Annotated in this window: 43 protein-coding genes, 1 pseudogene and 1 riboswitch; of the genes and pseudogenes, 24 read left to right on the top strand and 20 right to left on the bottom strand. The window is 72.6% G+C overall.

The window, feature by feature from the left end; translation table 11 throughout:
- Positions 1-138: 138 nt before the first annotated feature.
- The 8 genes from ACFV3R_RS12940 to ACFV3R_RS12975 form a co-directional block, all read right to left on the bottom strand.
- Entirely contained in the window at positions 139-1,104 is a 966-nt protein-coding gene (locus ACFV3R_RS12940; protein WP_385580194.1) for a D-2-hydroxyacid dehydrogenase family protein, read from the bottom strand.
- 173 nt (positions 1,105-1,277) lie between these two features.
- Positions 1,278-4,289: an FxSxx-COOH system tetratricopeptide repeat protein gene (gene fxsT / locus ACFV3R_RS12945; RefSeq protein ID WP_385580197.1), complete on the bottom strand. Its 3,012-nt coding sequence runs from the start codon at positions 4,287-4,289 to the stop codon at positions 1,278-1,280.
- 130 nt (positions 4,290-4,419) lie between these two features.
- The gene (locus tag ACFV3R_RS12950) at positions 4,420-5,538 is read right to left on the bottom strand and encodes an FxsB family cyclophane-forming radical SAM/SPASM peptide maturase (RefSeq protein WP_385580524.1); all 1,119 of its coding nucleotides are present in this window, start codon (positions 5,536-5,538) and stop codon (positions 4,420-4,422) included.
- Positions 5,539-5,968: 430 nt separating this feature from the next.
- On the bottom strand, positions 5,969-6,223 hold the full coding sequence (locus ACFV3R_RS12955) for a hypothetical protein (RefSeq protein WP_385580200.1): 255 nt from the start codon (positions 6,221-6,223) through the stop codon (positions 5,969-5,971).
- A 73-nt stretch (positions 6,224-6,296) separates the two neighbouring features.
- Positions 6,297-9,749 (bottom strand): SAV_2336 N-terminal domain-related protein, encoded by a 3,453-nt coding sequence (locus ACFV3R_RS12960; protein ID WP_385580203.1) that lies wholly within the window; start codon positions 9,747-9,749, stop codon positions 6,297-6,299.
- A gap of 7 nt (positions 9,750-9,756) precedes the next feature.
- On the bottom strand, positions 9,757-10,809 hold the full coding sequence (locus ACFV3R_RS12965; RefSeq protein WP_385580207.1) for an AAA family ATPase: 1,053 nt from the start codon (positions 10,807-10,809) through the stop codon (positions 9,757-9,759).
- A 313-nt stretch (positions 10,810-11,122) separates the two neighbouring features.
- A complete protein-coding gene (locus tag ACFV3R_RS12970) occupies positions 11,123-13,855 on the bottom strand; it encodes a serine protease (RefSeq protein ID WP_385580210.1) in 2,733 nt (910 codons plus the stop codon).
- Entirely contained in the window at positions 13,852-14,265 is a 414-nt protein-coding gene (locus ACFV3R_RS12975) for a CU044_2847 family protein (RefSeq protein ID WP_385580212.1), read from the bottom strand. Before ACFV3R_RS12975 ends, ACFV3R_RS12970 begins: the two co-directional genes overlap by 4 nt.
- A 234-nt stretch (positions 14,266-14,499) precedes the next feature.
- On the opposite strand from ACFV3R_RS12975, the gene ACFV3R_RS12980 reads away from it, so the two are divergent.
- Positions 14,500-14,679, top strand: coding sequence for a DUF6104 family protein (locus ACFV3R_RS12980; protein ID WP_004937694.1), 180 nt, complete (start codon positions 14,500-14,502; stop codon positions 14,677-14,679).
- A 54-nt stretch (positions 14,680-14,733) separates the two neighbouring features.
- Here ACFV3R_RS12980 and ACFV3R_RS12985 read toward each other — a convergent pair whose 3' ends face one another.
- Positions 14,734-15,693: a beta-ketoacyl-ACP synthase III gene (locus ACFV3R_RS12985; RefSeq protein WP_385580216.1), complete on the bottom strand. Its 960-nt coding sequence runs from the start codon at positions 15,691-15,693 to the stop codon at positions 14,734-14,736.
- 169 nt (positions 15,694-15,862) lie between these two features.
- On the opposite strand from ACFV3R_RS12985, the gene ACFV3R_RS12990 reads away from it, so the two are divergent.
- From ACFV3R_RS12990 to ACFV3R_RS13000, 3 genes are all read left to right on the top strand, one after another.
- Positions 15,863-16,498 (top strand): TetR/AcrR family transcriptional regulator, encoded by a 636-nt coding sequence (locus tag ACFV3R_RS12990; RefSeq protein WP_385580219.1) that lies wholly within the window; start codon positions 15,863-15,865, stop codon positions 16,496-16,498.
- A gap of 285 nt (positions 16,499-16,783) precedes the next feature.
- Complete coding sequence (locus ACFV3R_RS12995) at positions 16,784-17,680, top strand: DUF4097 domain-containing protein (protein ID WP_385580222.1); 897 nt, start codon at positions 16,784-16,786, stop codon at positions 17,678-17,680.
- Positions 17,681-17,682: 2 nt separating this feature from the next.
- Positions 17,683-18,765, top strand: coding sequence for a helix-turn-helix transcriptional regulator (locus tag ACFV3R_RS13000; RefSeq protein ID WP_385580225.1), 1,083 nt, complete (start codon positions 17,683-17,685; stop codon positions 18,763-18,765).
- A 98-nt stretch (positions 18,766-18,863) separates the two neighbouring features.
- Here the strand turns inward: ACFV3R_RS13000 and ACFV3R_RS13005 are convergent, their stop codons facing one another.
- Both ACFV3R_RS13005 and ACFV3R_RS13010 read right to left on the bottom strand, forming a co-directional pair.
- A complete protein-coding gene (locus ACFV3R_RS13005; protein ID WP_385580228.1) occupies positions 18,864-19,826 on the bottom strand; it encodes a zinc-binding dehydrogenase in 963 nt (320 codons plus the stop codon).
- Between the two features lie 91 nt (positions 19,827-19,917).
- Positions 19,918-21,165: an NADP-dependent malic enzyme gene (locus tag ACFV3R_RS13010; protein ID WP_385580231.1), complete on the bottom strand. Its 1,248-nt coding sequence runs from the start codon at positions 21,163-21,165 to the stop codon at positions 19,918-19,920.
- Positions 21,166-21,719: 554 nt separating this feature from the next.
- Here ACFV3R_RS13010 and ACFV3R_RS13015 point away from each other — a divergent pair.
- Together ACFV3R_RS13015 and ACFV3R_RS13020 are read left to right on the top strand one after the other, a co-directional pair.
- Positions 21,720-22,682, top strand: a complete 963-nt coding sequence (locus ACFV3R_RS13015; protein ID WP_385580235.1) for an ABC transporter substrate-binding protein — start codon at positions 21,720-21,722, stop codon at positions 22,680-22,682.
- A 93-nt stretch (positions 22,683-22,775) separates the two neighbouring features.
- A pseudogene (locus tag ACFV3R_RS13020) lies at positions 22,776-23,264 on the top strand (ABATE domain-containing protein); the annotation flags it as partial.
- 44 nt (positions 23,265-23,308) lie between these two features.
- Here the strand turns inward: ACFV3R_RS13020 and sodX are convergent.
- Positions 23,309-23,782 (bottom strand): nickel-type superoxide dismutase maturation protease, encoded by a 474-nt coding sequence (gene sodX / locus ACFV3R_RS13025; protein ID WP_385580238.1) that lies wholly within the window; start codon positions 23,780-23,782, stop codon positions 23,309-23,311.
- A gap of 141 nt (positions 23,783-23,923) precedes the next feature.
- Here sodX and sodN point away from each other — a divergent pair, with 141 nt between their 5' ends.
- The 6 genes from sodN to ACFV3R_RS13055 all read left to right on the top strand — a co-directional run bounded on the left by sodN (position 23,924) and on the right by ACFV3R_RS13055 (position 31,184).
- Complete coding sequence (gene sodN / locus ACFV3R_RS13030) at positions 23,924-24,319, top strand: superoxide dismutase, Ni (protein ID WP_385580241.1); 396 nt, start codon at positions 23,924-23,926, stop codon at positions 24,317-24,319.
- Positions 24,320-24,453: 134 nt separating this feature from the next.
- The gene (locus ACFV3R_RS13035; RefSeq protein ID WP_385580244.1) at positions 24,454-24,699 is read left to right on the top strand and encodes a hypothetical protein; all 246 of its coding nucleotides are present in this window, start codon (positions 24,454-24,456) and stop codon (positions 24,697-24,699) included.
- Complete coding sequence (locus tag ACFV3R_RS13040) at positions 24,683-24,961, top strand: hypothetical protein (protein WP_385580247.1); 279 nt, start codon at positions 24,683-24,685, stop codon at positions 24,959-24,961. Before ACFV3R_RS13035 ends, ACFV3R_RS13040 begins: the two co-directional genes overlap by 17 nt.
- A 41-nt stretch (positions 24,962-25,002) precedes the next feature.
- On the top strand, positions 25,003-26,634 hold the full coding sequence (locus tag ACFV3R_RS13045; protein ID WP_385580250.1) for a recombinase family protein: 1,632 nt from the start codon (positions 25,003-25,005) through the stop codon (positions 26,632-26,634).
- A 2,254-nt stretch (positions 26,635-28,888) separates the two neighbouring features.
- Positions 28,889-29,998: a helix-turn-helix domain-containing protein gene (locus ACFV3R_RS13050; protein WP_385580527.1), complete on the top strand. Its 1,110-nt coding sequence runs from the start codon at positions 28,889-28,891 to the stop codon at positions 29,996-29,998.
- Between the two features lie 160 nt (positions 29,999-30,158).
- Entirely contained in the window at positions 30,159-31,184 is a 1,026-nt protein-coding gene (locus ACFV3R_RS13055; protein ID WP_385580254.1) for a 1-aminocyclopropane-1-carboxylate deaminase/D-cysteine desulfhydrase, read from the top strand.
- Here ACFV3R_RS13055 and ACFV3R_RS13060 read toward each other — a convergent pair.
- Positions 31,166-32,764 carry a Na+/H+ antiporter gene (locus tag ACFV3R_RS13060; RefSeq protein WP_385580530.1) on the bottom strand — a complete coding sequence of 533 codons (1,599 nt, stop codon included), beginning with the start codon at positions 32,762-32,764 and terminating at the stop codon, positions 31,166-31,168. The two genes, ACFV3R_RS13055 and ACFV3R_RS13060, sit on opposite strands and share 19 nt — an antisense overlap.
- Before the next feature lie 292 nt (positions 32,765-33,056).
- Here ACFV3R_RS13060 and ACFV3R_RS13065 point away from each other — a divergent pair, with 292 nt between their 5' ends.
- From ACFV3R_RS13065 to ACFV3R_RS13080, 4 genes are all read left to right on the top strand, one after another.
- Complete coding sequence (locus tag ACFV3R_RS13065) at positions 33,057-33,317, top strand: UBP-type zinc finger domain-containing protein (protein WP_385580257.1); 261 nt, start codon at positions 33,057-33,059, stop codon at positions 33,315-33,317.
- A 99-nt stretch (positions 33,318-33,416) separates the two neighbouring features.
- Complete coding sequence (locus tag ACFV3R_RS13070) at positions 33,417-33,914, top strand: GNAT family N-acetyltransferase (protein WP_385580260.1); 498 nt, start codon at positions 33,417-33,419, stop codon at positions 33,912-33,914.
- A 340-nt stretch (positions 33,915-34,254) separates the two neighbouring features.
- Positions 34,255-34,668: an anti-sigma regulatory factor gene (locus ACFV3R_RS13075; RefSeq protein WP_385580263.1), complete on the top strand. Its 414-nt coding sequence runs from the start codon at positions 34,255-34,257 to the stop codon at positions 34,666-34,668.
- A 16-nt stretch (positions 34,669-34,684) separates the two neighbouring features.
- Positions 34,685-35,734 (top strand): RNA polymerase sigma factor SigF, encoded by a 1,050-nt coding sequence (locus ACFV3R_RS13080; protein ID WP_385580266.1) that lies wholly within the window; start codon positions 34,685-34,687, stop codon positions 35,732-35,734.
- A 230-nt stretch (positions 35,735-35,964) separates the two neighbouring features.
- On the opposite strand, the gene ACFV3R_RS13085 is transcribed toward ACFV3R_RS13080, so the two are convergent.
- Positions 35,965-36,426 (bottom strand): hypothetical protein, encoded by a 462-nt coding sequence (locus ACFV3R_RS13085; protein WP_385580269.1) that lies wholly within the window; start codon positions 36,424-36,426, stop codon positions 35,965-35,967.
- A 293-nt stretch (positions 36,427-36,719) separates the two neighbouring features.
- Here ACFV3R_RS13085 and ACFV3R_RS13090 point away from each other — a divergent pair, with 293 nt between their 5' ends.
- Entirely contained in the window at positions 36,720-37,685 is a 966-nt protein-coding gene (locus ACFV3R_RS13090) for a diacylglycerol/lipid kinase family protein (RefSeq protein WP_385580272.1), read from the top strand.
- 316 nt (positions 37,686-38,001) lie between these two features.
- Positions 38,002-38,259, top strand: a complete 258-nt coding sequence (locus ACFV3R_RS13095) for a WhiB family transcriptional regulator (RefSeq protein ID WP_003983230.1) — start codon at positions 38,002-38,004, stop codon at positions 38,257-38,259.
- A gap of 245 nt (positions 38,260-38,504) precedes the next feature.
- Here the strand turns inward: ACFV3R_RS13095 and ACFV3R_RS13100 are convergent, their stop codons facing one another.
- Positions 38,505-39,974 (bottom strand): sensor histidine kinase, encoded by a 1,470-nt coding sequence (locus ACFV3R_RS13100; RefSeq protein WP_385580533.1) that lies wholly within the window; start codon positions 39,972-39,974, stop codon positions 38,505-38,507.
- A 760-nt stretch (positions 39,975-40,734) separates the two neighbouring features.
- On the opposite strand from ACFV3R_RS13100, the gene nagB reads away from it, so the two are divergent.
- Positions 40,735-41,520 carry a glucosamine-6-phosphate deaminase gene (nagB, locus tag ACFV3R_RS13105; RefSeq protein ID WP_385580280.1) on the top strand — a complete coding sequence of 262 codons (786 nt, stop codon included), beginning with the start codon at positions 40,735-40,737 and terminating at the stop codon, positions 41,518-41,520.
- Between the two features lie 96 nt (positions 41,521-41,616).
- Here the strand turns inward: nagB and ACFV3R_RS13110 are convergent, their stop codons facing one another.
- The 4 genes from ACFV3R_RS13110 to ACFV3R_RS13125 form a co-directional block, all read right to left on the bottom strand.
- On the bottom strand, positions 41,617-43,107 hold the full coding sequence (locus ACFV3R_RS13110) for a glycoside hydrolase family 3 protein (protein ID WP_385580283.1): 1,491 nt from the start codon (positions 43,105-43,107) through the stop codon (positions 41,617-41,619).
- A gap of 7 nt (positions 43,108-43,114) precedes the next feature.
- Entirely contained in the window at positions 43,115-43,945 is an 831-nt protein-coding gene (locus ACFV3R_RS13115) for a carbohydrate ABC transporter permease (protein WP_385580286.1), read from the bottom strand.
- Positions 43,942-44,931, bottom strand: a complete 990-nt coding sequence (locus ACFV3R_RS13120; protein WP_385580289.1) for a carbohydrate ABC transporter permease — start codon at positions 44,929-44,931, stop codon at positions 43,942-43,944. Before ACFV3R_RS13120 ends, ACFV3R_RS13115 begins: the two co-directional genes overlap by 4 nt.
- Positions 44,932-45,072: 141 nt before the next feature.
- Positions 45,073-46,353 (bottom strand): extracellular solute-binding protein, encoded by a 1,281-nt coding sequence (locus ACFV3R_RS13125; RefSeq protein ID WP_385580291.1) that lies wholly within the window; start codon positions 46,351-46,353, stop codon positions 45,073-45,075.
- Positions 46,354-46,629: 276 nt separating this feature from the next.
- Between ACFV3R_RS13125 and ACFV3R_RS13130 the strand changes: the two genes are divergently transcribed.
- The 3 genes from ACFV3R_RS13130 to mctP all read left to right on the top strand — a co-directional run bounded on the left by ACFV3R_RS13130 (position 46,630) and on the right by mctP (position 49,672).
- On the top strand, positions 46,630-47,391 hold the full coding sequence (locus ACFV3R_RS13130) for a GntR family transcriptional regulator (protein WP_385580293.1): 762 nt from the start codon (positions 46,630-46,632) through the stop codon (positions 47,389-47,391).
- 323 nt (positions 47,392-47,714) lie between these two features.
- On the top strand, positions 47,715-47,981 hold the full coding sequence (locus ACFV3R_RS13135) for a DUF3311 domain-containing protein (RefSeq protein ID WP_385580296.1): 267 nt from the start codon (positions 47,715-47,717) through the stop codon (positions 47,979-47,981).
- A complete protein-coding gene (gene mctP / locus ACFV3R_RS13140) occupies positions 47,978-49,672 on the top strand; it encodes a monocarboxylate uptake permease MctP (RefSeq protein WP_385580299.1) in 1,695 nt (564 codons plus the stop codon). Before ACFV3R_RS13135 ends, mctP begins: the two co-directional genes overlap by 4 nt.
- Before the next feature lie 112 nt (positions 49,673-49,784).
- On the opposite strand, the gene ACFV3R_RS13145 is transcribed toward mctP, so the two are convergent.
- Positions 49,785-50,369, bottom strand: coding sequence for a Uma2 family endonuclease (locus tag ACFV3R_RS13145; RefSeq protein ID WP_385580303.1), 585 nt, complete (start codon positions 50,367-50,369; stop codon positions 49,785-49,787).
- 134 nt (positions 50,370-50,503) lie between these two features.
- Positions 50,504-50,586, top strand: a riboswitch (cobalamin riboswitch).
- Positions 50,587-50,757: 171 nt separating this feature from the next.
- Between ACFV3R_RS13145 and ACFV3R_RS13150 the strand changes: the two genes are divergently transcribed.
- Both ACFV3R_RS13150 and ACFV3R_RS13155 read left to right on the top strand, forming a co-directional pair.
- On the top strand, positions 50,758-53,184 hold the full coding sequence (locus tag ACFV3R_RS13150) for a ribonucleoside-diphosphate reductase subunit alpha (RefSeq protein WP_385580306.1): 2,427 nt from the start codon (positions 50,758-50,760) through the stop codon (positions 53,182-53,184).
- A complete protein-coding gene (locus tag ACFV3R_RS13155; RefSeq protein WP_385580309.1) occupies positions 53,184-54,266 on the top strand; it encodes a ribonucleotide-diphosphate reductase subunit beta in 1,083 nt (360 codons plus the stop codon). The genes ACFV3R_RS13150 and ACFV3R_RS13155 overlap by 1 nt, the downstream gene beginning before the upstream one ends.
- Positions 54,267-54,314: the final 48 nt, after the last annotated feature.

Raw genomic sequence — 54,314 nt, forward strand, 5'->3', positions numbered from 1 at the left:
GGCCACCCCACGCCCGTTGTTTTTGGTGGGTTGGGGGCCGGGGCGCGGGGGTGCGGGGGGGGGTGGTGTTGGTTTGGGGGGGGCCCCCCCCCGGGGGGGGGGGGGGGGCCCACCCCTTCCGCGCGCGCCGGCCGGTGGTCAGTCCGCGCCCAGGACCCGCAGCGGCTCCCCCGCCAGGAACGCCTCGATGTCCTCCACCGCCCCCTGGAGCTGGGTGCGCAGGTTGTCGCGGGAGACGTAGCCGAGGTGCGGGGTGGCCAGCAGGCCGGGCGCCGAGCGGGCCGGGTGGTCCTCGGGCAGCGGCTCGACGTCGAACACGTCGAGGGCCGCGCCGGCGATGCGCCCCTCGTGGAGTGCGGCGAACAGTGCCTCCTGGTCGACGATCGCCGCCCGCGCGGTGTTGACGAGATGACTGGTGGGCCGCATGAGGGCCAGTTCCCGCTTCCCGACCAGGGCACGGGTGCCCTCGTTGAGTGCCAGGTGGACGGTGAGGACGTCGCTGGTGGCCAGCAGCTCGTCCAGGGAGGGCGCCCGCTGCACGCCCACCTCGGCGGCCCGCTCCTCGGTCAGGCTGCGGCTCCAGGCGCTCACCTCCATCCCGAAGGCCAGGCCCACCTTCGCCACCTGCGTGCCGATGCGGCCCAGTCCGAGGACGCCGAGCCGCCGTCCGCGCAGGTCCCAGCCGACGGTGGACTGCCACGGGCCGCCGGAGCGGAGCGCGCCCGCCTCGGTGACCAGGTGGCGGGCCAGCCCCAGGATCAGCGCCCAGGTCAGTTCGACGGGGGGTGCGCCGGCGCTGGGCGTGCCGCACACGGTGACGCCGCGCCGGCGGGCCGCCTCGTAGTCGATGACGGTGTTGCGGGCGCCGGTGGCGACCAGGAGCCGGAGCCTCGGCAGCCGGTCGAGCACCGAGGCGGGGAAGGCCACCCGCTCCCGGAAGGTGACGATGATCTCGAAGTCGGCGACGGCGGCGACCAGTTCGTCCTCGGTGGCGAAGTGGCGGGGGAAGGAGGTGACGTCCACCCGGTCGGCGAGCGGCGAGAAGTCGCCGAGGGTGGTCGCCGCCCCGGGGAAGTCGTCGAGTACGGCACAGCGGTAGGTCATGGGCGGGACGCTATGCCGGGGTGGCGGGGGTGTCCACGGGGGACGGCGGGAAGGGCGGCGTTCCCTCCCCGCCGGCCCCGGTGGGCGGCGCAGACTCCGGCCGGGACGCGCGGGGCCCTGCATCGGCCCGGTGCCGGACGCCCGCCTGGCGGAAGCGGCGTCCGGCACCGCCGTCACGTCGGCTGCGGCTCGAAGTCCCAGTACGGCCGTTGCCGGCGGCGGGCCGAGAGGGTGTGGGGGTGGTGGGGGCCGAGGGTCTCGGCGAGCTGGGCGACCGCCTCCTGTTCGACCTTGGCGGCCTCCGGGCCACGGCGCAGGCGGCGCAGGTCGTGGGCGAGCGCCGTCTTGGCGGACAGCGTCAGGGGGTGGGTGTCGCCGAGGACGGTCCGCGCCCGTTCGACGGTGTCGAGGTCGAGTTCGTGGGCGCCCGGGTCGTCCTCGACGCGGTTGCGGGCCGCCGAGGTGTTGAGCGCGCAGCCCAGTGTCCAGGGATGGTCGGGGCCGACGGCCCGGGTCATGCCGGCGAGGGCGCGTTCGGCGAGGTCGAGGGACTCCTGGTGGCTGCCGAGCTCGGCGAGGTTGAGGGCGAGGTTGCCCAGGGTGCCGACGGCGTAGGGGTGCTGTGGGCCGACCAGTTGCCGGTAACGCTCGGCGACCTCCTCGGCCAGGGCGCGGGAGCGCCCCGGGTCGCCGTGCTCGCGCAGGAACGTCGCATAGTCCGCCTGGACGATCAGCGCCGAGGGGTCGCGGGAGCCCTGGACCCGCAGCAGCCGTTCCACGACCCGGCTCATGAGCTCCTCGGTCTGGACCGGATCACCGGAGCGGCGCAGGCAGAGCGCGAGTACGTGCTCGGCGTGGAGCGTCTGCGGGTGGTGCTCGCCCATCACCTGCCGGTGGACGCGGACGTTGAGCTCCTGACGGGAGATGGCCTCCCCGTAGCGGCCCAGCAGGCGCAGGGTGCGCGCGTAGGAGGTGTTCGCGCCGAGGGTGAGGTAGTGCCGGGCCCGCAGCCGCTGCTCGCGCAGGGCCAGGACCTCGCCGAAGGTGGTCAGCGCCTCGGCGTGGCGGCCCAGCAGGTTGAGGGAGACGGCGAGGTTGTTGCGGGTGGCGAGGGTGCGGGGGTGGTCGTGGCCCAGCAGTGTCTCGTAGGCGGCTGCGCCCTGCGCGAAGAGGTCGTGGGCCCGGCCGTACTCGCCCAGCGCCAGCAGGGTGCCGGCCAGACCGTCGCGGGCGCGCACCAGGTCGGGGTCGTTCTCCTCGCGCTCCGCGGCGAGGAACTCGGCGACCCGGCTGCAGACCGCCTCCGCCTCCCGGTACCGCCCCAGGAGGCGGAGCATGTTGGCGTGCTGGTGGGTCAGGACCAGCATGACGCGGGCGGAGGGGTCCAGGCGTCCGCTCCACTGGGCGATGAACTGCTCGCACAGCCGCAGGCCCGTCCGGTACTCGCCGCGGACCCTCAGGTAGTCCACGCAGTTGATGACCACCTCCTGCGTCGCGGGGTCGGGGCTGCGCAGGGCCCCCGCGGCCTCCAGGTGGCGGGTGATCTCGGCGTAACGGTCCCAGGTGCGGGTGTCGGCGGGGTTCTGCGGATTGGCGGCGACCAGCACGCGGCAGGCGGCTGCCGAGAAGGTGTCGTGCTCGTCGTCGAGCATGTCGGCGCGCAGGAAGCGGTGGTAGAGGCGGTGCATCTGGGCGGTCTCGACCGCGAGGTCGGCCGCGCCGGAGGTCTGGTAGTCCAGCCTGACCGCCGTGGACTCCGTCAGGCGCCGCAGCGCGGTGTTCCAGCTGATGGGCTCGGAGGCGAGGTCGCGCAGGTGGGGCGGCAGGGAGGTGCGGGCGCCCTCGACCAGGCCCACCGGGATGGCGTCGGGCGCGAAGTAGGCGAAGAGCTTGAGGAGCTCGACGGCGACGGGGCTGCGTTCGCGCAGCGTGTTCAGCGTTATGGCCCAACTGGTCTGGAAGGCCATCGGGTAGTCGGTGGAGATGCGGATGCCCAGCAGGCTGGGTTCGCCGCGCCGGATGAGGTCGATGTACTCGCGGGCCGGCATCGGGTTGGCGTCCAGCCAGGCGGCCGTCTGGTTGAGCAGCAGCGGCAGGTCCTGGACGGCCTCCGCGAGGTCGTGCGCGTCCTCGGGGGTCAGGCGCCGGGCGCGCCGCCGGGCGTAGGCCACCGACTCCTCGCGCTGGAAGGGCCGCACCTCCATCTCCTGTGCGCTGCCGGAGCCGGACCAGTCGCGGGTGAGGGTGGTGATCAGGACGTGGCCGCGGCCGTCGGGCACCAGGTCCTCGACCTGCTCCATGTCGTCGGCGCTGTCGAGGACCAGCAGCCACCGCCGGTAGGGGCGGCCGGTGCGCAGCGCCTCGTGGACGGCGCGGATGCGGTCGCCGATCTCCCGGCCCACCGGCAGCCCCAGCCGGGTGGCGAGTTCGGCCAGTTGTTCCCGGGCGGTGCCGCGGTGGGTGGCGCTGACCCACCAGACCACGTCGTAGTCGTTGCCGAAGCGGTGGGCGTACTCGGCGGCGATCTGGCTCTTGCCGATGCCGGAGATGCCGTAGAGGGCGATGCGCGTCTCCTGCGGGGCGGCGGTGTTGAGGGTGCCGCTGCCCGCGAGCCGGTTGTGGAGTTCCTCCAGGACCGCGTCGCGGCCGGTGAACCGGTTGTTGCGGCGGGGGATGTTCCAGATCTCGGGTGGGTCGTTGGGGAAGCGCGGGGCCGGCACCAGGCCGGCCGACGCGATGGCCGGGGACTCCTTGGGGGCGGTGATGCCGAGCCGGTGCAGCAGGCGGCGTCCCGCCTCGACGGCGTCAAGGTCGCGCAGGTCCGCCGGGCGCAGGGCGGCGACGGTGGCCGGCAGCCGGCTGGCGGCGACGCTGACGGCGGCGAACCGCTCCAGGTTGGGGGGCACGACCTCCTGGAGGGCCGCGCTCCACTCCTCGTCCGTCTTGGGGCCGAGCCGGAAGTACCAGTCGTCCAGCACCATCAGCAGCCGGCCCTGCGCCCCCAGCAGTGCGGTGAGCTCCTCGGTGAGGGGGGTGTGGGCCGCCGGGTCCCAGCGCAGCAGCGTGGTGCCGTGGCCGAGCTGCTCCAGTTGGTGGGAGATCCACGCGGCCCACGGGCGGTTGAAGCCCGCGTAGCTGATGGTGACGTGCTCCCTGGAGCCGGTGGTAGCGGACTGTTCGGCCATGCGACCGTCTCCCTGCGAACGTGGAGGAAAACTGGACGGACGAGCGGGTACGGGGTGCCGCCACGGGCCGGTTGCCGGGCCGGCCCAGCGGCACGATAACCCAAGTCTGCACCCGCGATCCGTCGGCTCGTCAGCTTCTGGCGGAGTCGGCCGGCGTCGGCGGGAGCACGGCGGCGAGCCGGTCCGCCACGTGCCGGATCACCAGTTCGAGGTCGGGGCAGTAGACGGACGGGTTGACGAAGCCGCTCTCCCGGTCGCGGTAGCGGTGGGCGTAGTTGCCGCCGCCGCACACCTCCACCAGGGCGCAGCTGCGGCAGGCCGCGGCCAGACCCGCCAGACCGCTCTGCCGGGCGAGGACGCCGGGGTGTCGCAGTGCCTCGTCGAAGCTGTGGTGGAAGACGTCCAGGCCGGTGGATGCGGCGCCCTGGTAGGCGGAGCGGAGCGAGTCGACCTGTTCGATGGCGCCGTCGGTGTCGACGACGAGCGCCGCCACCGGTGAGAGCCCGACCGCCTCGCTGGAGCTGGGACGCCCCAGCAGCAGGCCGATGACCTCGGTGAACAGTCCGACCGGGGGCGCGGGTTCACGCTCGTGCCACCACTGGTCGAAGACCCGGCACAGCCAGCGTCCGTGGGGGCGGGGCGGTGCGCCGGGGGGCGCCTGCGGCGGGGCGGACCAGTTGGCGTGCGGCAGGAGGAAGTCCAGGGTCGGCGGGTGCAGGTCCCGCAGGGAGCGGTAGACGGCGACGGGGTCGGCACGGACGTCGACGGTGGTGAGGATGCCGGCGAAGGCCTCCGGGCGCCGCGTGGTGAGCAGCTCCACGGCGCGGCGGACGGCCGGCCAGGACGGGCGGCCGGCGTGGTCGACGCGGCGGGCGTTGAGTTCGGCGCCCGCCCCGTCGAGGCTGAGCCCGATGTGGAAGCCGGCGTCGGCGAGCGCGTCGAGGAGGGCCGGGGTGAGGAGGGTGCCGTTGGTCTGGACGCCGAGGCTGGCCTCGCACCCGGCGGGGAGCTGGGCGCGGAGGTGGGCGGCCAGTTCCAGCAGGGGTTCGGCTCCGCCGAGCAGGGGTTCGCCGCCGTGGAGGTCGATGCGGACGGCGCGCAGGCCGTGGACGGTGACGTGTTCGGCGATGCGCTCGGCGGTGCGGCGCACGGTGGGGCGGGCCACGCGGGAGGGACGGTCACGCCAGGTGTCGTCGGGGCCGGTGTAGAGGTAGCAGTAGGTGCAGGCCAGGTTGCAGCGGCTGTGCATCTTGAGCACGAACTGCCGTATCGGGACGGCCGCCACCGTACTGGTCTCGCCCGTCACGGTTCCCCCTGCCCTCGGCCGTCCCGCGTCCTCGGGGCGGGCGCCCGGCGACGGTCCCGGCCGGACGCGGTGCCCGCGGGACGGGGCGGGCGGCGCCGGCGGCTCCCCCCGCCTCGCCCTGTGGCACGCCGTGCAGCGTCCGTCATCTGCTGCATCCATGGCCCGCAGGTCCGGGTCCGAAGCGGGACGGGTCTCCAAGTGGCGTGTTATGACGCTGGATTGCCCGAATCACGTCCCTCAGCGGTCGGACAAGGGCTTTCGGTGAACACAGCCGGTGGGGTGCTCGCTGCCGGGTGTTCACCTTCCGTCGGCGCGCTCACGCCACCGGGCCCCTCGCCGCCGCCCTGTCCGGCGCTCCTCCGGTGGCGTCCCCTCACCTGAAGAAGCGCTCCGGAGCGTCGTTGTAGAAGGCGACCGCCTCCCCCATCGGCTGCCAGTCCCGCACCAGCACCGCCGCGACCCTGGCCAGCACGGGGTGGTCGCAGTGGGTGGCGACCTCGGCCACCGCCTCGACGCCGCGGGCCCGCAGGGCCGGCAACCGCTCCGGGGAGGGGGACGGCGGCCCGGACGAGGGCGGCGGTGGTGCGACGGCCGCCGTGGTGGGGGGTGAGGTCGTCCTCACGGTCACGGCCACACTGTTCTCCTCAGGCTGGCTCGACACAGGTGTTCCCGCTGGGCTCGGACGGCCAAACACCGCCCGGTCAGGGGTGCCCGGCCTCCGTCGGGCCGCCGCGGGACTCCAGCTCCGCGATCCGCCGCCGGGTGGCCAGGGCCTCGGCACTGCGTGCCTCCCCCGCCCGCTGCCACTGCTCCCAGCTGTCGCGGTAGGCGCGCAACGCGGCCTGCGGCCCGGCGTTGACCGCCAGCACCCCGGCCCGGCGGTGGTACGCCCGCGCCGTCAGCACGGGGCTGCCCGCCTCCTGGGCGGCCTGCGCGGCCCGCCGGTAGCAGGCCGCCGCCCGGTCGTGCCGCTCCCGTGAGGAGGTCCGTTCGTCCAGCAGAAGCTGGACGTCCCCGACCTCCAGCCAGGCCTCCGCGCACACCACGGGGTCGGTAGTGCCGCGGGCCGCCACCTCCAGCACGTAGTCCGCCTCGAAGAGGTCCGAGAGGGAGGGCCGCCACTGGTGCCGCAGCCGCAGTGCGCGGCCGAAGAGGAGCCGGTGCGCGGCCAGTCGCGGGTCCTGCGGCCGGACCCGGGCGAGCGCCTCCCGCAGGACGTGGACGGCGTCGGAGGCCAGCCGCCGCCCGGTCTGCGGGGTCTCGGCCAGCCGGGCCCGGGCCACCAGGGCCGCCCCGCGCTCCACCAGCAGCTCGGTGTGCTCGGCCGTGTCGGGGGCGGACAGCCGCAGCGCTGCCGCGAGCGCCGCCGCGGCGGCGTCCAGGGCGGCCAGGTCGCCGGTGCGCTCGTGCAGGGTCCGCCGGACGTCGGCGGTGCGGCGCAGGGCGGTCGCCTCCAGGGCGGTGTCACCCACCTGGTGGGCGCGGTCGCGGGCCCGCTCCAGCAGGTCGAGCACGTCCGTGAGGGAGGTGCTCTCGCCCGCCAGCAGCCGGGCGTCGGCGAGGTCCAGCAGGACGGCGGAGACGGTGCGGTCCCCGGCGCGCTCGCGCGGCAGCAGGCGGAGCGCGGTGGTGAGGTCGGCGGCGGCCCGCACGGCGGACCGGCCCGCTCCGGCACCGCTGCGCCGGGCGTGGTCGAGCAGGACGGTGCCGCGGGCCGCGTACAGGGCGCCCGGCACCTCCGCGCCGCCCTGCCAGCGCTCCATGACGGCGGTCAGCGAGGTCTCGGCGTCCGCCAGCGGGTCCTCGTCCTCGGCCGGGCCCCCGGGCTCCGGGGCCGGCAGCGCGGCGAGCCGGCGCAGCAGGTCGGCCCGCAGGCAGAGGGCGGGTGTGAGGCGCTCGTCGGGCGGGACCATGGTGGCGCACGCGGTGCGCAGCGCGCCGGCGCCGGTGGTGAGGGCGGCGCGCTCCCCCTCGGCGTCCTCGGCCTCGTGCCGCTCGCGGGCGCGCGCGGCGCAGACCTCCGCCAGGGCCAGCAGCGCCCGCGGGTGCTCCTGGTCGCCCCGGGGGACGGTGTGCGCGACGGCGTCGCGGGCGGCCTGCTCGGCCTCGGCCAGGGAGTCGGGGCGGCGCCAGGTGGTCCAGCCGTGCAGCAGCGCGCGGGCCAGGTCGGTGCCGGGCCACGGTGTTCCGGCCGTGACCGGCGCGTCGGCCGCCTCGGCCCGCAGCAGCCGCAGCGCCTCCAGCAGGTCCCGGGCGTCGCCCTCCTGCTCGAAGCGGGCCAGCAGGAAGCGGCCGTCCGGCGTTCCGTCGGCCTGGGCGGCGGGGGGCGTGGTCCGCAGGGCGGGTTCGAAGCGGCGCAGGACGCGTTCGGAGACCCGGGCGAAGGGCTCGGGCACGGCACCGGCGCCGGTCTCCGGCTCCCGGCTGCCGCCGGCGAGCACCGCGACCGCGACGGCCGGGAAGTTGCGCGCGCCGCGGCCGTAGGTGCGCTCCACGTAGAGCGAGCAGTGCTTGAGGACGAGGGCGGCCTCGGTGGCGCTGAGCCGGGCCAGCAGTTCGTCGCGCACGCCGGGGGCGAAGGAGTACCAGGGGCCGGCGGCGCCCGCGGTCCCGTCCTGGCCACCGGGGCCGGCGGGTGGCGGGCCGTCCTCGCCCCCCGCCGGGCCGGTCTGCTCGACCAGGCCGCTCAGCAGCACCTCCGCCAGCTCGGCCGGACCGGTGTGGGGCAGCATGGCGCGTTGTACGAGCTGCATGACGGGGAGGCAGAGCGGGACCGCGGAGAGTTGGACGGCGAGGTGGCGGGCGTCGGGGGAGGCGGTCTGCTCGAACGCCGCGACCCTGGCTGCGGGGTCGGTGGGTGCGGTGCCGTGCGCCCCGAGGGCGGGTGCCAGGGTGACGCCGGTGCCGTGGTCGGCGCGGACCATGGCCGCCGCGCCCCGCAGTGAGAGGCCGGCGTCGGCGGCGGCGAGCCTCGCCCAGGTGCCGAGCGCCGCGGGGGCCGGCGAGAGCACCGGGACGGGCCGCTCGCGGCGCGCCCCGCGGCGCACGGCCGCCGCGGCCCGGCGGCGCCGCGCGGGCTCGAACGCCAGCGCCCGGTAGGGGCCCTGCCGGCGCAGCAGGGTCCCGGCGACGGCCGGCAGCAGCGTGTGCCCCCACATGCGTTGCGGCAGCGGCTGGACCACGGCGACGGGGGCGTCGGCGACCCAGGTGTGCAGCAGCCGCTGCATGCGGCCGTCGCGCCACAGCGGTCCCGCGCAGTCGCTGACCACGAGGGTGAGGTGGTGGCCGGTGGGGTCGTGGAGCTGGGCGGCCGGGCGCACCGGGGCGGTGGGGCCGGGCCCGGGCGCCACCCCGACGTCCTCGCCCAGGGGGCGCAGGTAGTGGACGGTCACGTCGTGGAAGGCGCCCAGCCGTTCGCAGACGTGCCGCAGCTCCCGGAGGGTCTGCTCCCACACGGCCATCGAGGCGGAGCCGTCCATGAGCAGCCGCAGGCCGGCCGCGCGGCGCCGCACGCCGCGCAGTACCGGGACCACCATCTCGCTGCGGGCGGAGAGTTCGGCGGTCGCGGCCTCGTCCAGTTCCCGCCGGGCGGGCGAGACCGGCGGTTGGTAGCGCTGTATGGGCCGCAGGGCCCGCTGGAGCGGCAGGAGGCCCGGCAGCGCGGCGGCGACGGGCACCGCGACCTCGCCCAGCCGCCGGCTGCCCGGGCCGGGGGCGGCGGCGGTGTCCTCGACGGCGAGCAGGGCGATACTTCGGGCGCCGGTGCGCTGCTGGTCCCGGTCCGCTGCCACCGGGCCGGGCTCCTCGGGGTGCGGGGGGCTCGCGTCCGCCGTGATGGCCGAAAGTGGTCGGTCGGGGGGCGGGGCGTCGGAGAGACCGGGGTCCTCGGCGGGGGCCGAGCGCTCCGGGCGCGTGATCCACTGGGCGAGCCAGAGGGCGTCCGCCATCGCGCGGGCGTCGGCGGGCACCCCGCCGGCCCGCAGCCGCTCGACGAGCCGGCCGAAGGCGCCGGAGCCCGCCGGCGGGCCGGCCGCGGCCCCCGGTCCGGCTGCTGCCGGCTGCGGCGGGGCGCTCCCCTCGGCGCCCGGCCCGGTCACGGCACGGCGGGGCGGGTGCGAGCCGTCGCCGAAGGGCAGGGCGGAGCCGGCGGCCACGCGTGTCTCACCTCATCCGATCGAGGGGGCGCATGAGCGCCGAGGTCAGTCGTGCTCGGGTCTGCTCCTCGTCCGCGTCCGCCCAGCCGGCCTGCTGGGTGAGGTGGATGGCGTTGAGGAGCTGGTCCACGGCGCGCACGTCGCCGGGGTCGCGGTCCAGGTAGTGGTCTATGACCGACTCGTACCGCTCGGCGGCGTCCTCACCGAAGTGGGCCCGCACCATGCCGGCCAGCCGCTCCTTGTCGGGGGCGGGGATGTGCAGGTGGATGCAGCGGCGCAGGAGCGGGGCGGGGAAGTCGCGCTCGCCGTTGCTGGTCATGACGATGAACGGGAAGGCGTGGCAGCGCACCTTCCCGCCGCGGACGGTCACCTGCCGCGCGTCGTCGGTGAGCACCGGCACCTCAGGGGCGCTGGCCGCCAGGCGTTCCAGCTCGGGGACGGTGAACTCGCCCTCCTCCAGCACGTTGAGGAGGTCGTTGGGCAGGTCGATGTCGCTCTTGTCGAGCTCGTCGACCAGCAGGACGCGGGGGCGGGCGGTGGGCAGCAGGGCGGTGCCGAGCGGTCCGAGGCGGATGTAGCGGCCGATGCCGCCGCCCGGCTCCGCGGCGGCGTCGCCCTGCGGGTCGGGGGCCTGTTCCGCGTGCGGGGTGGCGCGGGCGATCTGGAGGTCCTGGAGGCGGCCGATGGCGTCGTACTGGTAGAGGCCGTCGCGCAGGGTGGAGCGGCTGACGATGGGCCAGGTCAGCACCTTGCCCAGGCCCAGCTCGTAGGCGACGGAGTGGGCCAGGGTGGACTTGCCGCTGCCGGGCGGGCCGGTGACCAGCAGGGGGCGGCGCAGGTACAGGGCGGCGTTGACGAGTTCGCGTTCGGTCTCGCCCGGCCGGTGGTAGGTGGCCTCGCGTCGCTGCACGCCCAGCCGGCGCTCCGAGGAGTGGTCGAGCGCGGCGGGGGGCGGCACCAGCGGGCCCCCGTCGAAATCCCGCCAGGGAGGCGGGGGCGGCAGGTGCTCGATGCCGTCGTGCGGGGCCCCCGCGCCACGATAGATGAGCCAGTCGCTCACGTCGGAACTCCTCGCCGCCGGACAAGCATCCGCCACCACGCCGCACCGTGTACCCGGGAGGCGGCCCGCGGCGTGCCCGGCCCGCCCCACCGCTTCGAAAGCCCGGTCCGCCGCTCCTGACGCTAAGACAGTACCCATCCCCGCGACGCCACACCGGACGTATTCCGGACCTCGTTGCCGCACCGGAGCACGGGCGGCGTGTTGCCTCCGGCGCACGCCCCGCCCGGCAGGCCCGCTCCCCGTCCGGCCCCGGGGCCCGGGGCGCCGGAGCGGGGTGTCGCGCGCGGGCGCGCGGGGCCGGCGGGTGCGCGGGTCAGGGGGCGGCGGTCAGGTGGGTGCTGCGGCCGAAGACGGGCGGCAGGGGGTCGCGGGGGTCGTCGTAGAGCAGCAGCAGGCCCTGTGCCCAGGGCGCCTCGCCCTCGGCCACCTGCTCGCGCAGTTCCCGGACCCGCTCGGGCAGGTCCGCCACGGCGCCGCAGTCGGCGAGGAAGGCGTCCAGGAGCTGGTGCCGGCGGTCGCACTCCTCGTCGCAGCCGCGGTCCTCGTGCCCCTGGGCGAACCAGAGCGCCACCGCATGGCCGCCCTGCAGGGACTCGTAGACGACGTCCTGGCCCGGCCCCCACGCCACCGACCGGCACAGCGTGGGCACGGCTCCCGGCCCCGCGTCCCGCAGCAGCCTGCGCAGCGAGGGCCCCACCGCCCGGCCGGCCTCCCGCGGGCCCACGCGCAGCGCGACCAGGCGCGCCGCGTTCCGCAGCCGGTCGAAGTGGGCGTCCCAGGCGGGGTGTTCGCCGCCCCGGCGTTCGGAGTCGCGCAGCACCACGGCCCGGAACTCGCCGACCGGATGGGTGCGGCGGGTGCGGCGGGTGGAGGCGGGCAGGCTCCAGCGGTCGGCGGCCAGGTGCCAGTAGCCCTCGGGCACCACGACCTCCAGCCGCACCGGCCCGGCGCCGCCCCCCGCCGCGGCCGTGGCGCCCGCGTGGTCGGCGGCCAGCAGCCGGGGGCCCAGCCGGCGCAGCAGCAGGGCCTGCGCCTCCTCGAAGGGCACCCCCGCGGGTGACTGGTGGAGGTCGGTGACGTCCCAGCGGCCGTCCCCGTAGCCCTCGCTGACCGACCAGTTGACGTGTGCGGTGTCGCCCTCGCCGTAGAACAGCGGGTCGAAGTCGACCAGGACGCTGGTGACGCGGGCCCGCACCGGTCCGATCGCGGCCCGGTCCTGGGCGCTCAGCGAGCGCGCCCGCAGCTCGACCAGCCGCTCCAGGTCGGCCGCCGCGCGCACCGCCTGCGCCGCGGTGGCCGTCTCGCCGGGCCCGGCCTCGCGGGCCGCCTCGCGCGCGTCGGCCGCGGTCTCCTCCGCCACGATGCGCAGGTAGTGGACGACGTTGCGCAGCTCGCCGTAGGCGTCGTTGGTGACGTAGAGGGCGCCGTGCCCGTCACGCCAGGTCGGCAGGGGCACGGCCGGCGGGATCTGCCGGCCCGGCAACGCCCGGGCCACCGCCTCGCGCACCGCTGCGGGGTCGCGCGGTGCGGGGAGGCGGGAGAGGATCTCGAAGGCCAGGAGGCGTTCCTCGACCCCCCACGGCCTGCCCGCCTCGGCCGTGACCGTGCGCTGCGCGTCGAGCCAGGTCTCCTCGCCGTCGCCGCCGAGCCGGGACCGCTGCCAGTGCCAGCGGTCGTGGAGGGACATCAGCGCGTGGTACGGGTCGGGGCCCAGCCCGGGGGTGCCGGGGACCTGGTGGTCGGGGTGGAGGCCGCGCAGCAGGCTGACGGGCTCGGCGACGGCGACCACGTCCTGCCGGTGGCTGCGCCGGATGACGCCGATCACCTCGCCGCGGTCGCAGTCCAGCAGCGGGCCGCCGGAGGCGCCGGGGGTGATGCGCACGTCGCTGCCGAGCATCAGGGCGTGGCCGTGCTGCCCGCCGAAGCGGACCAGGACGAAGGAGTCGGGCCCCGGCGGGTCGTCCGGTGCCGCGGCCTCGGTGGGGGGCGTCGGGCCGGTTCCGGCGCGCCGGCCCTCACTCCTCCCGCGGGCCGGGCCCGCGCTGAAGGCGTCCTCGGCGCTCTTGGGGAGGCGGCCCGGGTCGCCCACCGCGAAGGTGCCGTCCCCGCCGAGAGCGAGGATCTCGCCGGCCTCGCCCTGCGCCTTCCGCGCGCGGGGGCCGTCCCCGGGGGGTGTGAGGGCGTCGACGGCGCTGCCGTTCTGGGGTGCCGGGACCCGGCCGACGCGACCGGGCGGCGGTGCGCCGCCGGGTGGGGCGGGGGCTGCCCCGGGGGGAGCCGGCGGGGCCTCGTAGGGGAGGGCCGGGGCCGGTAGCGGGCCCGCCGCGGGCACGTCGGTGGCGGTCGGCCCCGGGCCGGACCGGGTGGGCGCGTCGGCGCCCCGCACGCCCCCGAGGACGGCGGGTGGTCCGCCGGTGGGGAGGGTGTCGGGCGGGGGCGGTGCCGCCTCCCGGGAGGAACGGGCCCGCGGCAGGCCGGCGGAGTACCGCTCAGGGTCGCCGGCCGGGGGCCGGGGCGAGCCGATGTCGCCCGTGGCTGCCCGGGGGTGGTGGTGCTCCTCGTCGGCCGCCGCGGGCTCGGCCCCGGGGACGGGCGCGCCGGTGGTGCCGGTGTGGCCGCGGAAGGCGGCGCCGTGGCTGAGCAGCACCGCGGACCGGTCGGCCAGCCAGGCGCAGGGGTGGTCCGGCACCTCGTCCAGCAGCCTGAGGAGGGCGAGGTCGGGTCGGTCCGCGGGTTCCACGGGGCCGCCCGGCACCCGGCGGGTGAGGTCGTACTCCTGGCGGGCGGCCACCAGCCGGCGCCCGGCGGGCAGGTTCAGCACGCAGCCGACCTCGCCGCGCGGACCGGTCGGCCGCCGGACGCCGTGCCGGCTCAGGACGTGGGCGCAGGTGAGGACCCAGCCCGGTGCCACCAGGACCCCGCTCCCCCAGGCCTGGTTCTCGGGGCTGCCGGGCGCGGCGCGGACCGCGACCGTGGCCCTGCCCGCCAGGTCGAGCAGCGGCCCGTGGACGGCGGCGTCGTGCGACCGGCCCTCGGCAGGGCTCACCTGACCTCCTCGGCGTCGGGGACGGGGCGGGCCGCGGGGGCGGTGGCCGACGGCTCCTCCTCGCGGGGTGCGCCGTGGTGCCAGGTGAGGGTGACGGAGAGGTTGGCCTTGACCTCGCCGCCGGCGAGCAGCGCCACCGCCTTGCCCGGGCGGGCGGCGACCTCCACGCCGAAGGTGACGCTGGTCTCGTCGGGGGCCGCGGCCCGGGTGGCGTCCCGGACGCTCGCGGCGACCCCCGCGACCAGCTCGCGCATGCCCTCGACGCGGGTGGTCACGGTGTCCCAGACGGAGACGTCCTCGAAGCCGTCCTCGAACCCGTCGGCTCCGCCCCCCACCCCGTCGAAACGGGACACCCGTGCCCAGACCTCCGTGCCGTCGGGCAGTACGACGCGTTGCGCGCGATCCGCCATCCAGAGCCTCCCGCTCCCCCGCACGGCCCGTCGCCGCGACCGGCTGCCGCTCTGGGCGCGCGGGTCGCGGTCCGCCGGGCGGCGACCGGGCCCGTGACCGCGATGACGCCTGCGCCCGGTTGCCGCCGGATCGTTGACAGACGATCAGGTTAGCCCCGGTCTGCACGCTGCGCGAGCATCCTTGCGGCCTGCCTATCCTGGCCGGAAACCTCAGTTGAGCAGCAGGAGAGCGCGTTGTATTTCACCGACCGTGGCATCGAGGAGCTGGAGAACCGCCGGGGCGAGGAGGAGGTCACGCTGGGCTGGGTGGCCGAGCAGCTGCGTACCTTCGTCGACCTCAACCCCGACTTCGAGGTGCCGGTGGAGAGGCTGGCGACGTGGCTGGCGCGGCTGGACGACGAGGACGACGAGTGAGCGCCGGCCGCGGCGCGTGGCCCCGCGCGCCGCGGCCGCGTCCTGCGCCGCAGGTCAGGGGCAGGCCACGACCTGCCCCGCCCAGGACAGTCCGCCGCCGAAGCTGAGCAGCAGCACCGGCGCGCCGGCGGGGACCTCCCGCCGCTCCACGAGCTTGGCCAGCGCCAGCGGGACGGAGGCGGCCGAGGTGTTGCCCGAGTCGACGACGTCCCGGGCGACCACCACCTCCGGCGGCAGCTCCAGGCTCCTGACCAGCGACTCGATGATGCGCAGGTTGGCCTGGTGGGTGACGACGCCCGCGAGGCCGTCCGGGGTGATGCCGTAGCGGCGGCAGGCCTCCCGGGCCACGTCCGGGAGCTCGGTGGTGACCCAGCGGAAGACCGTCTGGCCCTCCTGCCGGAACCGGGGCCGCCACTCGTCGAGCAGACGCACCGCGTCGCCGCGGGCCGGGTCGGAACCCCACACCACCGGTCCGATGCCCGGCGCGTCCCCCTCGCCGCCGTCCGGGACCGCGCTGACCACCGCGGCGCCCGCCCCGTCGCCCAGCAGGACGCAGGTGGAGCGGTCGCTCCAGTCGGTGACGTCCGACATCCGTTCCGCGCCGATGACCAGGGCGTGCCGCGCGGCGCCCGCACGCACCGAGTGCTCGGCGGTGGCCAGCGCCGTGCAGAAGCCGGCGCACCCGTTGTTGAGGTCGAAGGCGACCGCGGACGGCACCCCGAGCCGGCCGGCCACCTGCGCGGCCACGGACGGGCAGCGGTCCACGGCCGAGCAGGTGGCGACGGTGACCAGGCCGATGTCGCGGGGGTCGAGGCCGGAGGCGGCGAGCGCCTTCCCGGCGGCTGCGGCGGCGAGGTCGGTCACCGACTCCTCGTCGGCGATGCGGCGGGTGACGATCCCGGTGCGCTGCCGGATCCAGGCGTCGGTGGTCTCCACCATGCCGGCGAGGTCGTCGTTGGTCAGCACGCGGGACGGCTGGTGGTGGCCGAGCGCGGCGATACGGGTGGTGGGCACGTGGGCTCCTGAGGAGTCGGCGAGGCCCGCCCACCGTCGGTGGGCGGGGCGAAGGAGGGCAGGGCGGTGCGGACGGCGGCGTCCCACCGGTTCGGGCCGTGGCGCTGCCCGGGACAATAGCAACCGATCGGTCGGACGCTAAATGGTGGCGGTCGCGTACGATGTCGTCATGAGCCCGCGCAGATCCGTCGCCGAGGCCCGCCGGACGCGGGAGCGGATCGTCGACCACAGCGTCGCCGTGGCGTCGGTGGAGGGTCTGGACGGACTGACCATCGGACGCCTCGCCGGCGACCTCGGCATGAGCAAGGCGGGCGTACTGGGCCATTTCGGCTCCAAGGAGACGCTCCAGCTCGCCACCCTGGAGCGGGCCTCGGTGATCTTCTCCCGCTCCGTCTGGGAGCCGGCCGCCGGACGGGAGCCGGGCCTGGCGCGGTTGCGGGCGGTGTGCGAGGCGTGGGCCACCTACCTGGAGCGGGAGCGCGGCAGCTTCCCCGGCGGTTGCTTCTTCACCACCGCCACCGTCGAGTTCGACGCCCGCGGCGGCCCGGTGCACGACGCCGTGGTGCGCCGCTTCACCTACTGGCGGCGGCGCCTCGTCAGCGACCTGCGCACCGCCGCCGCCCGGGGCGAACTGCCGGCCGACACCGACGTGGAACAGGTCGTCTTCGAGCTCCTGGGCACCTACCTGAGCCTCAACCAGGCCGTGCAGCTCTACGGCGACCCGGCCGCACCGGACCGCACCCGCCGCGCGGTCGACCGGCTCCTGTCGGGCGAGGGCACCCCCCGCCTCCCCTCCCCCCGCTAGACCTCCCTGCCCCGGCCGGCCAGGCCGCACCCCCACCCGCGTGCGAGCCCGGCACCCGACCGCCGCCCGCGGCACCCCCGCGCCCGCACCCGCTCCGCCCGCGGCCGGCGCTTCCTTGCCGCGGCACGCACCCGCCCGCCCACGCACACGCGCCACGCCCGCGCACGCACCTCACACCGCAGCCGCGTCGGGCGCCCCACCCCGTTGACATTCCGCAACCGCGATATATCGTGTTGCGAGAAGACGCGATATGTTGCGTCGTCCCTTACTGCCGTGGGAGGCCTGATGTCAGCGCGGACCGAGTGGCCGGTCGCCGGACCACGCACGCTGGAGTTCGAGGAACCCGTTGACGCGCTCACGGTGCGGATCGTGGGCGGCGCGGTGAACGTCGTGGGGGCGCGCGGCAGCGGTCCGGCGCGGGTGGAGGTGACGGAGGTCCACGGTCCGCCGCTCACCGTCGCCTACCAGGACGGCGCCCTCTCCATCGGCTACGAGGACCTGCCCGGCAAGGGCCTGTGGGAGTTCCTGGACCCCTCCGGCCGGCGGCGGCGCGCCGTCGTCTCGGTCACCCTGCCCGCGGACGCCGGCGCCGACGTAGGCGTGGTGGAGGCGGCCACGGTCGTCTCCGGCCTCGGCGGGCCGGTCAGCTTCCGCACCGTGACCGGGGAGGGCACCCTGGTCGGGCTCGCCGGGGCGGTGCGGGCACAGTCGGTCGCCGGCGCGGTCAGCGCCCAGCACGTCACCGGCGAGCTGCGCTTGCAGTCGGTCTCCGGGGACCTGACCGCCATGGAGTGCGGCGGCCCCCGGGTGCGGGCCGAGACGGTGAGCGGCGACATCGTGGTCGACCTCGACGAGGCGGCCGCGGCATCCGACATCGGCCTGACGACCGTCTCGGGCCAGGTGGCCGTCCGGTTGCCCGACCCCTCCGACGCCCAGGTCGAGGCCAGCACCACGAGCGGCACCGTCTCCAACGCCTTCGAGGACCTGCGGGTCAGCGGCGCCTGGGGCACCAAACGCGTCACCGGCCGGCTCGGCTCGGGCACCGGCCGGCTGCGGCTCACCACGGTCTCGGGCGGACTGGCCCTGCTGCGCCGGCCACCGTCCGACGAGTCCTCCCGGGCCGCCGCCCCCGACGGCACCGGCGCCGAAACCACCCCGCCCGCCCGGAAGAAGGTGCTCTGACCATGCCCCCCGTCTTCGCCCACGGCCGTCTCCGGCTCTACCTGCTCAAGCTGCTCGACGAGGCACCCCGGCACGGCTACGAGGTCATCCGCCTGCTGGAGGAGCGCTTCCAGGGCCTGTACGCCCCCTCGGCCGGCACCGTCTACCCCCGGCTGGCGAAGCTGGAGGCCGAGGGCCTGGTGACCCACACCTCCGAGGGCGGCCGGAAGACCTACGCGATCACCGACGCGGGCCGCACCGAACTGGCGGACCGCGGCGGCGAGCTGGCCGAGCTGGAGCTGGAGATCCGCGAGTCGGTGGCCGCCCTCGCCTCGGACATCCGTGAGGACGTCCGAGGCTCGGCGCAGGACCTGCGGCGCGAGGTCGACGAGGCGGCGCGGCGCACCCGCAGCCGCGGCGGCCCCGAGCGCGGCTTCCCCGACCCGGCCGCGTACTTCGGTGGCGGATTCCAGGACAAGGAGTCCTGGCGCCAGGCCAAGGAGGACTTCCGGCGCGCGAAGGAGGAGTGGAAGGAGCAGGCCCGGCGGGCGAAGGCCGAGAGCCGCCGCGCCCGGGAGGACGCCCAGCAGGCCCGTCGTCAGGCCCGCGCCGCCCAGGACGCGGTCCGCGAGCAGTGGCAGCAGGCCTTCCGGCGGGTGACGGCGCAGGCCCAGGAACACGCCCAGACCGGGGACTGGGCGGGCGCGGTCCGCGACGCCCTCTCCGAGGTCTCGCGGGAGATGGGCCGCTTCACCTCCGGCTGGGAGGCGGGCCCCCAGGACCCGGGCTCCGCAGGGCAGCCGGGCGCGACGGCGTCCGGTCCGGCGGCGGGCCCGGAGCCCGGGCCCGGCCGCCCGGGGCCCGACCTGAGCAAGCCGACCGCTCCCTCCGAGGCGCACCCCGAGGCGCCGCTGCCCGCCTGGGCCGAGGACCACGGGGCGACGGGCGCCCCCGACCGCGAGTTCGACCGGCTGCTGGACCGCTTCCGCGACGACCTCCGCGATGCGGCCCGCGACCACGGCGTGACGGCGGAGCAGCTCCGCACCGCCCGGGCCAGGTTGGGCCGGACCGCCGCTGACCTGGGCTCCCTGCTGCGCGGGGAGTGAGGCCGGCCCCGCCTGGTACCGGAGCACGACGCCAGGCGGGGCCGGCACCGGGCGGGGCGGCGGGGCTTCCCGCCCGGTGCCGGACGACCCGTTGTGCCTCAGACCGTGAAGACGACCTTGCCGAACAGCTCGCCCTCGGCCATCTTCGCGAACCCCTCGCGGGCCCGGTCCAGCGGCAGTGTGGTGTCGATGACGGGCCGCACGCCCTTGGCGGCGCAGAAGTCCAGCAGCCCGGCCAGCTCCTCCTTGGAGCCCATGGTCGAGCCGACGACCCGCAGCTCCAGGAAGAAGATCCGGTTCAGCTCGGCGCGCTCGGGGTTCGGGCCGCTGGTGGCGCCGGAGAGGACGAGCGTCCCGCCGGGCCGCAGCGACTTCAGCGAGTGCGACCAGGTCGCCGCCCCCACCGTCTCCAGGACGGCGTCCACCTTGCGCGGCAGCCGCTCACCGGGGGCGAAGGCCCCCTCGGCGCCGAGCTCCAGGGCACGCCGGCGCTTGGTCTCGTCCCGGCTGGTGGCCAGGACCCGCAGGCCGGCGGCGGCCCCCAGCACGATCGCGGCGGTCGCGACGCCGCCGCCCGCGCCCTGCACCAGGACGCTGTCCCCCGGCCGCACACCGGCGTTGGTGAAGAGCATCCGGTAGGCGGTCAGCCAGGCGGTGGGCAGACAGGCGGCCTCCTCGAAGGAGAGTTCCCTCGGCTTGGGCAGCAGGTTCCAGGTGGGCACGGCGACCTGTTCGGCGAAGGTGCCCTGGTAGCGCTCGGTGAGGATGGAGCGCGGCTCGTCCGGGGCGACGCCGTGCCCGCTCTGGCCGATGACGGAGTGCAGGACGACCTCGTTGCCGTCGGCGTCGACCCCGGCGGCGTCACAGCCGAGGATCATCGGCAGGGACTCCTCGCCCAGCCCGACCCCGCGCAGGGACCACAGGTCGTGGTGGTTGAGACCCGCCGCCTTGACGGTGACGGTCGTCCAGCCGGGCCGGGGCTCCGGCGCGGGTCGCTCCCCCGTCCGCAGTCCGTCGAGGGGCCGGTCACGGTCGGTGCGAGCAGCGTAGGCAGCGAACATACGGCCAACCTAGGACGCGAGGGCCGCCGAAGGGAACCACTGACGGGCGCGGACCCGCCACCGGCGGGCCGCCCCGTCCCGGCGGGAGGCGTCAGCGCCGGGCCACGCCCTCGGCACGGGCCGCCGCGGCGACCGCGGCCGAGACGGCCGGCGCGACCCGCTCGTCGAAGGGCGAGGGGATCACGCGGTCGGCGCTCAGCTCGTCGGCGACGACCGCGGCCAGCGCCTCGGCGGCGGCGAGCTTCATGCCCTCGGTGATGCGCGAGGCCCGCACCTTCAGCGCGCCGGCGAAGATGCCGGGGAAGGCCAGCACGTTGTTGATCTGGTTGGGGAAGTCGCTGCGCCCGGTGGCGACGACGGCGGCGTACCGGTGCGCGACCTCGGGGTGGATCTCCGGGTCGGGGTTGGCCATCGCGAAGATCAGCGCGTCGGGCGCCATCGAGGCCACCGCGGACTCCGCCACCGTGCCGCCGGAGACACCGACGAACACGTCGGCGCCCTTCATCGCGTCCTCCAGCGAACCGGTGAGTCCGGACTTGTTGGTGAAGCCGGCCACCTCCCGCTTGACGTCGGTGAGGTCCGCGCGGTCCTGGGAGACCACGCCCTTGCGGTCGCAGACGGCGACGTCGCCGATGCCGGCCTCCACCAGGATGCGCGCGATGGCGACGCCCGCCGCGCCCGCGCCGGAGATGACGGCGCGCAGCTGGCCCAGGCTGCGGTCGGTGAGCTTGGCCGCGTTGCGCAGCGCCGCGAGCGTCACCACGGCGGTGCCGTGCTGGTCGTCGTGGAAGACGGGGATGTCCAGGCGCTCCTGGAGCCGCCGCTCGATCTCGAAGCAGCGCGGCGCGGAGATGTCCTCCAGGTTCACGCCGCCGAACGAGGGCGCCAGGCGCACCACGGTCTCGACGATCTCGTCGGTGTCCGTCGTCCCCAGCGCCAGCGGCACCGCGTCGACGTCACCGAACTGCTTGAAGAGGATGGCCTTGCCCTCCATGACGGGCAGCGACGCCTCCGCGCCGATGTCGCCGAGGCCGAGGACCGCGGTGCCGTCGGTGACGACGGCGACCACCTGGGACTTCCAGGTGTAGTCGTGGACAAGTTCGGGCTGGTCGGCGATGGCGCTGCACACCTTGGCGACACCGGGCGTGTACGCGAGGGAGAGGTCGGCGGTGTCCCGCACCGGCACCGTCGCCTGCACCGCCATCTTGCCGCCGCGGTGGAGGGCGAACGCCGGGTCGAGCCCGTCGCCGTTCCGTTCGAGGTCGTTGACGTTCCGCTGCGGACGACCGGCGGTGTCGGCACCGCCCGCGGTCCGGGGATTGACGATCTCGGCTGCCACTGTGAAACCCCTTTGTTGCTGGACATGGTGAGGGTGACCGCTCCTGATGTGGAGAGCGGGCGGGCACCGCGTCCGCTCCCCGCCTGACGCGTTTGCCGCCGTGCGAGGGGGAGGTACGGACGCCGGGCGCGCCGCACACGCGCCCTGAGCCCCGGATGAGGGGTGTAGCGCTCCTTTGTACCCGAAGGGAGCACCACGAGACGAGTCTGTTTCGCCACACCCGGCGCCTCCGGAGCCCCGGCCGGCCGGCCCCGCGCCCCGCCGCGCACCCCCGCGACCACCCCGTTCCCCGGCGGCAACGCACCGCCCGGGACACCTCCCGCGCACCAACTCCCCTACGCACAGAAGCCGATGACACCTTTGGCCGTTTTTACGCAGCCGCACTGTGTTCAAAGGGGCTGACGTTATGGACTTTTGACCGGCGCGAGGACCTCAAGGCGCCGGTGCGGTGGGAAGATCCGGTAATCAGGCGACCCCGCTCCGCCACCAGCCGGAAAGGCCCCGGGCACCGGGCGCGAGCAGTCCCTGCCCGTCCCGCACCCGGAGGAACTCCCATGGCCGCAACCGTCTCCCGTCCCACCTCCCCGAGCCGGAAGAGGAGGCCGGGCCCGACCGCCGCGGGGGTGGCCGCGCTGGCGCTGGCCCTGCTCCTGTCCGGGTGCGGAGACAAGGCCGACGACCCGCGCTCCGGCGCGAGCAAGAAGTCCTCCGCACCGCTGACCCACCTGCTGCCCGACGACATCCGGGACAAGGGCTTCATCAAGGTCGGCACCGAGGCCTACTACCAGCCGCTGGAGTACCTCTCCTCCTCCGCGGCCACGATGGGCCTGGACCCGGACATCGCCGCCGCCATGGGCAAGCAGCTCGGTGTCACCTTCGACTTCGAGAACGGCCCCTTCGACGGCCTGCTCTCCGGCCTGCGCGCCAAGCAGTACGACGTGGTGATGGCCGGCATGACGGACACCCAGGCCCGGCAGGACGGTACGGACCCCGACACCGGCCGGCGCAGCGGCGGGGGCGTGGACTTCGTCGACTACTTCAACTCGGGTGTCGCCCTGTACGGCCGCAAGGGGGCGACGGACGGTGTCAAGAGCTGGGACGACCTGTGCGGCAAGCGGATCGGCGTCGAGCGGGGGACCGTCTCGGAGGACATCGCGCACAGCCATGCCGACAAGTGCCCGGCGGCCAACCCCCTGGACGTGGCCGAGGCCGAGGACGACGAGAAGGCCCAGGCGCAGCTGGCCTCCGGCGCCGTCGACTTCGTCTCCTCCGACTACCCGGTGGCGGCCCACGCGGTCCAGGAGTCGCACGGCTCGAACGCGCTGACCCTCATCGGCCGGCAGGTCGAGGCCGCCCCCTACGGCATAGCGGTCGCCAAGGACAACACCCGGTTGCGGGACGCCCTGAGCTCGGCGCTCGACGCCATCATCAAGAACGGCGAGTACGCCAAGATCCTCGCGAAGTGGGACGTCAAGGACGGGGCGGTCCCGCAGGCGGTGGTCAACGGCGGCAAGTGACCGCCACCACGACGTGAGCGGCCGCCGGCGTAATACGCTCGAACCCGGCCCGACCGTTACCCGGTGGCCGCAGCGCAGTCGTGAGGACGGAACGTGGAACTCGCCTACTACGCGGACTTCGCCGTCCGCCTGGTCAACACCGAGCAGCCCGGCCGCGGTACCGACACCCTGACCTCGGTGGCGGCGGTGCGCGAGCTGTTCGGTGTCGCCCGGCAGACGGCCCGCCGTGCAACGGAGAGCGACGTGACGCGGCTGCGGACGGTGCGCGGGCGGCTCCGCACCGTCTTCGAGGCCGCCGCCGCGGGGGACGAGGAACGCGCCGTGGACCTGCTCAACGCACTGCTGATGGAGTTCCCCGTCAGTCCGCAGATCTCCGGCCACGAGACGCGGGACGAGGACGGGCGCCCGCTGTGGCACCTGCACGTCGCCGAGAACGCGGCCAGCGCCACCGCCGGGTACACCGCCACCGCCTGCATGGGGCTCGCGGTGCAGGTCGCCGACGAGGGGCTGGACCGGCTGGGGATCTGCCAGGCCGCGCCGTGTCGCAACGCCTACGTGGACACCTCCACCAACCGCTCGCGGCGCTACTGCTCCGACCGCTGCGCCACGCGCGCCAACGTCGCCGCCTACCGCGCCCGCAGGCGCCGGGAGGGACCGCGTCCGGCCGGGCGCGGCGAGGGCGCCGGCACCCCCACCGGGCGCACCGCCGAGAGCGCCCAGGAGAGCACCGCTCCGGCCGAGCGCTGAAGCTCGCGCGGCGGCCGCAGCCGCAGCAGGGCGCGCGCCACGACCAGCTCGTCGGGCACGGTGCCGAACTCCCGGCTGTCGTTCTCCACGAACGGGTTGTCGCCGCGTACCCACCAGCCGCCCTCGCGGCGCTCCACCGCCCGCTTGACGATGAGCAGGTCCTGGCGGAAGGGGTGACGCACCACCACCACGTCTCCCGGCCGCACCGGCGCCCCGTAGCGGACCACCAGGCGGTCCCCGGGGTTCAGCGTCGGGACCATCGAGGGGTTGTGGACCTCCGCCAGGCCGAAGGCACGCAGGCCGCGTCCCACCTCGTTCCCCTCACACTCCTGCTCCTCCACCCGCTCCGGCATGCGGCACCTCCCGGTTCCATCCTCCACCAGCACCACCCTGGTACTGGACTTTTGCCCTAAGACCCCCGGGGCACCCGAGAAAAGGCTTCCCCCTACGAGTAATCTCGCACCTGAGAAGACGATCACGAGGAAGGACGGAACATGCTTGCACGCCTGTTCGCCCCCAAGGTGAAGGTCAGCGCTCACTGCGATCTGCCGTGCGGCGTCTACGACCCGGCCCAGGCCCGCATCGAGGCGGAGTCGGTCAAGGCCATCCAGGAGAAGTACCAGTCGAACGAGGACGCGGACTTCCGTACGCGCTCCGTCGTGATCAAGGAGCAGCGGGCCGAGCTCGCGAAGCACCACGTCTCCGTGCTGTGGAGCGACTACTTCAAGCCGCCGCACTTCGAGAAGTACCCGGAGCTGCACCAGCTGGTCAACGACACCCTCAAGGCGCTCAGCGCCGCCAAGGGTTCGAACGACCCGGCCACCGGCCAGAAGGCGCTGGACTACATCGCCCAGATCGACAAGATCTTCTGGGAGACGAAGCAGGGCTGAGCGCACACCGCGCCCCGTCACGCAGCCGCGCCGCCGGGGAACACGGCGGCCGGGCGGGTCGTTGGCACAGGAGCAGGCCCACCCGTTCGCGGGCGCGGGCGGGTGCGGCCACACCGAGCCCACGGGAGGCAGTCATGGCGGGATTCCTGGACCGCGCGCGGGAGCAGGCGCAGCGCGGACTGGCGCAGGGCAAGCAGAAGGTCGACGAGGTGCAGCAGCAGCGCGCCGGCAACGAACTCCTCCGGCGGCTGGGAGCCGCCTACTACGCGGAGAAGCGCGGCAGCGGCACCCCGCAGGCCACCCAGGACGCCGTGACGGCCCTGGAGGCGCACGTCACGGCGCACGGCGACCAGTTCCTCCGCGGTGACCAGGGCCTCTGACCGGCCGACCGGCGGCCCGCCCCACCCTCTCCCGCCCCGCGCCGCCGCACCGGTGGCGGGGTGCGGCGGACCGCCGGGGCACGGCCCGCAGGAGCTGACGGCGGCGCTCGGAGCCCGGCTGCCCTCCCCCGTCCAGGAGCTCGCGGACGACCGCTTCACCGCCCGCGGCCTGCGCCTGCTCCTCAAACGCGAGGACGCCATCCACCCGGATCTGCCCAGGAACAAGCCGACTGGTGTAAGCGGGTCCGACCTGGGCGTTTAATGCCTGGACAACCCGCGACACCCCGTTCGAAGGTGTGTTCTATGGGTGAGGTGACAGACCCTGCCACGCTGTGTGACCTGTTCCTCCGACGCAGCACGTTGCAGGATGACAAGACGACGCTTGAGGCGCACGAGAGTGATCTCCGGGAGCGTGCTGAGCGCGAGGGTCTGACCGTCCGCAAGGTGTGGAAAGAGGAACTTTCCGCATTCAAGAAAGGCGTCATCCGAGAAGAGTTCGACTCCGCGATTTCCGCTGTACTGGCAGGAGATGTACGTCACCTTCTCGTGTGGAAGCTCGATCGACTGAGTCGTAAGGGTATGGGACAGGTCGGTCAAGTCCTCGACCAGTTCGAGGAAAAGGGGGCTCGCTTGTTGGCCCACATCGACGGACTGGACAGCAGCGTTCCACAACACCGGGGACTATTTGCCTGGCTGGCCGAGCAAGCGCGATCCGAGTCGTTTAATACGTCCACGCGTACTCGACGCACGAAAGCCGCCAAGAAACTCACGGGGGAGTGGCCCGGCGGACAGCCTCCGTATGGCCTACGCGTGAGGCAGGGAAAAAAGAAGACTGAGCATCACCCCGAAGAATACGAGACCTCTCGCCGCATCGCTGACGCGCTGCTGAACAACAAGGCGGCTTCTGCTGTAGCCGAAGAACTGAACAAGGATGGCTTGAGAACTCGTCGGGGAAAGTGCTGGCGTTCCTCAACCATCACGCAGTTGGCGCACTCTCCTGCTTGGGCGGGCCTCATGCCCGTTCACGAGCGGTACACCGATCCGCTCGGGCGGGAACGGTGGCGCTCGACGGACGACGTTCTCTCTGGTCCCGACGGGCAACCTGTCCGGATCGGTCAGGGCGTCGTCACCCCGGGGGAACGCGTCCGCATCCTCGCCGGGCTCCGGGCGCGGACCTCGCAGTCTCTGGCCACCGGCCGCCGGGGGAAGCCTGCCGCGCAGAGCCTGCTGTCCGGGCTCCTCAAGTGCGGCCGGTGCGGTGGCAACATGACCAAGGGTGGTAGGGCCTATCGCTGCTACCGCAGTGTGAACCTTGGAAAATCCGTGTGTACGGGCATGAGTGTGCTCGTCAAAGATGCCGACACGGTTCTCAGCGTTGCTTTTCTGTCACGGGCCGCAAACTTACCGGTGAACCATGACGCCTTCAAGGCACTGTTCTTGCGCTGGTCGGCTTTCACGAAACCTGAAGAGAACGCACGCCGCGTAGAGCTTTCCCTCTCCATGGACGAAGCGCGGGTCCGCCTGGAAGAACTCGAAGATGCCTACTACGTACATGGCCGCTTCAAAGGTTCCAGAGGGAAGGAACGCTACGAGCGACTTCGAGATGCCATCGAGGCGCAACTAGAACCCATGACGAAAGAGTGGGATCAACTCGCAGCCATGCTCGATCCGTGCGAGTTCCAGCGGTCGGACGACCTTTTCGAAGCTTGGATGAGCGCCGACCTGGAGAGGGCTCGTCAACTCCTGCGAGTCGTCCTCAATTCGGTGACACTCATACCTCCTGACGGAACAGGTCCCCGCTCACTGCACCAGCTCTACGCGCGCTGCTGCTTCCACTGGGTCGGCGAGAAGGCCCAACCTCTGAAAACAGACAACCGGCGACTTGACAACACAGTGTGGTATGACGACATAGGTCTTGCTGCCTGGCAGGCATAAACCGGTCACAGCCACTCGGTGCGCCTTGGGCACGCGGCCGGCTGGAGAGGCTTTGGGCGGGAGCTGCCATGGGGCGAGTGAACAGGGGGCCTACGCTCGCCGCGAACCGGGCTGGCTGTGCCCTGCCCGCAATGGCCCGGCTGGCCCCCTGTTCGTAGAGGCTCGCCCCATGGTGGCTGCCTAAAGCCTTGGAAGCCGTCCGCCCCCGACCACAACGGAGGAGCAAGGGCGAGCGGCGTGTAACCCGATGGGCGCGACGAAGTGGCCCGGGTTCGAACGGATCGAGTCTGCTGCCTGGTGGGGCCTCGGCGACCCGCTCCGGACCGGCCGAAGGCCGCATGCCGGGGTGGGGCGCCGATGCCCCACCCCGGCAAGGTGCGCCCTCGATAACGTGAAGAAAAGTTACGCCACTCGCTCGCGCCCCTGAGGCGTCACCGCAGGAGTGAGCCCGCGCGTCCTCCATCTGGTCGGGGCCGTGGGCTTCCATGACGCTGCCATCAGCCCCTGGGCGGCCGATGGAGGCGGCTACGGCTCTCCCGTCCCCCGTCGCGCACCGGTGGCAGTGTCCAGACCCAGCGACTCTCGCAGCATCCTGCCAGCTTCCTCCACCGCCCCTACGAACGCTTCTTCTTCCGCGCGACGCCTTTCCTCCAGCACCTTCCGGAGTTCATCAGCGATGATGCGCGCGTCCCCCTTACTCCACTTTTCGATCACGGAGGCCGGGACCAACCGCGCCCGAGACAGTCGGTCAGACAGTTCCCGTTGGATATCTACCAACTTGCCGTCATCCACGATGCAACCCCCTGTGCCCCTCAAATAGAGTGCAAGCTCTATCGCCCTCTCGGTCATAGGCAGGGCAATCCTTCAGTTGCACCATTTCGTATATGCCGCCAACCCAGCGCACCCAAATCTCAGACCCTAGAGAAGCGTCCATGGCCACGCCGTAGTGCAAACCACCATGCCCAGCATGAAGGCAGCAAATCGCCTCATGAGGCGTTCCGTCTTCACCCTCGCCCCCCGCAGCGAGCGCTTGCACCACGGCCACCGGTCCGAGCCTAAAGATCTCACAACATGACATCCGGACTTGCCCAGTTGTGACCATCTCTCTTACTAACTTTTGCGCAAAGACTGGATATTTCACGCACTCTTGAACCACCTGCGACGGAAGCACCGGAAAGCGCACGACAGGTTCCCACCCGGTCACTTGCATTTCCTTTCCTCTACACCACTCAACTTGTCTTCTACTGAGACTTCGAAGGGACGAGGCGCGAAGCCAACAACCCTCTCCTTCTCCACCATTTTCCGTATGACTTCCAGAGAGGCAGCCTTGTACTCCTTCGTGCCCCACTCAGTCGGGAACACCGAACTGCTTCTCCGCGACATGAAGGGGCTCGAAACAACCCGGTCGGTGACATGACGCCACCAGAGGCGACGCATCTCAAACCTGAGAATCACCCGCCATTCACGCCAAAGCAATCTGAGTGACCTCAACAATCGTGCTGGATTCCGCCCACGCTCAGAGGGGTGTACCATCCGGCGTCGCAGTCGCATAATTCCTCCTCAGCGCCAGGGCTTTAGGAAGTCGGGGGAAATTACAGGTGACCGCAACCCGCACAACCGAAGAGATATGCGAGTCCCGCACCCACCATCGATATGTAGAGGGGTCCCGCGTGCCTGTACGCCCAAGCGCGTAAGTGCCTCACCTGCGCTCCCCCCGCTTACACCGGGGGCACTGGCAGGGGGGCCAGACGGCCGTACTGGGAGGCGCTGGAACCGGAGAGACCTCACGTCGACCCCTGACCACATGACGACGGCCGTCAACGCCAACCCTGTACACCGTCAGCGTCATCATGAGCGCGCCTCAATCCATGCGGCCAGCTCATTCACGTGATCCGCGCGGGCCGCCCCCAGGTCCACCGTCGCCACCCCTTGCCAGGGGAAGCCTCCTTGGACGTTCGGGAGGGCGAGCCCCTGACGCCTCAACGCTTCGTTCAGTCGCTCAGCAGCTTTGCGCCCCTCCCCCAACGCGGTTGACTCCCGCGTGCAGTGATCCCCCATCTTCGGATCCTCCCTGGTAGGCGCCATGTCCCAACGCGGCGATCGATCACGGATGGTCACCCGTCCGTCTCTGTACGTGCCTAGCGTCGCGGCGCCCATACACCGTGGCTAGTGTGATGTCTAGTGTGAAGTTGCCGATGGACAGGGGGTGTTGGTGGCGTACACGCCAACGCGGAGGGAGGATGCACGTATGCGGATGTGCATCGGGGAGCTGATCAAAGACCTGCGCGGAGTGCGTGGACTGTCGCAAAGCGGACTGGCCGACGAGATCAACAAGCGATACGGCACCACGCTTGGTCGCGAGTACGTGAGCGGCTGGGAGCTCGGCAAACACCGCCCTGGAAAGTTCTACCTGTCGGCACTCTCGGCCGTCCTCGACGCCCCCATTGCTGCACTGGCGAAAGAGGATGAAGTGAGAAGAAGAAAATTCATCGCGGATTTGGCCGGAACGGCCATAGCTCCCGTGATTGCATCTGATCTACTCGCCTCCGGTTTCGCTGCACGCCTGAGCGGCGGGCCTTCAGAAGACACATGGGAAGAGAAGCTCTCGACCTACGGCACTGAATACATGAGTTTGGGCGCCGCCGACATCCAACGTCGCGTCTCTCGGGAACTGGTCGTCGTACAACAACAACTGGACAGTCGCCACGCGTGGTCAGTGGCTGCCCGCCTTATGACCCTCTACGCGAAAACCTTTCCAGGCAGTGACGGCGCCAAGGCGGTTTCCTGGTATCGGATGGCAGCCCAGGCCGCAGACGAATCCGGCGACACTCATACTCGGGTGTGGGTGAGGGGGCGTGCAGCCATCGCACTCGGCTACGAAGGGGCGTCTTTGGGAGTCGCCGACGTGCTGGCAGATCAAGCAATGGCCATTGCCGACAAACCGTCGCTAGGACTGTTGAACGCGGTTATGGGCAAGGCTCACGCAGCAGCTATTCGTGGGGATCACGATTCAGCCAAAACCCTGCTGCATCAAGGGTTGCATTCGTTCGACAAGGCCGGAAGCTCGGAACAAACCTCTGACTACGCCGTACCGTACTGGCGCATGAATGTTTTCACCAGCCTCCTCCTGGCGCGCATGGGGGACGAAAAGGGTGCGGTAGCCGCCCAGGAAGCAGCCAGGGCCGAACTCCCCAAGAGCCTTCCCCGCTTCGCTACCCACCTAGAGATGCATCGTGGCTTGATGCTCGCCAGGGCAGGAGACAAGCAGGGAGGCATTGCATACGCTCAAAAAGCGCTTGATGAACTGCCGCCCGAAAAACACAGTCTGACGCTCAGAATGCTTATGGACGAGATTAAAGTATGAGGGTCGAACCGACCGGCCACGGGTTGTACCTCACCTGACAGTGAGGGTTGTAGGGGGCCGCTCCATCGAAGGAGGGGCCCTCACACGCTGTGGGGTTGCTGCGACAAAGCCCACTCGTCGTGGGAGTGGGCTCTCCGCGTCCAACAGCGACGATAGAGGCATGGCACATCTCGTAGACATGGCGACCGCCCTGCGGCCTCGTCCCCCGTCGCCCGTGCAGGAGCTGCGCGACAACCGGTTCACCAGCCGAGGTCTACGACTCCTGCTCAAGCGTGACGACCTGATCCATTCCACAGTTCCCTGGGACAGCAGTGCACTTGGACCAGTGGACCTGTACCCTCCGGGCAACAAGTGGCGCAAGCTCGTCCCGAACCTCTCCGCCGCCCGCGCCGCCGGCCACACCACCGTGCTGACGTTCGGCGGTGCCTACTCCAACCACCTGCGGGCCACCGCGGCCGCGGGGCGGCTCCTGGGCCTCGCCACCATCGGCGTGGTGCGCGGCCACGAGCTGGCCGACCGCCCGCTCAACCCGTCCCTGGCGCGCTGCGCGGCTGACGGCATGCGGCTGCACTTCGTCGACCGCGCCACCTACCGGCGCCGCGGCGAGCCCGAGTTCCTGGATGCGCTCCAGGAGCGCCTGGGGCCGTTCTTCGCCGTGCCCGAGGGCGGCAGCAACGCGGCGGCCGTCCACGGCTGCGCGCTGCTGGGCGAGGAGATACGCGGGACGGCGGACGTGGTGGGGGTGGCCTGCGGGACGGGCGGCACCCTCGCCGGGCTGGCCGCCGGACTGGGCGAGGGCACACCGGCGCTGGGCTTCCCGGTGCTGCGCGACGAGAGCCCCGAGCACTTCCTCGCCGCCGGGGTGCGCGGGCTGCAGACGGCGGCCTTCGGCGGCCCGCGCGGCAACTGGTCGCTGGAGAGCCGGTTCCACGGCGGCGGCTACGCCCGCCGCAGCCCGGCTCTCCTTGCCTTCGCCGAGGACTTCGAGCGGCGGCACGGCCTCCGGCTGGAGGCGGACTACGTCGCCAAGGCGCTGTGGGGGCTGGTGACGCTGGCCGAGGAGGGGGCCTTCCCGGCCGGCACGCGGGTGATGGCGGTGGTGACGGGCCGCCCCGAGCCGTGGGACGCGCCCGCCGGGGAGCGGGGCGCTGCCGCCGCCGGCTCCCCTCACTCCTCCTCGCGGTAGGCCGCGGCCTCCTCCAGGTCCAGCCGGCGCAGCAGGGTGCGCAGCATCTCGTCGTCGATGCGGCGGGCGTCACGCAGTTGGACGAAGACGCGCCGTTCGGTGTCGATCAGCTCGCCGGACAGGCGGCGGTAGGTGGCGTCCGCCGACTCCCCGGTCTCCTCGTTGACCGAGCCGAGCCGCTCCCACACCGAGTTGCGCCGCCGCTCCATCACGGTCCGCAGCCGGTCGGCCAGCGGCCCCGGCAGGGCGTTGCGGGGGTCCTCCAGCAGTGCGGCCAGGCGGGCCTCGGCCGCCTGTGAGGCCTCGTTCTGCGCCTGTGCCTCCACCAGGGTGACGCGGCGCTCGTCGGGGCCGGTCAGGTGCAGGGCGCGGATGAGGGGCGGCAGCGTCAGGCCCTGGACGACGAGCGTGCCGATGACGGTGGTGAAGGTGAGCAGCAGGATCAGCTCGCGGGCCGGGAAGGCGCCGCCGCCGTGCACGGTGTGGGGGACGGAGAAGGCGATGGCCAGCGACACCACTCCACGCATGCCCGCCCAGCCGACGACGGCCGCCGACTTCCAGGTGACCTCGGGCTCCCGGCGGCGCACCCGTGCCGACAGCAGCCGCGGCAGGAACGTCGCGGGGAAGACCCACACGAACCGCGCCGCCACCACGCAGCCGAAGACGACCACCGCGTACCAGGCCACCCGGGCCCCGCCGATCCCGCCGATCTCGCGCAGCACCACGGGCAGCTGGAGCCCGATGAGCGCGAAGACCGAGGACTCCAGGATGAAGGCGACCATCTTCCACACCGCCTGCTCCTGGAGCCGGGTCTCGAAGTCGACCTGCCAGGAGCGGTGTCCCAGGTAGAGGGCGACGACCACGACGGCGAGGACCCCTGAGGCGCCGACCTGCTCGGCGGCGGCGTAGGCGACGAACGGGATGAGGAGGGAGAGGGTGTTCTCCAGCAGCGCCGAGTCCCGCAGGGCGCGGCGCAGCCAGTGCAGCGGGACCATCAGCACCAGCCCGACGCCGATCCCGCCGAGCGAGGCCAGCGCGAACTCGCCCACGCCGCCGGCCCAGCTCGCGCTCTCGCCGACGGCCGCGGCCACCGCCACCTTGTACGCGGTGATCGCCGTCGCGTCGTTCACCAGCGACTCGCCCTGGAGGATGGTGGTGATGCGGCTGGGCAGGCCGAGGCGGCGGGCGATGGCGGTGGCCGCCACGGCGTCCGGCGGGGCGACGACGGCGCCGAGCACCAGCGCGGCCGTCAGCGGCATCCCGGGCACGACCAGATAGGCCACCGCGCCGACCGTGAGCGTCGCGAAGAGCACGTACCCCACCGAGAGCAGCGCGACGGGGCGCGCGTTGGCCCGAAGGTCCAGGTAGGAGCTCTCCAGGGCCGCCGTGTGCAGCAGCGGGGGGAGCACCAGCGGCAGGACCACGTGGGGGTCGAGGGTGTAGTCGGGCACCCCCGGCAGGTAGGAGACCGCGATGCCCGCGGCGACCAGCAGCAGCGGGCCGGGCACCGGGGTGCGCCGCCCCACCCCGGCGACGGCGGCGCTCCCGGCGACCAGCAGCAGCAGCGGCATGAGGTCCATCGGTTCCGCCTCCTGGAGGTGGTGGGTACGGGCCGGGCCGGCGTGCGGTCGCGGGTCCGGGTCGCCGGGCGCGACCGTGCGGGTGAACGGCACTGATCTTCGCAGGGCGGCGGCGTCCCTGCGGGCAGGGCGGAGTTCCGGCACGGGCGCGGTCCGCCTGGCCGCCGGCGGGCGCAGGTCACCGGCCGCCGGGCCCGCCTTCGCCTAGGCTGGCGGGGAGGGCGGCGCCCGCCGGCCGGCGTGGGAGCCGGTACCGGGAGCCGGACGCACGGCGCTGGGAAGGAGCGGGGAGATGAAGGGGTGCGCGCACACCGGGGGCCTGCCGGAGCCGGAGCCCGCGGCGCAGGAGGCGACCTGTCCCGAGTGCCTCAGGCTGAACAGCCACCCCGTCCAGCTGCGGATGTGCCTGGAGTGCGGTTTCGTCGGCTGCTGCGAGTCCTCGCCCTACCAGCACGCCACCGGCCACTTCCAGGAGACGGGGCACCCGGTGATGCGCTCGCTGGAACCGGGTGAGTCCTGGCGCTGGTGCTACGTGGACGCCCGGCTGGTCTGAGGGGCCGGTCAGGAGCGCCGCCCCGGTCCGCTCCCGCACGTGCCCGTGCGCGGCAGCCGCCTGTCGGGGTCCGCCCGGGCACCGCTTACCCTGGCTCGCATGATCCGTCCCGCCACCCCCGCCGACGTCCCCGCCCTGCACACCATGATCCGTGAACTCGCCGACTACGAGCGGGAGCTGGAATCGGCCAGGGCCACCGAGCGGCAACTGCACGACGCCCTCTTCGGTGAGCACCCCGCGGTGTTCGCTCTGATCGCCGAGGCGGACACGGAACGTCACGAAACCGTGGGCTTTGCGTTGTGGTTCCGCAACTACTCCACGTGGACGGGAACACACGGAGTACACCTGGAGGATCTGTACGTCCGGCCGGCGGCGCGCGGTGGCGGGCACGGCAAGGCGCTGCTGACGGAGCTGGCGCGGATCTGCGTGGAACGCGGGTACGAGCGTTTCGAGTGGTCAGTCCTGGATTGGAACGAACCCTCCATCGGCTTCTACCGGTCGATCGGCGCCCAACCCGTGGACGGATGGACGGTTTTCCGGCTCACTGGAGGGGCATTGCACAACCTGGGGGCTCCGGTGGGCGTCAACGGAGCGTAGTCAGGCTGAAATTGGGTGCACCGAACCCCTAGCCACGTTCCGTACCCGTGGGCTTACAATAAGTGACAGCGCGGACGTGCGGGACTCAATGCGGCGGTGCACGCGTTGAGGCAGGAAGGGGCTGGCCTGAAGAGGGCCGGTCCACCGCCGCCCGAGCCGGGGCGGGTGCCGTACGTGGCGCCGGTCCGGGCGCGGGCGACACCGCCCCGTCGATCGCGATAGCGTCACAGGCGAACCACATGCCGTACCGGTCAGCCTCCCCCTCCGCCTGTCGGGTGGGGACACCGCGGGCACGGTACGCATACCAGCTCAACCAGCTTGTGCCCACTTGGAGGTGAGGGTGTCCCAGATCGCAGGCGAGCCCGGGATCCAGGACTTCGTGGAAGTCCGGCTGCCCGCTGCGGGTGCCTACCTGTCGGTGCTGCGTACGGCCACCGCCGGCCTGGCAGCCCGCTTGGACTTCACCCTCGACGAGATCGAGGACCTTCGGATCGCGGTCGACGAGGCGTGCGCGATCCTACTCCAGCAGGCCCTGCCCGGTTCCGTACTGAGTTGCGTCTTCCGCTTGATCGACGACGCGTTGCAGGTGACCGTGTCGGCACCGACGACCGACGGCCGCGCCCCCGAGCGCGACACCTTCGCCTGGACGGTGCTCTCCGCGCTGGCCGGCAAGGTGGACTCGTCGGTCGCCGAGGACCAGACGGTCAGCATCAGTCTCTACAAGGAGCGCGGCGCCGGTCCTGGACCGTCATGACCGAAGAGGGGGCCCCGTGAAGGATCTTGAGCACGGCGCACGGACGGCACCGGGCGCGAGCATTCCCGAGCAGCAGGCCTGGCCGCATCCGGTGCCCGTCGACGACCTCGGCCACCTGCCGGCCGGCTCGGCACAGGCGCAGCGGGCGGAGCAGGCGGACCACAGCGAGCAGCGGCAGTACCGGCAGGATCCGCACATCCCGCAGCACCCCCAGGACCTCACGGAGACCGCCGACGGCACCACGGTGCACGGCACCCAGCACGCCGCCGACGTGCCGGAGGCCTCCGGCGCCCCCGAGGTGCGGGAGTCCGCGACCGAGCGCAGCGGGGCCCGCGCCCTCTTCTACGAACTGCGGGCGCTGCCCGTCGGCTCCCCGCAACGGGCGGAGCTGCGCAACACGCTGGTGCGGATGCACCTGCCGCTGGTGGAGCACCTGGCCCGGCGCTTCCGCAACCGCGGTGAGCCGCTGGACGACCTCACCCAGGTCGCCACCATCGGCCTGATCAAGTCGGTGGACCGCTTCGACCCCGACCGGGGCGTGGAGTTCTCCACCTACGCCACCCCCACGGTCGTCGGGGAGATCAAGCGCCACTTCCGCGACAAGGGCTGGGCGGTGCGGGTCCCGCGCCGCCTCCAGGAACTGCGCCTGTCCCTGACCTCCGCCACCGCCGAGCTCTCCCAGCGCCACGGCCGGGCCCCCACCGTCCACGAGCTCGCCGAACAGCTGGCGATCTCCGAGGAGGAGGTCCTGGAGGGGCTGGAATCGGCCAACGCCTACAGCACGCTTTCGCTGGACGTGCCGGAGACCGACGACGAGTCGCCCGCGGTCGCCGACACCCTGGGCGCCGAGGACGAGGCCCTGGAGGGCGTGGAGTACCGCGAGTCCCTCAAGCCGCTGCTGGAAGGGCTGCCGCCGCGGGAGAAGAAGATCCTGCTGCTGCGCTTCTTCGGCAACATGACCCAGTCCCAGATCGCCCAGGAGGTCGGCATCTCCCAGATGCACGTCTCCCGGCTGCTGGCACGGACCCTGGCCCAGCTGCGCGACAAGCTGCTGGTCGACGAGTGAGAGCGGACTGACAGCGACGCCGTGACCCTGGTGGGCCACGGCGTCGCTGTGTACCGGCTCGCTCCACGCGGGGCCCGAAGGCTCCCACGGCCTTCCGCGAACGCCGCGGCCTGCCCTCTCCCCCGGCGGCAGGTGCCACCTCAGGGGCCCGGGCCCGTTCCTGTGCCCGGAAGGTCACCGACGGGGCGCGCGCCTCCGTCGGTGGGGCCTGTGCGCCGCTGCGGGGCGTCTCAGGCGCGCGGGCCGATGCCCAGCGCCTCGGTGGCCGTCGGGTTCACCAGGAGCACCAGGACGGCCACGGCGGCGACGGCCACGGCCACCCCCGCCACGATCAGCACCCCGCCGGCACCCACGAGCGTCCACGCCACCGGCAGCGCCACGATCTGGGTGATCAGGGCGGGGCCCCGGCTCCAGCGACGGCGCAGCCGCAGCCCGTAGGACGCGATCAGCGGGAGGAGCGCCAGCGCGACGATCGTCACACCACCCATCTCCGCCTGGTCCGGGCTGTCGGGACGGCCCGTCAGGCCCATGACGAGCATGGTGGCGCCCAGCACCGCCAGCACGGCGCCCTCCAGAGCGGTCAGCGCCGCCGCGGCGGTCAACCGTGCGGGCCTCGGCTCACTGGTGGGGGCGACGGCCTCCGTCACGACCTCGGCCGGCGGCTGCTCCCTCTGCTTCTGCTTACTGCTCACCTCTGCAGGGTAGCCCCGGCGCCTGCGCTTCCCCGGCTCCCGGACGGATCCCCGCGAGACCTCCGGAGACCTTCATCACCCCTCCACGCGGTCCACCGGTGACACGGCCGGGGCGGCTCCCCGGCCGTCGCTTCGCTCATCGCGGGACGTCGTCGGTGCGCCGGCCGCACCGCACCCCGGCCCCTTCCGGCCCTCGCCGCCCGCGCCGGGCCCGCCGGTCCGGGCCCGCCCGGGACGGCGGGCGCACCCCCGTCGGCGGGGCGGCTGCCCGGCGGCCGGATACTCTGGCCGGTATGCGCGCGCTCCTCGTGGTCAACCCGGCCGCCACCACCACCAGTGCCCGCACCCGCGACGTGCTCGCCCACGCACTCGCCAGCGACCTGAAGCTGGAGGTGGCACAGACCCGGTACCGCGGTCACGCGCGGGACCTGGCCCGGCAGGCCACCGAGTCGGGCGAGATCGACCTCGTCGTCTCCCTCGGCGGGGACGGCACCGTCAACGAGATCGTCAACGGTCTGGTGGCCGACTCCCCCTCCCCCCAAACGCAGCCGCGGCTCGCGGTGGTCCCCGGCGGCTCCACCAACGTCTTCGCCCGCGCCCTCGGCCTGCCCAACGACGCCGTCGAGGCGACGGGCGCGCTGCTGGACGCGCTGCGCGACGGCAGTGAGCGGACGGTGGGTCTGGGGCTGGCCTCCGGCACGCGCGGCACCGAGGACGAGGCGGCCCCGGCCCGCTGGTTCACCTTCTGCGCCGGGTTCGGCTTCGACGCCGGGGTGGTGGGCCGGGTGGAGCGGCAGCGGGAGCGCGGCAGGCGCTCCACCCACGCGCTCTACGTCCGCCAGGTGCTCCGGCAGTTCACCGGCGAGGCGGGCCGGCACGGCGCGATCACGTTGGAACGCCCGGGCGAGGAACCGATCACGGGTTTGGCGCTGTCCATAGTGTGCAACACGGCTCCGTACACGTTCCTCGGAAACCGCCCCATCTACCCCGCCCCCAAGGCATCGTTCGAGACGGGGCTCGACGTCTTCGCGCTGTCCCGGATGTCGACCGCGTCACTCACCCGTTACGCCACGCAACTGATCACCTCCACCCCCGAGCGCGGTCCTGCCGGAAAGCACGCACTCACACTTCATGACCTGACGGACTTCACCCTTCGTTCACCTGCCCCGCTGCCCTTCCAGATCGACGGCGACCACCTCGGGGTGCGCCGGAGCGTGACGTTCACAGGTGTTCGCCGTGCACTGCGTGTGATTGTGTGAGCAGCAGCGCCAAAACTCCTTCTACTCGAACGTTTAGGCTGCCCTCCACCCCCTAGAAGTACGGCTGTGACCTAGTCGACACCGAGGAATCAAAAAAAAGTTTCCGGAAGGGGTTGTATCCGCCGCCGAGGTTTGCGAGTCTCTTCATGGCGCTCGGGACGGCAGCCTTCCGCAGTCCCCATGAGAGCCCGAATCCCCCTCCTCATCCTTTAGGGAACCCCCGTCCCGTGCGGGAGTCGCCCCTTCTCTTGCGGAGGGATTCGTGAAAGCGTTCACATTCACAAGCAAGTCCCCGTAACGAGGAGATGGAGCAGCCATGGACTGGCGTCACCGCGCCGTTTGCCGCGAGGAAGACCCCGAGCTCTTCTTCCCCATCGGCAACACCGGTCCTGCGCTGCTGCAGATCGAGGAAGCCAAGGCTGTCTGCCGCCGCTGCCCTGTGATGGAGCAGTGCCTGCAGTGGGCGCTCGAGTCCGGCCAGGACTCCGGCGTCTGGGGTGGTCTCAGCGAGGACGAGCGCCGCGCAATGAAGCGCCGCGCCGCTCGCAACCGGGCGCGTAACGCGAGCGCCTGACCTGGTTTTTCACCACCCACGCGCTTCCAAGCCGCAGCGCGCAGTGCCCCTGACGCCCCTAGGGCGTCGCCCAGGGGCCCCAGCAAGACGACGACGCGAAGAGCCCCGGTCACTGACGACCGGGGCTTCTCGCTTTTCAAGATCGCGTTTCTTACCGCCTTTTCCCGCTAATCGCTCTTCCGTGCAGACCATTCCTCACAAGGGCGATATCCGCGGCCTCTTGCCATCGCCGCACCGGTAACGCCTCAACGCTTCGCGGGGCGCACCGGCATGTCGAGGAGAACCTGCGTCCCGCCTTCGGCGGCCGTCACCATGTCGAAGGCGCCGCCGAGTTCACCCTCGACGAGGGTGCGCACGATCTGCAGGCCCAGGTTGCCGCTGCGGCGGGGGTCGAAGCCCTCGGGCAACCCACGGCCGTCGTCCTGCACGGTGACCAGGAGGCGGGGCTGTGTCCGGTCCCCGCCGCGGACCGCGGTGACCTCGACCGTGCCGTGCTCCCCGGGGGCGAAGGCGTGCTCCAGGGCGTTCTGCAGCACCTCGGTGAGCACCATCGACAGCGGGGTGGCCACCTGTGCGTCGAGCACACCGAAGTTGCCGCCGCGCCGGGTGGTCACCTTGCCCGGGGCGATCTCCGCGACCATGGCCAGCACCCGGTCGGCGATCTCGTCGAACTCCACGCGCTCGTCGAGGTTCTGCGAGAGGGTCTCGTGGACTATCGCGATGGAACCCACCCGGCGCACCGCCTCGTTGAGCGCCGCCCTGCCCTGGTCGGAGTCGATGCGCCGGGCCTGGAGGCGCAGCAGGGCGGCCACCGTCTGGAGGTTGTTCTTCACCCGGTGGTGGATCTCCCGGATGGTGGCGTCCTTGGTGATCAACTCGCGCTCGCGGCGACGGAGTTCGGTGACGTCCCGGAGCAGGACGAGCGAACCGCTGTGCGTCCCCTTGGGCTTGAGCGGGATGACCCGGAGCTGGATGACGCCGTCCTCGCCCTCCACCTCGAACTCCCGCGGCGCCCACCCGCTGGCGAGCTTGGCCAACGCCTCGTCGACCGGACCCTGGGCCGGCGCGAGCTCGGCCGTCGTGCGGCCCAGGTGCTGGCCGACCAGGTCGACGGCGAGGCCGAGTCGGTGGTAGGCGGAGAGGGCGTTCGGGCTGGCGTACTGGACGAAGCCGTCCGCGTCCAGCCGCACCAGACCGTCCCCGGCACGCGGCGAGGCGTCCATGTCGACCTGCTGGTCGGGGAAGGGGAAGGTGCCGGCGGCGATCATCTGGGCCAGGTCCGAGGCGCTCTGGAGGTAGGTGAGCTCCAGCCGGCTGGGGGTGCGGACGGTCAGCAGGTTGGTGTTGCGGGCGATCACCCCGAGGACGCGGCCCTCCCGGCGCACCGGGATGGACTCCACCCGGACCGGGACCTCCTCGCGCCACTCCGGGTCGCCCTCGCGCACGATGCGCCCCTCATCCAGGGCGCTGTCCAGCATCGGGCGCCGGCCGCGGGGGACGAGGTGGCCGACCATGTCGTCCTGGTAGGAGGTGGGTCCGGTGTTCGGCCGCATCTGGGCGACGGAGACATAGCGTGTGCCGTCGCGGGTGGGGATCCACAGGACCAGGTCGGCGAAGGACAGGTCGGACAGCAGCTGCCACTCCGAGACCAGCAGGTGCAGCCACTCGAGGTCGGAGTCGCTGAGGGCGGTGTGCTGGCGGACCAGTTCGTTCATGGAGGGCACACGGTGAGCCTACCCACCGGCTCGCCCCCGGGCGGCGGGCGGCCACTGCCGGACCGGGCCGGGCGGCGCACCGCCCCGGGGGAGGCGGCCACTGCGGCATTCCGGTGCCGCCGGGGGCTCTCCGGCGTTTTCCCAGGTGTACGGGCATGGACAGCACCAAATGGTCTAGTCCACAATGGGGGCGTTCCAGTCGTCCGCTCTCCCCGCACAGGAGGGCGGCAGCGAGGACGAGCAGCGCTCTCTGCCCTGACTGCCTGATCGTCCTCTCGCACGCCGGCCGCGACCCGACGCCGTGAGGACCGCACACCTCACCGCGGCGGTGGCCGGTGGAAGCTCCGGGCTGCGGTGCCGGACGGGCTGAGGGTCCCGTCCCGGCGCCGCGGCCCGCGGGTGTCCCGTCCCGGGCGCCCCTCCCCCACCACGCCGGCCCCGGCCCCGCTCCGGCGTCCCGTCCATCGAACCGGGCTCCGTGGCCGCTCCCCGCCTCCGCCGTGCTCCTCGCCGCGCCGCCCACCACGCGCAAGCCCCCGGCGGGCAGTGGGTACCCCACCCGGGTGGACGCGCTCACGGTGTTCCGTCCCGCGCCCCGGCGGGCCCGCGTCCACGTGCCGGGTGCGGCCCTCCGAGCGGCCCGGCGAACCCGGCCGCAACAGGGCCCACGGCGGCTCCTCGGCCGTCACGGGGCTCTGCTAAATTGGTCTATACCACATCGGGTTGAGTGAGTCCTCTCTTCAGATCGGCAGGCTTAAGCGTGGAAGTTGTCATCGTCCCGGACGCGAAGGCAGGCGGCGAGCTGATCGCCGAGGCCATGGCGGAACTGCTGCGGCGCAAGCCCGAGGCCGTCCTCGGGGTGGCCACCGGCTCGACGCCGCTCCCCGTCTACCAGGCGCTGGCGGCCCGGGTGCAGGCGGGCGACGTGGACACCTCCCGGGCCCGGGTCGCCCAGCTCGACGAGTACGTCGGCCTCCCCGCCGAGCACCCCGAGTCCTACCGCTCCGTGCTGCGGCGCGAGGTGCTGGAGCCGCTCGGCATCCCGGCCGGCTCGTTCCTGGGCCCCGACGGCACCGCCGCCGACATCTCCGCGGCCTGCGAGGCCTACGAGGCCGACCTGGCCCAGGTCGGCGGCGTCGACCTCCAGCTGCTGGGCATCGGCACCGACGGCCACATAGGGTTCAACGAGCCGTGCTCCTCGCTCGCCTCGCGGACCCGGATCAAGACGCTCACCGAGCAGACCCGCGTCGACAACGCCCGGTTCTTCGACGGCGACATCGACCAGGTGCCGCAGCACGTCATCACCCAGGGCATCGGCACCATCCTGGAGGCCCGCCACCTGGTGCTGCTGGCCACCGGCGAGGGCAAGGCCGAGGCCGTCGCGCAGACGGTCGAGGGCCCGGTGTCGGCCTTCGTGCCGGCCTCGGCGCTCCAACTGCACCGGCACGCCACCGTCGTGGTCGACGAACCGGCCGCCTCGAAGCTGAAGCTCGCCGACTACTTCCGCCACACCTACGCCGCCAAGCCGCGGTGGCAGGGCCTGTGAGGCCGCGCCTCACCGACGCGGCGAAGGGCCGGACCACCCCTGCCGGGTGATCCGGCCCTTCGCCGTGCCGGTCTGCACGGTCCGCGGCAGGTCCGCTCAGAGGCCGGCGAGCACCTCGGCGGCCGCCCGCCCGCACACCCGGGCGGCGCCGTGCGTGGCGATGTGCAGGGCGCCGCGCGGCGGGGCCTGCGGCACGCCCATCTCCACGACGACCGTGTCGGGACGGGCGGTGGTCAGGTCCTCGACGACCCGTGCCATCCAGGGGTGCCGGTGCGCGTCGCGGACGACGGCCACCACCCGGCGGCCTGCTGCCGCCCGCAGGATCTCCTGCGCCGTGACCCCGTCGGAGAACGCCCCGGTCAGTGTCCCGGGGAGCAGTTCGCCGAGGTCCGCGCCCACCCCCCACGGTGTCGCGTCGCCCACCGCGATGTTGGCGACGGGCGCCAGGGCGGCGACGAACGGCGCCTCGACAAGGGGTGTGAAGCCGTCCCTGCCGGTGACCACGAGCGCCCGGCGAGCCGCCCGCAGCCCCACCTCCGGGTCGGCCTCGATCCGGCCGGCGCCGCTCCCGGCCTGCCCCGCGGTCCAGGCGGCCAGCGCCCTGACCCGCTCGGCCGCCTCGGCCAGCCGCTCCTCCGCCAGGTCGCCGCTGCGGACCGCTGCCACCAGCGCGTCGCGCAGCCGCCGGACGGTGTCGTCGTCGGCCAGGCCGCCGCCCACGCAGAGCGCGTCGGCGCCCGCCGCGAGCGCCAGGACGCTGCCCCGCTCGATGCCGTAGGTGGCGGCGATCGCCCGCATCTCCAGCCCGTCGGTGACCACCAGCCCCTGGTAGCCGAGTTCCTCCCGCAGCAGCCCGGTCAGGATGCGCCGCGAGACGGTCGCCGGTCCCTCCGCATCGAGGGCGGGGACCAGGATGTGGGCGCTCATCACGGCCTTGGTTCCGGCGGCCACGGCCGCGCGGAAGGGCAGCAGGTCCCGGGCGCGGAGCGTTGCGGCGTCCGCGTCGATGCGCGGCATGTCCAGGTGGGAGTCGACCGCGGTGTCGCCGTGGCCGGGAAAGTGCTTGGTACAGGCGGCCACCCCCGCCGACTGGAGCCCGCTCACGTAGGCGGCGGTGTGCCGGGCCACCAGGTCGGGGTCGGCGCCGAAGGACCGCACGCCGATGACCGGGTTGAGGGGGTTGGCGTTGACGTCCGCCGAGGGCGCCCAGTTCAGGTTCACGCCGCAGGCGGCCAGGCGCCGGCCCAGTTCGGTCGCGACCGCGCGGGTCAGCTCGGTGTCGTCCACCGCGCCCAGCGCCAGGTTGCCGGGGAAGGACGAGCCCTGGTGCACCTCCAGGCGCGTGACGTCGCCGCCCTCCTCGTCCACGGCCACCAGGACGTCCGCGCGCTCGGCCCGGAGCTGGGCGGTGAGCCGGGCGAGTTGCTCGGGGTCGCGGACGTTGCGGCCGAAGAGCCCGACCGAGGCGAGGCCCTCGCCGAGGCGGCGCAGCAGCCAGTCGGGGGCGGTGGTGCCGGTGAAGCCGGGTTGGAGGACGGCCAGGGCGTCACGGGTGAGGGTGTCGGAGGTGGAGGCGAGCGTGGTCATCGGGCGGTCATCCCTTCACCGCGCCGGCGGTCAGGCCGCCGACCGCCTTGCGCTGCAGGAACAGGAAGAGGACCAGGATCGGGAGCGCGAACAGCGAGGCGGCGGCCATGGTGGCGCCCCAGTCGTCCCCGAAGGCGGTCTGGAACTGCGAGAGCCACAGCGGCAGCGTGCCCTTCTCCGCGTCCTTGTTGAGCACCAGGACCAGCGGGTACTCGTTCCACGCGGTGATGAACCCGAACAGGGAGGTCGCCATCAGCCCCGGGGCCAGCAGCGGAAAGATGACCTTGACGAAGGCCTGCGGGCGGGTGCAGCCGTCGACCATGGCCGACTCCTCCAGCTCCCTGGGCACGGCGGCCACGTAGCCGCGGAGCGTGAGCAGCGAGAAGGGCAGCACCATCAGCGTGTAGAAGCAGATCAGCGGGACGAGGCTGTTGAGCATGTCCGCGTCGCGCACGATCATGTAGAGGGAGATCACCATGACCTCCCAGGGCGCCATCTGGGCGAGCATGAACGTCAGCAGGACGCCGCGGCGGCCCTTGAACCGCATCCGTGCGACGGCGAACGAGCCGGCGAGCGCGACGACCAGCGAGATGCCGACGGACGCCAGCGTGACGAGCGCGGAGTTGCCCACCAGCGTCCAGAAGTGCGGGGCGTCCACCGCCCGCTGGAAGTGCTCCAGCGTGGCGTGGAGCGGGAACCAGACGGGGGTGTCGGTGATGATGTCGCCGGTCTGCTTGAACGCCGTGGTGAACATCCAGTAGACGGGGAAGGCGAAGACGACGGTCAGCACGATCGCCGTGGCGTTGGGCCAGATCCGGCCGAGCAGCGAGCGCCTCACAGCTCACCCTCCTCTTGCTTGAGCGTCAGGCGGAGGTAGTAGCCGGTCAGGGCCACCAGGACGATGATCGTCAGGACGGAGATCGCCGCGCCCGCGCCGAAGTGCTGGTTGCCCACGCCCTCGGTGTAGGCGTAGATGGGCAGCGTCTCGGTGAGCCGGTCGGGCCCGCCCCCGTTGATGGCGAAGACCTGCGGGAACGCCTTGAAGACCCAGATGACCTCAAGGAAGGTGGTGGCGAGGAAGAAGGGCCGCAGGAAGGGCAGGGTGACATGGGTGAAGACCTGCCAGGCCCCGGCGCCGTCCATCCGGGCCGCCTCGTAGAGTTCCTTGGCGATGGTGGTGGTGGCCGCGTAGAGGTTCAGCGCCACGAAGGGGACGGACTGCCAGACGATCAGGAGGATGATGACGGTGAAGGTGGAGAACTGGGACCCCACCCAGTCGTAACGGGCCATCGAGTGCCAGCCGAGGTGGTCCAGCACCCAGTTGGCCACGCCGCCGCGCGAGTCGAAGAGCCACTGGAAGACGGTGGTGGCGGCGACGGTGGGCACGGCCCAGGCGAGGACCAGGCCGCTGGAGAGCACGATGCGCATCCGCTTGCCCAGACGGGCCAGCAGAAGGCCCACCGCGGTGCCCAGCACCATGATCAGGACGACGTTGACGGCGGTGAAGACGACAGTGCGGACCACCACCCGCCAGAACTCGCCCTCGAAGATCTGCCGGTAGTTCTCGACGCCGTTCCAGACGGTGAGGTGCTGGATCAGCTCCCTCATGTTCAGGCTCTGGAAGGACAGCAGGAAGTTGCGGACCAACGGCCAGCCCAGCAGGACCGCCGTGCCCGCCAGCGCCGGGAGCAGCAGCAGGTAGGGCGTCAGGTTCCGGGCCGCTCTCCGGCCGCGCGCGCGGCCCGGGTCCGCCGTCGGTGGGGCGCCGCTGTCGACCGGCGGCGGCGTGGCACCCACCGCCGTGTCCTGGGTCTGCACTGACATGGTCCGCCTTCTCACGCACTCGTTGCGGGTGATGCACGCTCCCGTGCCCGTGCCGGGCGGCGGCGGGCCGCACCGGACGGAGCCGGGGCCGGGCGTGCCGGGAGCCCGCCCGCGGTGACGGGCGGGCTCCCGGCACGGGCGTTACTGCTGCTGCGCCAGACGCTTGTTGATCTCGCCCTCGACCGCCTTGGCGGCTGCGGCCGGGGACTTACCGTTCAGGACCGAGGTCATGTAGTCCTTGATGGGGTTCGGGGTGTTCTCCACCGAGGCCCACTGGGGGATGAGCGGGGTGACGCCGGAGGACTTCGCCGCCGCCGGGGCCTCGGCCTGGGCCGCCGGGTTGTCCTTGGCGAAGGAGGCGAGGTCCGGGGACTTGGGGGCCCAGCCGGACTCGGAGACCATGGCGCCGTCGGCCTTCTTGGAGAGGGCGACCTTCAGGAACTCCTTGGCGAGGTCCTGCTTCTGGCTGCCGGCGGCCACCGCGAGGTTGGAGCCGCCGAGGAAGACGCCCTCGGGCTTGTCGGCGCTCTCGCCGGGGATGGTGAAGAAGCCGATGTCGTCCTTGATCTTCGGGTTGGCCTGGACGGCGGTGGCGGCCTCGTAGCCCATGGCGATGATCGCGCCGACGTCGCCCTTGGCGAAGACCTGGGCCTGCTGCGGGTTGGCCTCGTCCTTGTTCTTGGGGGCGTCGCTGAAGGCCTGGTAGTCCTTGTAGATCTGCATGGCCTTGGCGACCTTGGGGTCACCGAGGTTGGAGACGTACTTGTCGCCCTGCTTCTTGACCAGCTCGCCGCCGGTGCCGATGATCAGGCCGTCCAGGAAGTACCAGTTCTGGCCGGGCAGGTAGAGCGGCTGGGCCTTGGTCTTCTTCCCGATGGTGTCGAAGTCCTTGAAGAGCTCGGCACGGGTCTTGGGGGTGCCCTTGATGCCGGCCTGCGCCCAGACCTTCTTGTTGTACATCACCACGCGGTTGCCGGCGTACCACGGCAGGGCGTACTGCTTGCCGTCCACGACCGCCGACTTGTTGAAGCCCTCGCTCCAGTCGGCGCCGAGCTTCTTCTTGAGGTCACCGAGGTCGGCGAGGCCACCGGCGGCGGCGTAGGCGGCGGTGTGGGTGTTGCCGATCTCCACCACGTCCGGCGGCGTGGACTCCGACAGGGCGGTCGTCAGCTTCTGCTGGATACCGTCCCACTGCTGGACCTTGAAGTCGACGGTGGCGCCGGTCGCCTTCTTGAAGTCGGCCGAGACGGTCTTCGTCCACCCCGCGGGGTTGGAACCGGACATCACCCAGACGGTGAGCTTCTGACCCTTGTAACCGTCGGGACCGGCCTTCGCCCCGCCGTCACCGTCGTCGGCCCCGCAGGCAGTGGCACCGACCATCATCCCCGCGACGGCGACCGCCGCTATGAGCCCACGCTTCATTCGCGCTCTCCCCTGAAGGCACCCGGTGGTCTTAAATGGTTTAGACCAGTGCGCCGTAGCTTGGCCTAGACCTATTGGGGTGTCAAGGGTGTATAAGAGCACCTGTCGGCTCCGTTACCGGACCGACATCTCGGCTTCACCGAGGGCCGCCGGCTCCGCCGCACCGGCCCCGCAGAGCCGGGCCGAAAGCGCCGGCACCCACGCGTGTCACGATAATGAGTCGCAACATACGGAGGAGCCGTGACGCCAGCGCGAGCGCGGCCGGAAGGGCGGGCCATGGACACCGACGGGGCCACGGCGGAACCGGCGAACGGCGCCGCACGCACCGCGCGGGTGCCGAAGTACTACCGGCTCAAGCGCCACCTGCTGGACATGACCCAGACCCTGCCCCCCGGCACGCCCGTGCCGCCGGAACGCACCCTGGCCGCCGAGTTCGACACCTCCCGCACCACGGTGCGCCAGGCGCTCCAGGAACTGGTCGTCGAGGGACGGCTGGAACGCATCCAGGGCAAGGGCACCTTCGTCGCCAAGCCCAAGGTCTCGCAGGCCCTGCAACTGACCTCCTACACCGAGGACATGCGCGCCCAGGGCCTGGAGCCCACCTCCCAGCTCCTGGACATCGGCTACGTCACCGCTGACGACCGCCTGGCGGAGCTGCTGGACATCTCGCCCGGCGGCCGGGTGCTGCGCATCGAGCGCCTCCGGCTGGCCAGCGGCGAGCCCATGGCCATAGAGACCACCCACCTCTCGGCCCGCCGCTTCCCCGCGCTGCGCCGCAACCTGGTCAAGTACACCTCGCTGTACACGGCCCTGGCCGAGGTCTACGGCGTGCGGCCGGCGGAGGCCGAGGAGACCATCGAGACCTCCCTGGCCACCCCCCGCGAGGCGAGCCTGCTGGGCAGCGACGTCGGCCTGCCCATGCTGCTGCTCTCACGCCACTCCGTCGACGTCGAGGGGCAGCCGGTGGAGTGGGTGCGCTCGGTCTACCGCGGCGACCGGTACAAGTTCGTGGCGCGCCTGAAGCGTCCGATCGACTGAGGCCCGCCGCCCGTCCGTGACCGGCCGGTGCAGATACGCCTGCACCGGCGGGCCCCCTCCACCGGTGCCGCCCGGAAAAGCCGGTGACGTGCTCCCCGCCGCCCACGGCCACGTGCCGCGCGGCACCCCCTGCGCTCCCTCCCCCGGACCGCCCCCGAGCCGTCCGGAAAGCGGACCTCCCCCGTCCGGGCGCCGGCGAACTGCCAGCTCAGCAAGGCCGTTGCCGTACCGATATGCGGACGGGTAGTGACGCGTCGGTCGGCCCTGTCCTAGATTGCGTGCGCTGACCTGGGCCATGACCATCGCTGAACGGAGCCGCCGCCATGTCCGAGCCGCCACCTTCCACCGCTGCCGCCCCCGCGAGACCGGTCGTCACGCCGGCACGTGTGGTGGCCGGCATCTGCCTGGTCATTCCCTTCGTGGCGATGCTGTGGGTGAGTTCGTACGCGAAGGTGGAGCCGGCCTTCATCGGCATTCCGTTCTTCTACTGGTACCAGATGGCGTGGGTGCTGATCTCCGCGGTGCTCACCGGCATCGCCTACCAGCTCGTCAAGCGCGATGAGCGGGCCCGCAAGGGGGGTTCGCGATGACCGCGGCGCTCACCGGAACCACCGTCCAGCTCGCCGAGACGCTCCAGGTCAAGAACGGCGTCAACACCGTCGCCCTGATCGTCTTCGCCTTCTTCTTCGTCCTGGTCACGGTGATGGGCTTCCTCGCCGCGCGCTGGCGCCGCGCCGAGAGCGCCGCCAACCTCGACGAGTGGGGCCTGGGCGGCCGCAGCTTCGGCACCTGGGTCACCTGGTTCCTCATCGGCGGCGACCTGTACACCGCCTACACCTTCGTGGCCGTCCCCGCCGCCATCTACGCGGCCGGCGCCTCCGGGTTCTTCGCGGTGCCCTACACGATCATCGTCTACCCGATGATCTTCACCTTCCTGCCGCGGCTGTGGTCGGTCTCCCACCGCCACGGCTACGTCACCTCCTCGGACTTCGTCCGGGGCCGCTTCGGCTCGCGCGGGCTCTCGCTGGCCCTCGCCTTCACCGGCATCCTCGCCACCATGCCGTACATCGCCCTGCAACTCGTGGGCATCCAGGCCGTGCTGGACGTCATGGGCATCGGCGGCGGCGACAACACCAACTGGTTCGTCAAGGACCTGCCGCTGCTGATCGCCTTCGGCGTGCTGGCCGCCTACACCTACTCCTCGGGACTGCGGGCCCCGGCGCTCATCGCGTTCGTCAAGGACGCGCTGATCTACATCGTCATCGCCGTGGCCATCATCTACATCCCCATCCGACTGGGCGGGTTCGAGCACATCTTCGACGTGGCGGGCAAGACCCTGTCGCAGACCAACCCGGCGACCGGCAAACCCCGCGGCGAACTGGCCAGCGGACCCAACGCCCAGTGGGCGTACGCGACGCTGGCGCTGGGCTCCGCGATGGCGCTGTTCATGTACCCGCACTCGGTGACCGCGACGCTCTCCTCGCGCAGCCGCAAGGTGGTCCGCCGCAACACCACCATCCTGCCGCTGTACTCGCTGATGCTGGGCATGCTCGCCCTGCTCGGCTTCCTCGCCCTCGCCGGCGGGCTGAAGCTCACCAACGGACAGCTGGCCGTGCCGCAGCTCTTCGAGTCGACCTTCCCCGACTGGTTCACCGGCGTGGCGTTCGCGGCCATCGGCATCGGCGCGCTGGTCCCGGCGGCCATCATGTCGATCGCCGCGGCCAACCTCTTCACCCGCAACGTCTACAAGGACTTCATCCGTCGCGACGCCACACCGGCCCAGGAGCACCGGGTCGCCAAGCTGGTCTCGCTGGTGGTGAAGGTCGGCGCGCTGATCTTCGTCCTGACCATGGACAAGACGGTGGCGATCAACTTCCAGCTGCTGGGCGGCATCTGGATCCTCCAGATCATGCCGGCCCTGGTGGGCGGCCTGTTCACCCGCTGGTTCCACCGGTGGGCGCTGCTGGCCGGCTGGGCCGTGGGCATGGTCTACGGCACCGCGGCCGCGTTCGGCGTGGCCAGCCCCACGCAGAAGCACTTCGGCGGGTCCAGCGCCGAGATCCCCGGCATCGGCGAGATCGGCTACATCGGACTGACCGCCTTCGTCCTCAACGTCGTGGTGACCGTGGTCCTCACCTTCGTCCTGCGGGCGGTCAAGGCCCCCGACGGCGTGGACGAGACGGTGCCCTCGGACTACACCGCCGACTCCGACGACCCCGAGGTGGAGGTCCCGCTGCCGCCGGCGACCGCCGCCGAGGAGGAGGCCCCGGCCGGGCGCTGAGAGGGACACGCCGCACACGGCGCACACCGGCCGTGGGGGCCGTCGGATGTCCGGCGGCCCCCACGGCCGTTCCCGCCGGAGCTGTCACGGCGGCGCCGGCGCCGCCGGGTCGTCACCGCACCCAGTCCTTCAGCGCCTCCGTCTCCAGCGGGATCCCGACGGGCTCGGGGAGGTGGACGGTCTTCCCGAACGGCACGGTGCGCGCGCTCTCGTAGCGGGTGCCGTCGGGCTCGCTGTAGACGGTCACCTCGCAGGAGTCCCGGTCGACGAGGAGGTAGACGGGGATGCCCGTCTCGGCGTACGCCCGCGGCTTCTCGACCCGGTCGCGCTGGTCGGTGTCGGAGTCGTAGGAGGTCACCTCGACGACCATCAGCACCTCACTGGGGTCCGCCCACTCGCCCTGCCCACCGAAGACACCGCTGGGGGCGAGCGAGCCGTCCGGCCGCGCGCGGCCCGTCCGGTACGCCTGGACCTTCAGGCCGCGCTCGGGATAGAGCCACAGCTCCGGTCGGGACTGGAGGCAGATGCGGGTCAGCCACTCGATGATGAGGTCATGGTCTCCGTCCGGCACCGCCCGGCTCCTGATCTTCCCGTCGATGAGCTCCACCCGCGGTCCCTCCGAAGTGCGGGCGAGTATGCGGGTCCACTCGTCGAACTCGTCGGGTTGGATGTGAAAACGGTCTTCTACAGCCGTCATGAGCTACCTCCCAGGAATGTCCAACATTAGCGGCCGGCACCGACAAACGCTCTCCTCCCACACCACCCAACACAACATCTGGGGGTGCTTTCGCCCCCGCCCACAAGATGTATGCTCGTCCCCGCTGTCGTCGCAGGGGAACCCGGTGGAAGTCCGGGACTGTCCCGCAACGGTGAGCGGTGCCGCCCTGCGCTGCGGCCCGCGAGTCCGACCACCTGCCGACGGTGACCGCCGCGCCCGCCGGCGCGGTGCGTCGACCACGTCCGGGCTCCGAGGGTTGGGCCGGTGGACGCGATGCGGCATGCCCGCGGCCTCTCGCGGTGCCGCCGTGCCCGTCCCGCCCCCGCTCTCCCCCGGTCCGCCAACGCCGAGTGAGGGAGAAGCACCCGTGACCATCGCGCCCACGGACCCCGCGTCAGCCACCAAGGACGGGCCCGCCACGCCCGCCGCCCACGAGACCGGGCCCACCGACGCGCCGGGCACGGCGCTGTTGCGCAGCCTGACCGAGCTGACCGCCGACCTCCCCGCCACCGACCCCGGCCGGGTGGCCGCCGCCGCGCTGCGCGGCCGCAGCGGCTCCGCCGACGAGGCGGAACTGCGCGGTCTGGCGATCGAGGCCGCCGCCGGTCTCATCGGCGAGGAGCCCGAGTACTCCCGGCTCGCCGCCCGGCTGCTGACCCTGGCCGTCGCCGAGGAGGCCGCCGCCGAGGGCGCCACGTCCTTCTCCGCCTCGGTGGCCACCGGACACCGCGAGGGCCTCATCGGCGAGTCCACGGCGGCCTTCGTCGCCGAGCACGCCGCGAGCCTGGACGCGCTGGTGGAGCGGGCGCTGGCCGACGGCGCCGACGACCGCTTCGGCTACTTCGGGCTGCGCACGGTCTACTCCCGCTACCTGCTGCGCCACCCGCTGACGCGCCGCGTGGTGGAGACCCCGCAGCACTTCCTGCTGCGCGTGGCCTGCGGCCTGGCCGAGGACCACTCGGCGCGGGCCCTGGCGGACGTGGCGGAGCTGTACCGGCTCACCAGCACCCTCTCCTACCTGCCCTCCTCCCCCACGCTCTTCAACTCCGGCACCACGCACCCGCAGATGTCCTCCTGCTACCTGCTGGACTCGCCGCTGGACGAGCTGGACTCGATCTACGACCGCTACCACCAGGTCGCGCGGCTGTCCAAGCACGCCGGCGGCATCGGGCTGTCCTACTCCCGCATCCGCGCCCGCGGTTCGCTGATCCGCGGCACCAACGGGCACTCCAACGGCATCGTGCCGTTCCTGCGCACCCTCGACTCCTCGGTGGCGGCGGTCAACCAGGGCGGCCGGCGCAAGGGCGCGGCCTGCGTCTACCTGGAGACCTGGCACGCGGACATCGAGGAGTTCCTGGAGCTGCGGGACAACACCGGTGAGGACGCCCGCCGCACCCACAACCTCAACCTCGCGCACTGGATCCCCGACGAGTTCATGCGCCGCGTCGAGACGGACGCCGACTGGTCGCTGTTCTCGCCCTCCGAGGTGCCGGAGCTGGTCGACCTGTGGGGCGAGGAGTTCGACGCCGCCTACCGGGCCGCCGAGGCCGCGGGGAAGGCCGAGCGCACCGTTTCGGCCCGCACCCTCTACGCCCGGATGATGCGCACCCTCGCGCAGACCGGCAACGGCTGGATGACCTTCAAGGACGCCTCGAACCGCACGGCGAACCAGACCGCCGAGCCGGGCCGGGTGGTGCACTCCTCGAACCTGTGCACCGAGATCCTGGAGGTCACCGACGACGGCGAGACGGCCGTGTGCAACCTGGGCTCGGTCAACCTCGCCGCCCACCTGGGCGAGGACGGCGAGATGGACTGGGAGCGGCTGGACGCCACCGTCCGCACCGCCGTGACCTTCCTGGACCGCGTGGTGGACATCAACTTCTACCCGACCGCGCAGGCGAGCGCCTCCAACTCCCGCTGGCGACCGGTGGGTCTGGGCCTGATGGGGCTCCAGGACGTCTTCTTCCGGCTGCGGCTGCCCTTCGACTCGCAGGAGGCGCGCCGGCTCTCCACGCGGATCTCCGAGCGGATCATGCTCGCCGCCTACGAGGCCTCCTGCGACCTCGCCGAGCGGCACGGCCCGCTGCCGAACTGGTCCGCCACCCGCACCGCCCGCGGCGTGCTCCACCCCGACCACTACGCGGACGCCGAGCAGACCTGGCCCGAGCGGTGGGAGGCGCTGCGCGCCCGCATCGCCACCACCGGACTGCGCAACTCCCTGCTGCTGGCGATCGCCCCGACCGCGACCATCGCCTCCATCGCGGGCGTGTACGAGTGCATCGAGCCGCAGGTCTCCAACCTCTTCAAGCGCGAGACGCTGTCGGGCGAGTTCCTCCAGGTCAACACCTACCTGGTGCAGGAGCTCAAGGCGCTCGGGCGGTGGGACGCCGCCACCCGTGACGCGCTGCGCGAGGCCAACGGCTCCGTCCAGGAGATCGAGCGCCTGCCGCAGGAGCTGCGCCTGCTGTACCGCACCGCCTGGGAGATCCCCCAGCGCTCGCTGATCGACATGGCGGCGGCCCGCACCCCGTACCTGGACCAGAGCCAGTCGCTGAACCTGTTCATGGCCTCACCCACCATCGGCAAGCTCAGCTCGATGTACGCCTACGCCTGGAAGCGCGGCATCAAGACCACCTACTACCTGCGGTCGCGTCCCGCCACGCGCATCGCCCAGTCCGCCAGGGGAGCCGAGGCCGCGCGGCAGCCGGCCCCGGCCGCCCCCGCCCCGGTGACCGACCCGGACGCGGTCACCTGCTCCCTGGAGAACCCCGAGTCCTGCGAGGCATGCCAGTAATGACCACCACCGACGACACCCGTACCGCGGAGGTCCCGCAGCCCCGCTCCGCCAGCGAGGCCGCGCACACCGCCGGCGCGGCGAAGAACCTGCTCGACCCGGGCTTCGAACTCACCCTGCGGCCCATGCGGTACCCGCACTTCTACGAGCGCTACCGCGACGCCATCAAGAACACCTGGACCGTGGAGGAGGTCGACCTCCACTCCGACGTCGCCGACCTCGCCAAGCTCTCCCCCGGCGAGCAGCACCTCATCAGCCGCCTCGTGGCGTTCTTCGCCACCGGCGACTCGATCGTGGCGAACAACCTGGTGCTGACCCTCTACAAGCACGTCAACTCGCCCGAGGCGCGCCTGTACCTGTCGCGGCAGCTCTTCGAGGAGGCCGTGCACGTCCAGTTCTACCTGACGCTGCTCGACACCTACCTGCCCGACCACGACGACCGGGTCGCCGCGTTCGCCGCGGTGGAGAACATCCCCTCCATCCGTGAGAAGGCGCAGTTCTGCTTCCGGTGGATGGACGAGGTGGAGAGCCTGGACCGGCTGGAGTCCAAGGCCGACCGGCGCCGGTTCCTGCTGAACCTGATCTGCTTCGCCGCGTGCATCGAGGGCCTGTTCTTCTACGGCGCCTTCGCGTACGTCTACTGGTTCCGCAGCCGGGGCCTGCTGCACGGCCTGGCCACCGGCACCAACTGGGTCTTCCGCGACGAGACGATGCACATGGACTTCGCGTTCTCGGTCGTGGACACCGTCCGCGAGGAGGAGCCCGACCTCTTCGACGAGGAGCTGCGCGAGCAGGTCACCGCCATGCTGCGGGAGGCCGTCGAGGCGGAGCTGCAGTTCGGCCGCGACCTGTGCGGCGACGGCCTGCCCGGCATGAACACCGAGTCGATGCGCGAGTACCTCCAGTGCGTCGCCGACCAGCGCCTGCAGCGGCTGGGCTTCGAGCCGGTCTACGGTTCGCGCAACCCCTTCTCCTTCATGGAGCTGCAAGACGTGCAGGAGCTGACGAACTTCTTCGAGCGCCGCGCCTCCGCCTACCAGGTGGCGGTCGAGGGCTCGGTCTCCTTCGACGACGAGTTCTAGGCGGGCGTCCCCGCACGCGGCGAGGGGCCGGGGCCCGCGGTACGTCCG

It is taken from the genome of Streptomyces sp. NPDC059740, assembly GCF_042733155.1.
Taxonomy (GTDB): domain Bacteria; phylum Actinomycetota; class Actinomycetes; order Streptomycetales; family Streptomycetaceae; genus Streptomyces.

Excerpts from the sequence above, each read along its gene's own strand:
- ACFV3R_RS12940 (WP_385580194.1), bottom strand. The coding sequence starts at position 1,104 with ATGACCTACCGCTGTGCCGTACTCGACGACTTCCCCGGGGCGGCGACC.
- fxsT (WP_385580197.1), bottom strand. The coding sequence starts at position 4,289 with ATGGCCGAACAGTCCGCTACCACCGGCTCCAGGGAGCACGTCACCATC.
- ACFV3R_RS12950 (WP_385580524.1), bottom strand. The coding sequence starts at position 5,538 with ATGCACAGCCGCTGCAACCTGGCCTGCACCTACTGCTACCTCTACACC.
- ACFV3R_RS12975 (WP_385580212.1), bottom strand. The coding sequence starts at position 14,265 with ATGGCGGATCGCGCGCAACGCGTCGTACTGCCCGACGGCACGGAGGTC.
- ACFV3R_RS12990 (WP_385580219.1), top strand. The coding sequence starts at position 15,863 with ATGAGCCCGCGCAGATCCGTCGCCGAGGCCCGCCGGACGCGGGAGCGG.
- ACFV3R_RS12995 (WP_385580222.1), top strand. The coding sequence starts at position 16,784 with ATGTCAGCGCGGACCGAGTGGCCGGTCGCCGGACCACGCACGCTGGAG.
- ACFV3R_RS13000 (WP_385580225.1), top strand. The coding sequence starts at position 17,683 with ATGCCCCCCGTCTTCGCCCACGGCCGTCTCCGGCTCTACCTGCTCAAG.
- ACFV3R_RS13005 (WP_385580228.1), bottom strand. The coding sequence starts at position 19,826 with ATGTTCGCTGCCTACGCTGCTCGCACCGACCGTGACCGGCCCCTCGAC.
- ACFV3R_RS13015 (WP_385580235.1), top strand. The coding sequence starts at position 21,720 with ATGGCCGCAACCGTCTCCCGTCCCACCTCCCCGAGCCGGAAGAGGAGG.
- sodX (WP_385580238.1), bottom strand. The coding sequence starts at position 23,782 with ATGCCGGAGCGGGTGGAGGAGCAGGAGTGTGAGGGGAACGAGGTGGGA.
- sodN (WP_385580241.1), top strand. The coding sequence starts at position 23,924 with ATGCTTGCACGCCTGTTCGCCCCCAAGGTGAAGGTCAGCGCTCACTGC.
- ACFV3R_RS13035 (WP_385580244.1), top strand. The coding sequence starts at position 24,454 with ATGGCGGGATTCCTGGACCGCGCGCGGGAGCAGGCGCAGCGCGGACTG.
- ACFV3R_RS13045 (WP_385580250.1), top strand. The coding sequence starts at position 25,003 with ATGGGTGAGGTGACAGACCCTGCCACGCTGTGTGACCTGTTCCTCCGA.
- ACFV3R_RS13050 (WP_385580527.1), top strand. The coding sequence starts at position 28,889 with ATGTGCATCGGGGAGCTGATCAAAGACCTGCGCGGAGTGCGTGGACTG.
- ACFV3R_RS13055 (WP_385580254.1), top strand. The coding sequence starts at position 30,159 with ATGGCACATCTCGTAGACATGGCGACCGCCCTGCGGCCTCGTCCCCCG.
- ACFV3R_RS13060 (WP_385580530.1), bottom strand. The coding sequence starts at position 32,764 with ATGGACCTCATGCCGCTGCTGCTGCTGGTCGCCGGGAGCGCCGCCGTC.
- ACFV3R_RS13065 (WP_385580257.1), top strand. The coding sequence starts at position 33,057 with ATGAAGGGGTGCGCGCACACCGGGGGCCTGCCGGAGCCGGAGCCCGCG.
- ACFV3R_RS13070 (WP_385580260.1), top strand. The coding sequence starts at position 33,417 with ATGATCCGTCCCGCCACCCCCGCCGACGTCCCCGCCCTGCACACCATG.
- ACFV3R_RS13090 (WP_385580272.1), top strand. The coding sequence starts at position 36,720 with ATGCGCGCGCTCCTCGTGGTCAACCCGGCCGCCACCACCACCAGTGCC.
- ACFV3R_RS13095 (WP_003983230.1), top strand. The coding sequence starts at position 38,002 with ATGGACTGGCGTCACCGCGCCGTTTGCCGCGAGGAAGACCCCGAGCTC.
- ACFV3R_RS13100 (WP_385580533.1), bottom strand. The coding sequence starts at position 39,974 with ATGAACGAACTGGTCCGCCAGCACACCGCCCTCAGCGACTCCGACCTC.
- ACFV3R_RS13110 (WP_385580283.1), bottom strand. The coding sequence starts at position 43,107 with ATGACCACGCTCGCCTCCACCTCCGACACCCTCACCCGTGACGCCCTG.
- ACFV3R_RS13120 (WP_385580289.1), bottom strand. The coding sequence starts at position 44,931 with ATGTCAGTGCAGACCCAGGACACGGCGGTGGGTGCCACGCCGCCGCCG.
- ACFV3R_RS13125 (WP_385580291.1), bottom strand. The coding sequence starts at position 46,353 with ATGAAGCGTGGGCTCATAGCGGCGGTCGCCGTCGCGGGGATGATGGTC.
- ACFV3R_RS13130 (WP_385580293.1), top strand. The coding sequence starts at position 46,630 with ATGGACACCGACGGGGCCACGGCGGAACCGGCGAACGGCGCCGCACGC.
- ACFV3R_RS13135 (WP_385580296.1), top strand. The coding sequence starts at position 47,715 with ATGTCCGAGCCGCCACCTTCCACCGCTGCCGCCCCCGCGAGACCGGTC.
- mctP (WP_385580299.1), top strand. The coding sequence starts at position 47,978 with ATGACCGCGGCGCTCACCGGAACCACCGTCCAGCTCGCCGAGACGCTC.
- ACFV3R_RS13145 (WP_385580303.1), bottom strand. The coding sequence starts at position 50,369 with ATGACGGCTGTAGAAGACCGTTTTCACATCCAACCCGACGAGTTCGAC.
- ACFV3R_RS13155 (WP_385580309.1), top strand. The coding sequence starts at position 53,184 with ATGACCACCACCGACGACACCCGTACCGCGGAGGTCCCGCAGCCCCGC.